Source organism: Okeania sp. SIO2C2 (genome assembly GCF_010692625.1).
Classification (GTDB): Bacteria; Cyanobacteriota; Cyanobacteriia; order Cyanobacteriales; family Microcoleaceae; genus Okeania; species Okeania hirsuta.
The window spans coordinates 1-57,671 of sequence record NZ_JAAHGM010000024.1 but is presented as its reverse complement, the minus strand read 5'-3'; the positions used below and the strand labels follow the sequence as shown (position 1 = coordinate 57,671).

At 35.4% G+C, this 57,671-nt stretch carries 42 protein-coding genes and 3 pseudogenes (1 of these 45 running past the window's edge); 24 read left to right on the top strand and 21 right to left on the bottom strand.

Annotation, left to right across the window (positions count from 1 at the left end; all coding sequences use genetic code 11):
• The 12 genes from F6K18_RS19715 to patD form a co-directional block, all read right to left on the bottom strand.
• A protein-coding gene (locus F6K18_RS19715) for an ADP-ribosylglycohydrolase family protein (RefSeq protein ID WP_287523157.1) crosses the window boundary here: on the bottom strand, positions 1 to 995 show its 5' portion. Its footprint begins 145 nt before the window's first position; the window shows 995 of its 1,140 coding nt (coding positions 1–995); the start codon lies at positions 993 to 995; its stop codon lies beyond the left edge, outside the window.
• A gap of 885 nt (positions 996 to 1,880) precedes the next feature.
• Positions 1,881 to 2,327, bottom strand: coding sequence for a type II 3-dehydroquinate dehydratase (gene aroQ / locus F6K18_RS19710; RefSeq protein WP_287523155.1), 447 nt, complete (start codon positions 2,325 to 2,327; stop codon positions 1,881 to 1,883).
• A 28-nt stretch (positions 2,328 to 2,355) separates the two neighbouring features.
• Entirely contained in the window at positions 2,356 to 2,490 is a 135-nt protein-coding gene (locus F6K18_RS19705; protein WP_275670273.1) for a hypothetical protein, read from the bottom strand.
• Between the two features lie 292 nt (positions 2,491 to 2,782).
• Complete coding sequence (locus F6K18_RS19700; RefSeq protein WP_287523152.1) at positions 2,783 to 4,048, bottom strand: competence/damage-inducible protein A; 1,266 nt, start codon at positions 4,046 to 4,048, stop codon at positions 2,783 to 2,785.
• A gap of 190 nt (positions 4,049 to 4,238) precedes the next feature.
• Positions 4,239 to 4,400 carry a hypothetical protein gene (locus F6K18_RS19695; protein ID WP_287523150.1) on the bottom strand — a complete coding sequence of 54 codons (162 nt, stop codon included), beginning with the start codon at positions 4,398 to 4,400 and terminating at the stop codon, positions 4,239 to 4,241.
• Positions 4,401 to 5,448: 1,048 nt separating this feature from the next.
• Positions 5,449 to 6,507 (bottom strand): MraY family glycosyltransferase, encoded by a 1,059-nt coding sequence (locus F6K18_RS19690; protein WP_287523229.1) that lies wholly within the window; start codon positions 6,505 to 6,507, stop codon positions 5,449 to 5,451.
• A 684-nt stretch (positions 6,508 to 7,191) separates the two neighbouring features.
• The gene (gene glyA, locus F6K18_RS19685) at positions 7,192 to 8,469 is read right to left on the bottom strand and encodes a serine hydroxymethyltransferase (protein WP_287523147.1); all 1,278 of its coding nucleotides are present in this window, start codon (positions 8,467 to 8,469) and stop codon (positions 7,192 to 7,194) included.
• A 970-nt stretch (positions 8,470 to 9,439) separates the two neighbouring features.
• Positions 9,440 to 9,796: a hypothetical protein gene (locus tag F6K18_RS19680; protein WP_287523144.1), complete on the bottom strand. Its 357-nt coding sequence runs from the start codon at positions 9,794 to 9,796 to the stop codon at positions 9,440 to 9,442.
• A 376-nt stretch (positions 9,797 to 10,172) separates the two neighbouring features.
• The gene (locus tag F6K18_RS19675) at positions 10,173 to 11,135 is read right to left on the bottom strand and encodes a hypothetical protein (RefSeq protein ID WP_287523142.1); all 963 of its coding nucleotides are present in this window, start codon (positions 11,133 to 11,135) and stop codon (positions 10,173 to 10,175) included.
• Positions 11,136 to 11,534: 399 nt separating this feature from the next.
• A complete protein-coding gene (locus F6K18_RS19670) occupies positions 11,535 to 13,199 on the bottom strand; it encodes an ABC transporter ATP-binding protein (RefSeq protein WP_287523139.1) in 1,665 nt (554 codons plus the stop codon).
• A 1,075-nt stretch (positions 13,200 to 14,274) separates the two neighbouring features.
• Positions 14,275 to 14,880 carry a zf-TFIIB domain-containing protein gene (locus tag F6K18_RS19665; RefSeq protein WP_287523136.1) on the bottom strand — a complete coding sequence of 202 codons (606 nt, stop codon included), beginning with the start codon at positions 14,878 to 14,880 and terminating at the stop codon, positions 14,275 to 14,277.
• A gap of 12 nt (positions 14,881 to 14,892) precedes the next feature.
• Entirely contained in the window at positions 14,893 to 15,270 is a 378-nt protein-coding gene (gene patD, locus F6K18_RS36750; protein WP_353735122.1) for a heterocyst frequency control protein PatD, read from the bottom strand.
• 789 nt (positions 15,271 to 16,059) lie between these two features.
• On the opposite strand from patD, the gene F6K18_RS19660 reads away from it, so the two are divergent.
• Together F6K18_RS19660 and F6K18_RS19655 are read left to right on the top strand one after the other, a co-directional pair.
• A complete protein-coding gene (locus F6K18_RS19660) occupies positions 16,060 to 18,327 on the top strand; it encodes a bifunctional (p)ppGpp synthetase/guanosine-3',5'-bis(diphosphate) 3'-pyrophosphohydrolase (RefSeq protein WP_287523132.1) in 2,268 nt (755 codons plus the stop codon).
• Positions 18,328 to 19,602: 1,275 nt separating this feature from the next.
• Positions 19,603 to 20,982, top strand: coding sequence for an aldehyde dehydrogenase (locus F6K18_RS19655; protein WP_287523129.1), 1,380 nt, complete (start codon positions 19,603 to 19,605; stop codon positions 20,980 to 20,982).
• Between the two features lie 1,031 nt (positions 20,983 to 22,013).
• On the opposite strand, the gene F6K18_RS19650 is transcribed toward F6K18_RS19655, so the two are convergent.
• Positions 22,014 to 23,495 carry a tetratricopeptide repeat protein gene (locus F6K18_RS19650; protein ID WP_287523126.1) on the bottom strand — a complete coding sequence of 494 codons (1,482 nt, stop codon included), beginning with the start codon at positions 23,493 to 23,495 and terminating at the stop codon, positions 22,014 to 22,016.
• Between the two features lie 1,123 nt (positions 23,496 to 24,618).
• On the opposite strand from F6K18_RS19650, the gene F6K18_RS19645 reads away from it, so the two are divergent.
• The 13 genes and pseudogenes from F6K18_RS19645 to F6K18_RS19590 all read left to right on the top strand — a co-directional run bounded on the left by F6K18_RS19645 (position 24,619) and on the right by F6K18_RS19590 (position 39,733).
• Positions 24,619 to 27,252 carry a sulfotransferase gene (locus F6K18_RS19645; RefSeq protein WP_287523123.1) on the top strand — a complete coding sequence of 878 codons (2,634 nt, stop codon included), beginning with the start codon at positions 24,619 to 24,621 and terminating at the stop codon, positions 27,250 to 27,252.
• Between the two features lie 215 nt (positions 27,253 to 27,467).
• Positions 27,468 to 28,328 (top strand): hypothetical protein, encoded by an 861-nt coding sequence (locus F6K18_RS19640; protein WP_287523121.1) that lies wholly within the window; start codon positions 27,468 to 27,470, stop codon positions 28,326 to 28,328.
• A gap of 40 nt (positions 28,329 to 28,368) precedes the next feature.
• A complete protein-coding gene (locus F6K18_RS19635; protein WP_287523118.1) occupies positions 28,369 to 30,306 on the top strand; it encodes a class I SAM-dependent methyltransferase in 1,938 nt (645 codons plus the stop codon).
• Between the two features lie 37 nt (positions 30,307 to 30,343).
• Complete coding sequence (locus tag F6K18_RS19630; protein ID WP_287523115.1) at positions 30,344 to 30,640, top strand: tetratricopeptide repeat protein; 297 nt, start codon at positions 30,344 to 30,346, stop codon at positions 30,638 to 30,640.
• 259 nt (positions 30,641 to 30,899) lie between these two features.
• Positions 30,900 to 31,082, top strand: a complete 183-nt coding sequence (locus tag F6K18_RS19625) for a hypothetical protein (RefSeq protein WP_287523112.1) — start codon at positions 30,900 to 30,902, stop codon at positions 31,080 to 31,082.
• A 51-nt stretch (positions 31,083 to 31,133) separates the two neighbouring features.
• The gene (locus F6K18_RS19620) at positions 31,134 to 32,300 is read left to right on the top strand and encodes a glycosyltransferase (protein WP_287274123.1); all 1,167 of its coding nucleotides are present in this window, start codon (positions 31,134 to 31,136) and stop codon (positions 32,298 to 32,300) included.
• Between the two features lie 230 nt (positions 32,301 to 32,530).
• Positions 32,531 to 33,052, top strand: coding sequence for an L-histidine N(alpha)-methyltransferase (locus tag F6K18_RS19615; RefSeq protein ID WP_287523109.1), 522 nt, complete (start codon positions 32,531 to 32,533; stop codon positions 33,050 to 33,052).
• Positions 33,022 to 33,129, top strand: coding sequence for a hypothetical protein (locus F6K18_RS36745; protein ID WP_353735127.1), 108 nt, complete (start codon positions 33,022 to 33,024; stop codon positions 33,127 to 33,129). The genes F6K18_RS19615 and F6K18_RS36745 overlap by 31 nt, the downstream gene beginning before the upstream one ends.
• Before the next feature lie 33 nt (positions 33,130 to 33,162).
• Entirely contained in the window at positions 33,163 to 33,312 is a 150-nt protein-coding gene (locus F6K18_RS19610) for a hypothetical protein (protein ID WP_287523106.1), read from the top strand.
• 499 nt (positions 33,313 to 33,811) lie between these two features.
• The gene (locus tag F6K18_RS19605; protein WP_287523104.1) at positions 33,812 to 34,954 is read left to right on the top strand and encodes a DegT/DnrJ/EryC1/StrS family aminotransferase; all 1,143 of its coding nucleotides are present in this window, start codon (positions 33,812 to 33,814) and stop codon (positions 34,952 to 34,954) included.
• Between the two features lie 435 nt (positions 34,955 to 35,389).
• Positions 35,390 to 38,068 (top strand): bifunctional serine/threonine-protein kinase/ABC transporter substrate-binding protein, encoded by a 2,679-nt coding sequence (locus F6K18_RS19600; protein WP_287523102.1) that lies wholly within the window; start codon positions 35,390 to 35,392, stop codon positions 38,066 to 38,068.
• A gap of 164 nt (positions 38,069 to 38,232) precedes the next feature.
• A pseudogene (locus tag F6K18_RS19595) lies at positions 38,233 to 39,282 on the top strand (IS5 family transposase); the annotation flags it as partial.
• A gap of 97 nt (positions 39,283 to 39,379) precedes the next feature.
• Positions 39,380 to 39,733, top strand: coding sequence for a PEP-CTERM sorting domain-containing protein (locus F6K18_RS19590; RefSeq protein ID WP_287523101.1), 354 nt, complete (start codon positions 39,380 to 39,382; stop codon positions 39,731 to 39,733).
• A gap of 270 nt (positions 39,734 to 40,003) precedes the next feature.
• Here F6K18_RS19590 and F6K18_RS19585 read toward each other — a convergent pair whose 3' ends face one another.
• Entirely contained in the window at positions 40,004 to 40,174 is a 171-nt protein-coding gene (locus F6K18_RS19585) for a hypothetical protein (protein ID WP_287523098.1), read from the bottom strand.
• A gap of 249 nt (positions 40,175 to 40,423) precedes the next feature.
• On the opposite strand from F6K18_RS19585, the gene F6K18_RS19580 reads away from it, so the two are divergent.
• Entirely contained in the window at positions 40,424 to 40,954 is a 531-nt protein-coding gene (locus F6K18_RS19580) for a hypothetical protein (RefSeq protein ID WP_287523095.1), read from the top strand.
• 920 nt (positions 40,955 to 41,874) lie between these two features.
• Positions 41,875 to 42,978 carry a DM13 domain-containing protein gene (locus F6K18_RS36740; RefSeq protein ID WP_353735121.1) on the top strand — a complete coding sequence of 368 codons (1,104 nt, stop codon included), beginning with the start codon at positions 41,875 to 41,877 and terminating at the stop codon, positions 42,976 to 42,978.
• Positions 42,979 to 43,673: 695 nt separating this feature from the next.
• Here the strand turns inward: F6K18_RS36740 and F6K18_RS19565 are convergent.
• The 3 genes and pseudogenes from F6K18_RS19565 to F6K18_RS19560 all read right to left on the bottom strand — a co-directional run bounded on the left by F6K18_RS19565 (position 43,674) and on the right by F6K18_RS19560 (position 44,975).
• Positions 43,674 to 44,255, bottom strand: a complete 582-nt coding sequence (locus F6K18_RS19565; RefSeq protein WP_287523093.1) for a hypothetical protein — start codon at positions 44,253 to 44,255, stop codon at positions 43,674 to 43,676.
• Positions 44,256 to 44,367: 112 nt separating this feature from the next.
• Positions 44,368 to 44,688: pseudogene (locus tag F6K18_RS36735) on the bottom strand (putative toxin-antitoxin system toxin component, PIN family); the annotation flags it as partial.
• A 92-nt stretch (positions 44,689 to 44,780) separates the two neighbouring features.
• A complete protein-coding gene (locus F6K18_RS19560) occupies positions 44,781 to 44,975 on the bottom strand; it encodes a hypothetical protein (protein WP_287273344.1) in 195 nt (64 codons plus the stop codon).
• A 580-nt stretch (positions 44,976 to 45,555) separates the two neighbouring features.
• Here F6K18_RS19560 and F6K18_RS19555 point away from each other — a divergent pair.
• From F6K18_RS19555 to F6K18_RS19545, 3 genes are all read left to right on the top strand, one after another.
• Positions 45,556 to 46,398, top strand: a complete 843-nt coding sequence (locus tag F6K18_RS19555; protein WP_287523090.1) for a hypothetical protein — start codon at positions 45,556 to 45,558, stop codon at positions 46,396 to 46,398.
• Between the two features lie 12 nt (positions 46,399 to 46,410).
• On the top strand, positions 46,411 to 46,656 hold the full coding sequence (locus tag F6K18_RS19550) for a hypothetical protein (RefSeq protein ID WP_287523087.1): 246 nt from the start codon (positions 46,411 to 46,413) through the stop codon (positions 46,654 to 46,656).
• 163 nt (positions 46,657 to 46,819) lie between these two features.
• Positions 46,820 to 48,829 carry an FAD-dependent oxidoreductase gene (locus tag F6K18_RS19545; protein ID WP_287523084.1) on the top strand — a complete coding sequence of 670 codons (2,010 nt, stop codon included), beginning with the start codon at positions 46,820 to 46,822 and terminating at the stop codon, positions 48,827 to 48,829.
• Positions 48,830 to 49,165: 336 nt separating this feature from the next.
• Here F6K18_RS19545 and F6K18_RS19540 read toward each other — a convergent pair whose 3' ends face one another.
• On the bottom strand, positions 49,166 to 49,420 hold the full coding sequence (locus F6K18_RS19540; RefSeq protein WP_287523082.1) for a hypothetical protein: 255 nt from the start codon (positions 49,418 to 49,420) through the stop codon (positions 49,166 to 49,168).
• A gap of 722 nt (positions 49,421 to 50,142) precedes the next feature.
• Between F6K18_RS19540 and F6K18_RS19535 the strand changes: the two genes are divergently transcribed.
• From F6K18_RS19535 to F6K18_RS19520, 4 genes and pseudogenes are all read left to right on the top strand, one after another.
• Positions 50,143 to 50,319, top strand: coding sequence for a hypothetical protein (locus F6K18_RS19535; protein WP_287523079.1), 177 nt, complete (start codon positions 50,143 to 50,145; stop codon positions 50,317 to 50,319).
• Between the two features lie 58 nt (positions 50,320 to 50,377).
• Complete coding sequence (locus F6K18_RS19530; protein ID WP_287523076.1) at positions 50,378 to 51,133, top strand: hypothetical protein; 756 nt, start codon at positions 50,378 to 50,380, stop codon at positions 51,131 to 51,133.
• A gap of 492 nt (positions 51,134 to 51,625) precedes the next feature.
• Positions 51,626 to 52,177 carry a transposase gene (locus F6K18_RS19525; protein ID WP_287523074.1) on the top strand — a complete coding sequence of 184 codons (552 nt, stop codon included), beginning with the start codon at positions 51,626 to 51,628 and terminating at the stop codon, positions 52,175 to 52,177.
• A 66-nt stretch (positions 52,178 to 52,243) separates the two neighbouring features.
• A pseudogene (locus tag F6K18_RS19520) lies at positions 52,244 to 52,771 on the top strand (RNA-guided endonuclease InsQ/TnpB family protein); the annotation flags it as partial.
• Between the two features lie 763 nt (positions 52,772 to 53,534).
• On the opposite strand, the gene F6K18_RS19515 reads toward F6K18_RS19520, so the two are convergent.
• From F6K18_RS19515 to F6K18_RS36730, 3 genes are all read right to left on the bottom strand, one after another.
• Positions 53,535 to 55,403 carry an ATP-binding protein gene (locus F6K18_RS19515; protein ID WP_287523072.1) on the bottom strand — a complete coding sequence of 623 codons (1,869 nt, stop codon included), beginning with the start codon at positions 55,401 to 55,403 and terminating at the stop codon, positions 53,535 to 53,537.
• 1,139 nt (positions 55,404 to 56,542) lie between these two features.
• Positions 56,543 to 57,304: a PhnD/SsuA/transferrin family substrate-binding protein gene (locus tag F6K18_RS19510; RefSeq protein WP_353735125.1), complete on the bottom strand. Its 762-nt coding sequence runs from the start codon at positions 57,302 to 57,304 to the stop codon at positions 56,543 to 56,545.
• Positions 57,305 to 57,585: 281 nt separating this feature from the next.
• Positions 57,586 to 57,671, bottom strand: an 86-nt coding sequence (locus tag F6K18_RS36730; RefSeq protein ID WP_353735124.1) for a zinc ribbon domain-containing protein, incomplete at its 5' end; no start/stop codon positions are given.

Sequence of the window (57,671 nt, the reverse complement as noted above, 5' to 3'; positions counted from 1 at the left end):
TCATTTATTCCCAAAAGTTCTGCTCCCATTTTTTGTCGCCATTCTACAGGAATTCCAGTAGTACTGTTATAAGCTCCTGATAAAGTACCTACTATAGTACAGATTTCGGTTGCCCATTTTGTTCTTGAACCTCGTAATATTGCTAAACTCAGGTCTTCCGGGGTACTGAGGAAGCAGTATAAGGCTAAACAGATAGGTAAGAAAAAAGGACAAGAGATAGAGTTTTCTTGTTCTTCAGAAAATATCTCCTGTCTTGAACAAGATTTAAGATTTTTTGATAATTGAGTTATTGCAGTATCTAAATTTGCTTTTTGATTAATCAATTGTTCTACTTGTCTTAGTTGCCCTACTAATGGTTCTTTTTCTCCAATATAGTCGATAATTTTGGGTATTATAGTTCGGGGATCTAGTTTTTCTGTCAAAGCTTGGGCTATAAGATATCCAATTGCTAAGTTACTTGGATTGATATCTGAGTAATTTTGCCAAACTTTTCCCCATTGCTGTAATTTTTTTTCCAGTTTCAATTCATCTTCGTGATATAGCAAGGTTACTGGCAAGCTTGCTATAACTGCATTACTAGCTGTAGGATAAAATACATCATCTTTATCTATGTAGTAAATATCGGCCAATTCATTATCAAATATCTCTGGAAATTTTTCTACTTTTTTTTGAGAATATTTTACCTGACTTGTTTTGCCACTTTGGTCTTTTTTATTAGTCCAATTATCTTGCCATTCTTCATGAACTTTCTGCCAATCTTTTTGATTAAATTCTTGATTTCTAATTAGGCTATTTGCACAATTAGCTGTAATTTCTCCCCATTTTTGCAATTTTTGTTGATCTAAATCTAGGTTAAATTTATGTTTATTTATCGATATTTTATAATTTTTTCGTTCTTTCTCTGTTTGTTGTTGCTCAAAGTAATAACCTAAATGATTACCTAAAACTGCTCCTAATAAAGTACCTTGGAATTTTGTTAATAGAGAATGCTGCATTATTTATTCATTTCTTCTATAAATTTATTTTTCTTAATATAGGTAATGAGTAGTATAGGTAAATTTAATCAAGTTAGACCTACAGCAATTTTGGAGTTTACGAGGTAAAAAGTTTTACGAGTTTAGGGAATAGGGAATAGAAATTAGTATTAAATTGTAGCTCACGCTTCCTCAAAAGTGCTGTAAGTTTTATATATGCTTTTTCAGACTAACATTTATTCAAAACTTATTTAAGGTCGCTATCTATATTGAATTTTATTATGTCATCTGTACAGATTTATACTATTACTTATTCTCAAAATAAATGTTCTTTATATGAATAATTTAATTCTTGTGACTGGCATTAGATACTGTTTGTCAAAAAAAGATTAAGTAGGGTGTGTGACGGTACCTTTAACATTTATAGAATAATAGTCAGTTTTACTGCCACGCTCTGCTTGCTGTGGGAATAGTGCGTTACCTAACAAGCTTCGTACCATAAACTATCTAATATTTATTTAACAAACACTCTCTTAATATTGATGCCATTAATAATAGTTATTATTGAATAAGTATTATTTTTTATATAAAAGTTGTAAAAAATTTGTTTCTCTGATTCTTTGAGTAATTATAGTATTCTATGATTTGAGCTACATAGTTATTACTTTAATGAATCATTAAAGTTTACGCTATTTTATATATTAAATATTATTGAATAATTTATAGCGGTTTTCAAATAGATAGACTACAGTTGCCAAAGCATCATCCTGCTGTCTGCTCCCTACTCCCTACTCCCTACTCCCTAACCCAAAATAATTTTGTAGTCTACTTAAATGAAAAGTGCTGTAATTGATGTATTTTTTTCAAATATAAAATTTACAGCCATATTTAGATTTAGGCAATTATTTAACTGATACTTTTTTGAAGATAATTAACTATTGCTTTTAACCCTAAAATATAACTTTCTGAACCAAAGCCACTGATCTGACCCACAGCTACTGGTGCTATAAAAGAATGATGTCGAAATTGTTCTCGACGATAAATATTACTGATATGTACTTCTACTGTAGGAATATTAACCCCAGAAATAGCATCCCTAATGGCAATACTTGTATGAGTATATGCCCCAGCATTAATAACTATGCCTTGGTGTTGCTCACTAGCTGAGTGAATTGCATCCACCAAGACACCTTCATGATTAGACTGTAATACGGAGACTTTTACTCCAAGGACTTTCGCCTCTTGATCTAACAGTCCATTTATATTATCTAAAGTTTCAGAGCCATATATTCCTGGTTCTCGCAGACCCAGGAGATTCAGATTTGGCCCATGTAAAACTAAAATGCTAAACAAATAATTTAAACGTTGAATGATAGAATTATCAGCGACGAGAGCGGTCTTTGACTGGAATAGGAATGAGTTCTGGTTCTGGTTCTGGTTCTGGACCTAATAAAGAATCAACCAGCTTGCGAGTCCATTCCTTTAATTTTTCTATTACCTTGTCAATGAAATCCATCAATATTTTATTCCCGCTGAATACTCTCACCTTTTATAGTGAGGGGTAAGCGGGGCGGGTTCTGCCGCTTCCCTTTTCATACAAAAGTTTTGAAAGATTTTAACAACTCAGCCACAAAATGATCAATAGTCATTGTGGCCTTTCGTTTGTTGATCTTTACTCTTATATTAACACTATCTTTGCTGTCGGGGTATATGGCCATTCAGCAACGATTCGGTTAAGTTGTCTTAAAAAACATGGATAAAAATCCACAATTTTATTTATTATCGTTTTATTATAATCAAGTATTTTATTATTGTAGTCTTCCAGCAGATAAATATAATTTTCTTCTCAACAGATCGAGAGCTGTACAGGCACTCACTCTTCTAATCCAATCTCTACTGCGTAAAGCACCAAAGCGGTATTCAAAACTTTCTACCTCACCAGTTATTTTTGCTATACCAATATAAACTAAACCCACTGGCTTAAATTCTGTTCCACCTCCAGGTCCGGCAATACCTGTAATACTGATTCCCCAGTTATTTCCTAACTTCTTCACCACCCCATTTGCCATTTGTTTTGCCACTGCATGACTCACAGCACCTTCCGTAACTAAATCTTCCTGACTAACATCTAACAAAGAAATTTTTACAATATTTTCATAAGCTATAACCCCACCATAAAAATATTGCGAACTACCTGGAGTAGAAGTCAACATACTACCTAAACCTCCACCAGTACAAGATTCGGCCACAACTAAAGTTTCCCCTGCATCTAACAATAATTTTCCTACTACCGAAGCTATAGAGTCATCATTAATGCCATAACAGTCAATTCCTGCAATATCTCGTATTTTTTGTTCTACAGGCAAAATTAATTTATCTGCTAATTCTTGAGACTTAGCACGAGCAGAAATTCGTAATTTTACCTCTCCATAATTAGCATAGGGAGCAACAGTAGGATTTTTCATTTCCAACAATGGGGCTACTTTTTCTGCCAAAGCTGACTCTGCAATGCCCCAAAATTTTAATGTCCGACTATAGATAGTTTCACCACACCAACCCTGATTCTGCATATAAGGTACAGCAGTTTCTTGCCACATTAATTTCATTTCGGTGGGAACTCCGGGAAAAGTCATTATTGTGACATTCGGCATTGGTTGCCAAATAATTCCTGGAGCACTACCAATAGGATTAGGCAAAATACTTGCACCTTGGGGAATTAAGGCTTGTTTCCGGTTACTGGCGGTCATGGTGCGACCCCGATGGGCAAATTTTTTGGTAATATCTTCTATTATTTCTGGTCTTTCCATCAGTGGAGTATTAAAATAGTCCGCGATGGTGGCCACGGTTAAATCGTCTGGAGTCGGGCCTAAACCTCCTGTAAAAATTAATATTTGGGAGCGTTGGGTAGCGATCGCCAATACTTGTTTAATTCTTTCTGGGTTATCTCCTACTACGGTTTGATAGTAATGAGCTATTCCTAATCTTGCTAGTTCTTGGGCTAAAAATTGAGCATTACTATTCAGGATATCTCCTAATAGTAGTTCTGTTCCAATACATATAATTTCTGCAATCATATCAAATGGTAGTCCTAATTTGATGTTTAATTTTATCGCATTTCTCAAATTAATTAATTAGTAAGCATTCGGCAGTCAGCTATCAGCTATCAGCCTAAAAAGGCAGTGCGGACGATAATGGTATCTGGCAAGGGGAGCATTCGGGAAACGCTTTTTAACAGCTATGAGTTATTAACTGATTATCACAAGTTCAGGAGGAATTAGTCTCCAAGGAAAATTCAAACTTATGAATAAATTGGTCGCCTTTAGACAACATTTGTAAGTTACTACGTTTCAAAACTTTTTGCGCAGCATTCCGCACCGAAAAGCTGAATGCTAATAGCTGAATTCTTACATTAATTACTACAAACAAAGCTAATACCAGTTTAATAAATATTTGCTACGAATAGTTAGGCTATTTCTTAGGAGTCAGGAGTCACAGGGGAATTGCTTCAATACCAGTTTGAACGGTCATAAATTCTCTTTTTTGTCAAAGGTACATTTCCTGCGAAATCTTTTTATCGCACTTATTATTCGTAAAATTATTTTTTCAAATTGGTATAATAGGTTAATTTAAATATTGCTTGATTAACACTTGAAAGTTAATACTAAATTTCAGATGTAGTTACCTAGAAATATAATAAAATTTCAAAAATAATTGACCGAATATAAGCGATAAAGACTAAAAAATCTACATTTTATTGAGCCGGGGAGTAGGGCAGTAGGGACGTTGCATACAACATTCGTAAAGAGAGAATTAAACAGAAGAATGATTAATATGAAATACGTTAATGTTTACTACCAAAGATTGATCGGGAGATGGGGAGGTGGGAGATTCGTATATTTGCACAATTTTTTGTATTTCATATAACATTAACTGGGCTGCTAATTGGTAAAAAGTTTATTTGACCTGTATTAATTACTTAATAGCTGAAGTGTTACCTAAATTAGGCATTAATGCATGGGAATTGGTATTAATTTTGCTTAACTACTTACTGTAAGATTTTATTTAGCGATCATTCTCATAGCAATAATAATTAAGTAATTAACACTAGCCTGATCACCTTTTTGATCATTAACACCAATTTGATAAATGTTTGCTACAAATAGCTAGGATATTTCTTAGGAGTCAGTGGTAGGGGAGCTGTCGGTAGGGCAACGTACAGAATAAATGGATTTAATACCAGTTTTTAGGTCTGAATTTATCTTTTCAGTCCAAGAGACATCTTCTATCAAAGTAGGGGCGAATGGCCATTAGCTAGCGCACAACTACGTTAACGCCCTTACTGCCCCTATTATTCGTAACATTCTTTTTTCACGCTTGGTATAACACCCTAAGAGCACATTAATTATTATTATGTTTACTTCTCCCTCATTACCCCCACTCCCTCACTCCCCCATTCCCCTGCTCAATAAAACATTTAAGCTTGTTTGTGTTTCCACACTTTCCAACTCGTATAAACCAGTAAACCTGTAGCACTAAAAGCATAAATTGCGCCACTAGGAATACCAGAAAAAGCCATAGCTAAACTTCCTACCCAAAGTGTTAATGAATAGATAAAAAAAACTGTTAATCTTTGAGATAAACCAGCATCTAATAAACGATGATGAAGATGGCGTTTATCTGCAATAAAAGGAGATTTACCATTTCGTAAACGGTCTAGAATTACAGCAGACATATCAATAATTGGCACTGCTAGTATTAGATATGGCAAAAGAACAGAAGTAACCACAGTAGTTTTCACTAACCCTATTACTCCTACTCCTGCTAAAGTAAATCCTACATAATAAGCTCCTCCATCCCCCATAAATATTTGAGCTGGATTAAAATTATAACGAAGAAAACCTAATGTTCCACCAGCTAAAGCTGCAGCAATTAAAGCTGCTGCTGGTTGATCCATAAATATACTTACAATTAACATCACAAAAGCTGCAATACCAGAAACACCAGCAGCTAACCCATCTACACCATCAATCCAATTAATCGCATTTGCCATCCCTACTAACCAGATAACAGTTACAGGCCAGCTCAGAATATTAATATGTACTAACCCATAAAAAGGAATTGTCAGAAATTCAATTTGTACTCCTACTATCCAAGCCATACTAGCAGCAATAGTTTGCATGAATAACCGAAATAAGGGAGATAAAGCAAACAAATCATCTGCTAAACCAATTAGAAAAAAAGCTAAACTACCAATTGTTACACCCCAGATTTCAAACTCTTTTTCTGGAGGTAAAATATTGCCATTAGTATCTATAAATCCTCCTAACCACCAAACAACTAAAAGGGCAATTAAGCTACCAATAAAAATAGAAACTCCTCCCAAACGTACCATTGGCTGTTTATGAATTTTTCGACCACCTGGACTATCTACAAGTCCAATTTTTAAACCAATTTTGCGGATAATTGGTGTAATTAAAAGTACAACAAAAGTTGAAATTATTAAGGTAATCAAATGGTACAGATAATGAGGTATCTGAAGTAATGGGGGGTTAAAAGTTAATAAGAAATTATTAATGTGGTCTAGCATTATTAGGATATTTTGCTACTATATAAAATATAAATAATTGGATATAGTTATAAAAATACTTGAATTTTTGCTCGTAAAACCTTTGTCTAAATTCCATATATAGTGGGCTTAAACTATAGTGCTACGGTAAATATAGTATTTTATGCCGATAAATTAGTCTTTATCTATAATGGTAGAGACATTGTATTGAACGCCTCTACTAATGAATATTGCAATATACAGGTTGGGGATTAAATCTAGTCTTTTAATTTGCTAGTAGCTCAAGACTAGAAATCAATCCCAAATTGGAAGTTACCGATTTACGATACTTATGTAGGGCTTGCTGATTAAATCTAAAAGCATTGACATATAAAGACAAGTGCCTTTTTGGGGTCGAATTGCAGTGCACCTATTTCAGTCTAAAACGCTCAAAAAGCTAGTATTTTAGGCGCATAGTTGGGCAGAACAATCTTGGGACAAAACTTAGCTCCTACCTCCTCACTCATTCCCATTTCTCCTGTCTCCTGTCTCCTACCCCAGCAAAAAGACTTTCCATAAGCAAACCCTATGTATAGTCGCTAAAACTATAGCGCTATACATAAAACCTCAACTTCTGAAAAATCCTCTCCTCAATTGTCCATCCAAAATTATTTAGACTAGACTGGGAACCTTAGCCATGAGATGAGGATAGAGGGGAAAGCGATCACACAATGATGCTACCTTATCTCGACACATTTGAGCTACCCCTTCATCTGCTGGATTGATTAATCGTTCAGCAATAATATCGCCTATTTCAGTAAATTCAGCAGCTTTCATCCCTCGACTTGTCATTGCTGGAGAACCCAGTCGGAGACCACTAGTGACAAAAGGAGACTCTGGGTCAAAAGGTACAGTATTTTTATTAGCAGTAATATTAACTCCACTCATCAATTTATCTGCCTTTTTCCCTGTCATACTTACTGACCTTAGATCCACCAACATAACGTGATTTTCCGTACCACCAGAAACTATTTTTAATCCGCGTTCTTGCAGTTGAGTTGCTAAGGCACTAGCATTTTCAATCACTTGGCCGGAATAAGCTTTAAATTCTGGCTTTAATGCTTCTCCGAATGCTACTGCTTTAGCTGCAATAACGTGTTCTAAAGGACCTCCTTGAGTTCCAGGAAATACTGACTTGTCCAGCTTTTTCCCTAATTCTGGGTCACGGGTCAGGATTAAACCGCCTCGTGGCCCTCTCAAGGTTTTGTGAGTAGTAGTTGTGACTACATCGCAGTAAGGAATGGGGTTAGGATGGTGACCCGTTGCCACTAAACCCGCAATATGAGCAATATCTGCTAATAAATAAGCTCCAACTTCATCAGCGATCGCCCGGAATTTCTCAAAATCAATTATTTGAGAATAGGCGGAGTAACCACAAATTAGTAGTTTGGGTTTATGTTGCTTTGCCAGTTCGAGAACTTGGTCATAATCTATGGTTTCTGTTTCCTGACTGACACCATAATGATGAACATTGAACCATTTACCAGAAACATTAACTGGGGAACCGTGGGTCAAATGTCCGCCGTGGGATAAGTCCATTCCCATAATTGTGTCCCCCGGTTTTAACAAGGTAAGGAATACGGCAAAGTTAGCTTGGGCACCTGCATGGGGTTGTACATTGGCATGGGCAGCACCAAATAATTGTTTGGCACGGTCTATAGCTATTTGCTCAATTTCATCTATAAATTCACAGCCACCGTAGTAACGTTTACCTGGGAGACCTTCGGCATATTTGTTGGTGAGTACGGAACCTTGGGCAGCCATTACTGCTGCTGAGGTGAAGTTTTCACTGGCAATTAGTTCTAGGTGGTCTTGTTGCCGTCCGTATTCTTTTTGAATTAGTTCGGCGACTAGGGGGTCAGTATCGGCGAGAAAGTTAGCGTTAATCATGTTGTATATTTTTTGGTCTACATTAAAAGTATATGCTCCACAATAGTAGATGGAAATTTTGTCTCATCAAAGGTTTGAGACTACTATTGCGTATAGGCAAATAGTAATGAATAATTTTTTAGTTTCTCATTTACGATAAGTTATGGATTTTCTCTCGGTGGAGCCTTCTGAGTATTTTGAGAGAATGATAGTAGGTGGAAATTTTGTCTCATCAAAGGTTTGAGACTACTATTGCGTATAGGCAAATAGTAATGAATAATTTTTTAGTTTCTCATTTACGATAAGTTATGGATTTTCTCTCGGTGGAGCCTTCTGAGTATTTTGAGAGAATGATAGTAGGTGGAAATTTTGTCTCATCAAAGGTTTGAGACTACTATTGCGTATAGCAAAATAGTAATGAATAATTTTTTAGTTTCTCATTTGCAATAAGTTAGTGATTTTCTCTCTGTGGAGCCTTCTGAGTATTTTGAGAGAATGATAGTAGATGGAAATTTATTCTCATCAAAGGTTTGAGACTACTATTGCGTATAGGCAAATAGTAATGAATAATTTTTTAGTTTCTCATTTGCAATAAGTTAGTGATTTTCTCTCTGTGGAGCCTTCTGAGTATTTTGAGAGAATGATAGTAGGTGGAAATTTTGTCTCTACAAAGGTTTGATACTTTTCCCTATTGAGGTTTTGTTTTTTAGGGAAAGGTTTTGCTAAATTTTACCTGAAATTAGGAGCAAATAATCTACCTAATTTTTGAGTCCTAAAAAGCTAGTAATTAAGTTACAAAGTATGTGCCCTATACTGACAATTTTCAGTATGAAGCATCAGTATGGGGAACAGAGATTTAGTTTATGATATTGGTCATCTTAATATTTTACCAGTCGAATTATTTCTAAAGTATTTACTGTGTCAACTATTCGTAAATTAACAACGTGCCTTATAAAGATTATCTTGCAAAATCCTATAACCACAAAAACCTTTATGGATTGAGTAAACCTTCTATAAAAGAAGACATAATATTAAACAGAGGATTATCTACAGCTTCCTGTAGAGCAGTTATGCCACTAGACTGAATTGCACTGACAATTCGCTCTTTCATATTTGGATTTTTCTCTATAGCCTCCACAGCTTTAGTAGCTACAATGCCTTTCTGACTGAGAGTATTGGTAGGATATTTTTTTGCAAGTTGCTCTAGTAAATCTTGAATTTCCTGTGCAGCTTCAGCGAGTGTTTTCTGTTGTTCAGAGTTATAGTTATATTGTTTGTCAATACCAACTTGTTTTCCATAAATAGAAGCGTTTCCTTGATTAGTGAAATTGATTGTGTTATCTGGCATAACTTAGATTTCCTTTGTGAACTTAACCTTGACTAATTTTTAGTTTAACCTATTCAAAAAAAGCTTGTGTTTTGTTTTTTTCTTAAAAGAAATATTTATATGAAAACTATCTTCAGCTTTAGCACTTATCTTTGAGCTTGCATATAATCCTAACTGGACTATCAAAAATAATTGGAAAAAATTCTAAGACTACAGGCATTCCAACAAAAAACAAAAATAATAAAATTACAATTCTATATACTATTGGTGTTTTACCAATTGTATTATTTTTGCTAGTTTTTTTTGTGAAGTTATTTTGTTCAGCACGCTTTTTTTGCTCTGCCCGCTTTTTTTGTTCTCTCTTGTAAACCTCGGCTATATATTCATTTTCAGTAATTTATTCGTAAGCTCTATATGTTAGTTGTTTACCATTTTGTTTTTCCCATAATTCAATTAGGGAAAATGCTAATAAAGCTAGACGTTCCTGTTTTTCAATGACATCTTCAATGAGGCGTTCAACCAATCTTTTTTCAACTTCAATTCCCAATTTTTGAGTGGGTTTTTCTATGACTTCTCTTAGTTGGTTTGACTTCATTTGTCCTAACGTAATTCCATCTTTTTTCAAGACATCCGCTAAAGGTTTATGGAACTCAGTATTTTCTAAAAAATTTGTTCCTATTGCAGTAATTAACTTTGTTGACAAAAAGGATTTTTCTGTGGAGTTTTGAAATGTTTGTAAGAGAGTATTAATAAACTTGTATCGGGTTTCACCATCAGTACAAAAAGTGTAGAGTTGTTCAAATTGATCTGCAATAATTAAGATACGATTCCCTGGATTTTTCTGCTGTATTTTATCAATAATTTTTGATAACGAAGTAGTTTTATTTTCAAGTGAAGATTTTAGTTTCTTTGTTTCAGCTTCTAATTCTGTTTGATCAATTTCTGGAATATAGAGTGGAACTAAAGCTTGAGCAAGATTATAAAAAGGGTCTTCTCTAGGACGAAAAAATGTAAATAGCCAATTTTTTGCTTTTGCTAATCGCGGAATTAACCCTGCTAAAATCACTGAAGATTTACCACTTTTTGATTGGCCTAAAACTGGAATAAAATTATTGTTTTCAATGGCTGTAATAAGTTTTTTTAAAAATTCATCTCTACCGAAGAAATATTCAGCATCCTGTGGAAGAAAACTAGACTCCTTATAGGGAAAATTAACATCACCTTTTTCTAAATAAAAATTGAGATTTACAATAACATTATTTTGAATACCAATACCATATTGGTTTCCATAATTTATGGAGTTATCTTGATTAGTAAAATTAATTTTATTTGATGCTTTTGCATCATTTTGTGTAGCCATTAAACTTGGAAATTAAGAGCTAGTTTTTGAAGAATAAGCCAGTAGGATAAATTCATAAATTACTTCTACAAGAATCATAATTAGGGCTTACTGAATAAAGTTAAAAGTCAGGATAGCTTACGGTAATTGAGCTTTTTATATTCAGTTTATCTCCAAGTTTATGGCTCTTATTTACCTCAAAATACTGAAATTTTCTGCTGAAATTCAAGAAAATTTCTTCACATAAAATGGTCGAAACCGTTGCCTGTTCCCCCACAAATCGACCCGTCTGGTGCGTCTGGTGCGTCCCCGTGTCTTACTCCCACCAGCCAATTTTTTCAGCAGACCCTAATTAAGAGTGTGAGCTAAACCCAAAAAAGAAGATAAAATTTTATAGCTCAAAACCTAGCTTTGACAATATTAAACATTTGATAATAGTGGAGCGGCACTCAACAATGTCTGAGTATAAGAATGTTGAGGATGATTAAATATTTCCTCAGTTTTCCCCTCCTCCACAATTTTTCCACTATTCATAACAGCAATTCTGTCACAAATAAATCTAGCCACCCATAAATCATGGGTAATAAATAAATAGGTTAAATTTAATTCTTCTTTTAACTCCAACATTAATTCCAACACTTGAGTTTGAATAGTAGCGTCTAACATACTCACAGGTTCATCACAAATAATCAGTTTTGGATTAGTAATTAAAGCTCTGGCAATAGCTACCCTTTGTTGTTGTCCTCCAGATAATTCTGAGGGGTATCTTTTGCCATATTCTGCGACTGGAGTCAAACCCACCTTTTCCAACATTTGCTCCACTTGAATTTTAGCTTCCTCTACACTAGCCAAATTATGGATAAATAGGGGGTCAGCTATTATCTGGTCAACAGTCATCATGGGGTTGAGACAAGCAAGGGGGTCTTGAAATATCATTTGCATTTCGCGACGGTAGGGTTGCAATGCTGATAAAGAGAGATTCGTTAAGTCTTTGCCTTGAAATTTGACTGAGCCAGAAGTAGATTTAATTAGCTGTAAAATTGTCCGAGATAGGGTACTTTTACCACAACCAGATTCTCCTACTAATCCTACTATTTCCCCAGGATAGAGGTCTAGGTTAACTCCATCCACTGCTTTGATAAGTTTACTTTTTCCAGAAAATAATAACTGCTCTATAAAATTACTTTCTAAGGTGTAGTGCTTCTGTAAATTTTTGACCTGCAAAATTGGTTTGAGGGTTTTGGTAGCTTCTGTTAATTCAGATTTTTCTGGTTGAATTTGAGCAGGAATAGATTCAACTACTTGAATATGTAAAGCAGCTTCAAACAGAGATTTGGTATATTCATGTTGCGGATGGTGGAGAACTTGTTTAATGGAACCTATTTCTACTATTTCACCTCCATACATTACAGCAATACGGTCACAATATTCTCCAACCATTGCTAAATCGTGGGAAATTAATAGTAGGGAAGTCTGACGCTCTTGGCAAAGTCTGGTAAGTTCTTGTAAAATCTGAGACGCTATAGTTACATCTAAGCTAGTAGTAGGTTCATCCGCAACAATTAACTTAGGGTCCAATAGTAAAGCAAGAGCGATCGCCACCCTTTGTCGCATTCCTCCACTAAATTCATGGGGATATTGAGACCAACGACTGGCAGGAATATTTACTGCTTCAAGAGTTTCTGTAGATTTTTGTTGTGCCTGAGATTTAGATATATTGGGTTGATGAGCTTGAATTGTTTCTACACAATGATCCCCAATAGTCATTAATGGATCGAGGCGAGTCATGGGGTCTTGGAAAACTAATGCTACTGCTTCTCCACGAAATTTTCTCAGTCGAGAGGGGTTCATCTCAAATATGTATTCTCCCCCAAATGTTATAGACCCCTCAACTTGTACTGATTTAGGTAATAATCTCATGGCAGCACGTCCAAGAGTAGATTTACCACATCCAGATTCTCCCACTAATCCTAATTTTTCACCTGGTTGAAGTGCGAGGGAGACATCATTTACTGCCCAATGAGATTTTCCACGTTTTTCTGGATAAGCTACTCGTAGATTTTTTATATTAAGTAAGGAATTCATTTATTATTTCGATTTACGATATTTGCTTTATTCAACAATTAATAATTAACTAATAGAAATTTTATGTGAAGCTGCACACAATTATGAAATTTATTAACTTGTCTGTGTTAATATACTCATCTCAATCTTATCTCTCAATCTGCATCAAAGGATACTCTATAAACTGGATTTAGTATAACAATTAATAATGAAAAATTACCTATTTTTCAAATAATAGTATTGGAAAACTGATTGTTTTGATTTATTTCTTATTGAAAAAAATAGTAAGCATTTCCTGCGGAATGCTGCGCAAACAGCCATTAGCGATCAGCTTTCCTCCTCCGGAGGAACTACGTTAACAGGAATTAGTAGTTTGAGTATTTGAGTAATATTGACTCGTCAGTAAGTAGCCAATTTATTTCAGACTTTTAATTCTGTTAAATATTTCAACTCTGATTCCTCTTTCAAGGGCAATTAAGTTAATAACTGATTGCTGATTGCTGACACCTTAATGCTTACAAAAAATATAGTTTATAGAATATTTTTAGCAATTATTTGTATGAAGTAAAAATATATTATTAGCTATTCACCTATCTTCTTGCTATCAATCAAGAATATATAGTAAAAATTCGTTAATTTGTATAAATTTAGTTTTAGTTAGGAGGTATTAGCTCAATATTTAACAATAAATTATCCCTGATTATTCAAAGTAAAATAATTGGCTAAAAGTAAATTTTTCTATTTTTTTTTAAAAGAGGGGTTACAACTTAAATTATTAACACTTAATTATTTCATTATTCTATAAATTAGTCAAGCAAAAATAATTGTATATTTGATGATTGAGTAATAGCGAAGAAAGATGATTTTTAGAGCTACTACTTAAGCAAACAAGTATATTTTTTTGCCTTACTACCTACTTCCCTATTCCTCTACTTCCTATTCCCTACTGAAGAATATTAAATTAATATTGCACAGGTATTTAAAACTTTATAAGTTGATTTATAACAGTCAAAGGAAAGAGCGCAGACATATCAAAAACTTAAAACTCAGACAACGCAATATTTTTTCTTCTTCCTTCTTCCTTCTTCCTTAAATATTAACTCTGACTCCCTAGACTAAATTTCCCATTTAACTCCTTTCTTTTATTTTCAAATCTGCGTAACATATAAGTAGCAGCACAATCTCCATGAGGATTATCCTCTAATATATCTGCTAATTGAAAAACATACTCAGCTATTTCTTCTCCCAATTTATCAATAATAGTCTGACGATTAATCATTTCTTGTTGATGCTGACGCACCTTAGTTTGCCATCGACGAGAAAACATCTCATGTATTTTTGTATGCAGTCCAAGGGATTCTAAAATTTTCCACTCTTCAGCATTATCAAACCAAATACCACCATCATGTAGACAACGTTCTATATAGAAAGGTTGTTTAACATTTATTTTGATGCGTGATAAATAAGTACCACATTCTGGACATAACCCCGCTTTACCATCAAAAGGGGAGGGGACAAAATCTTCAAATTGATTATAAGGTAATATTTCTTCTGGGGCATACCATGAGGGTAAACTGTCTAACCAAGCTTCATAATTTTTTCCCGACATCCAAAAACCTTTAGATTCTGGGCAATATTTTACCGGGATAATATCGTTCAAAACGGCATCTTCTAAATCTACATCGTACTTGGGACTTTTCATCGTAATATTTTCCTAATCCTGTGTTAATTTTGTTTTACTAAGTATATTCCTGCAATAGCCTGTGAGGGTTTTTAGACGGTCTTTAATAGTGGCCAATCTTGTTTGTGTTGTTTGAGGGTTTCGAGATGCTTGCAAAAAGGTTAAATCTACGTATAACAGTCGAAGCTCCTTATGCATCTCTGTTAGGTAAGACTTTACCTGGAATGCGATAGATCGATCTAGTTCTAAGTTATCTAGACTCATAATCTTAATCTCGAAAAACTGTTGGATTTCTTTCCTCATGGCCGAAATTTTTTCTGGCTCCAGATTTCCTTGGGCCATAAGTTCTTGTAACTGATTCAGCAGTTGACTGAATTTTTGATATCGTTGATTATGCTCCTTTGGTAACATAATATAAATCAATTAAATTTGTATATATAGCAATTCCCAAGAAGCGTGAGGTAGGCGCATTCGTAATTTTTAGGCAGTGGGGAGCAGTAATTCGGGAAACTTGGGAAACAAGGAATAGCGGTGGGACCCCGCGTCGGCGACAGACGCAAGCGGTCAGACCCCGTGTCGCCGTCAGGTGCAAGCGGTCGGACCCCGCGACGACGCCAGTCGCAAGGGAATGCCGACCAAGAGAGGGAATGCCGACCAAGAGAGGGAACGCGCACCAAGAGATAAAAGAAGAAAAACAACTGTACCTCAGTCACTTGAGAAAGACTATATTATTAATGTACAAGGTAATAATATAGGATATTCATAATCTCAGTAAAGTTGCAGAATTAGTTTTAATTGTTCTGTAAATTAATGTCACTCTACGATTACTGATTTGATGAGTATTTTTGATAGTTTTTTAGAGTCATAATCTATTTATACTCAAGAGTAATTATGTCTTCAATTATTAAGTTATATTGTAGATATTCGTAGACATCAACCCCCGATTTGATAATATAATCTTATCCCAATGATTATACATAGTTTTCCATATTTTTTATCAGAATTAAAGTATAAGAGATAACAGATAATCTCATAAAAGCTGTAACTATAAAGTACAAAGCTAATTGAAATTAAGACCGCTTTCTCATCAACTATAAATTGATAATTTAGGTTAAGAAAAGACCGAAATATAACTCTGGCATCTCTAGTCTAAATTAGCTAAAGAAACAACCAATTAACCTGATTTATAAACTAACTCCTATGAAGACAAAAACTCTAGCACCTAAACCTGTACTTTCATGTGTAATTCCTGACTGGCTACAAGAATGCATAAATAGTAAAAATAACAGCGATAATTTAACTAGCTGTTCGCTGGATACAGCCTTAATCTGTCAAGCATTTGAATTGGCTTATAAGTTGCATGAAGGGCAATATCGTAAATCAGGAGAACCTTATATATGTCATCCTATAGCTGTTGCGGGATTGTTGAAATATCTCGGTGGTGATAGTGCGATGATTGCTGCAGGTTTTCTACATGATATTGTTGAAGATACTGATGTAACTATTGAAGAAATAGAACAAAAATTTGGGTCGGAAATAGCTTTATTAGTAGAAGGTGTAACAAAGCTTTCTAAATTTAATTTTTCTAGTAAAACAGAGCTACAAGCTGAAAATTTTCGTCGGATGTTTTTGGCAATGGCAAAGGATATTAGAGTAATCGTTGTTAAGTTGGCAGACAGGTTACATAATATGAGAACTCTGCAACATTTGCCACGTCATAAACAGTTAAGTAAAGCATTAGAAACACGGGAAATATTTGCACCTTTAGCAAACCGTTTGGGAATTGGTCGAATCAAATGGGAATTAGAAGATTTATCTTTTAAATATATAGAACCAGAAGCTTATCGAGAAGTTCAAGAATTGGTAGCAGATAAAAGAGCTGACCGAGAGGCTAAACTGTTAGAAATGACAGAAAATTTACGACATAAATTAGACCAAGCAGGAATAGAATGCTACGACATTAGTGGTCGTCCTAAACATCTGTATGGAATTTATCGGAAAATGCATTTCAAACAAAAAGCATTTCACGAAGTTTATGATATTGCCGGACTAAGAATTATTGTGAATAAAAGAGAAGATTGTTATCGAACTTTAGCTATTGTTCATGACTCTTACCGCCCCATTCCTGGAAGATTTAAAGACTATATTGGTCTGCCAAAACCTAATCGTTATCAATCATTACATACAGGGGTAATAGGTAATGCAGGTCGCCCTGTAGAAGTACAAATTAGAACTGTAGAAATGCACCATATTGCTGAGTATGGAATTGCTGCTCACTGGAAGTATAAAGAAACCGGATCGAGTCATACTAAAATTAATGCTGAAGATGAAAAATTTACCTGGTTAAGACAGTTATTAGAATGGCAAAGCGACTTGATAGACGATCAAGAATATTTGGAAACTATAAAAGGTGATTTATTCTATGAAGATGTTTATGTATTTACACCAAAAGGTGATGTAATTTCTCTTAAACAAGGCTCGACTTCAGTAGACTTTGCTTATCGTATTCATACAGAAGTGGGAAACCATTGTACAGGGGCTAAAGTGAACGATCGGATTGTCACTTTAGATACTCAATTAAAAAATGGTGATATTGTTGAAATATTAACTCAAAAAAATGGGCATCCTAGTCTAGATTGGCTAAATTTTGTTGTTACTGGTGGGGCGCGAAACCGGATTCGTCAGTGGTATAAACGCTCTCATCGGGAAGGAAATATATCTAGAGGAAAAGAATTATTAGAAAAAGAATTGGGTAAAAAAGGTTTTGAATCTTTACTCAAGTCTGAGCAAATGCGACTTATTGCTGAGAGATTTAATTACCATAATGTGGAAGATTTACTAGCAGCTTTAGGTTACGGTGAAGTAACTTTAAATTTAGTAGTTAATCGGTTACGAGATGCAACTAAAGAAGTCACACAAGTTGAGAAAAATTCAGATATTTGTAAAGAATTTTCTGAGCATAAATCTACTTTAATGCTACCTCGTCCAACTCAAACTTCATCTTCAGATAAATCTCATCCCATTGCTGGAGTTGAAGGTTTAATGTATCATTTGGCTGGTTGTTGTAATCCAATTCCAGGTGAACCTATTATTGGTAGTGTAACTCGCATTCATGGTATTTCTATTCATCGTCAAGGTTGTTCTAATGTGGAAAATGTACCCGGAGAAAGGTTAGTTCCTGTTAGTTGGAATTCTACTAATGAAAATCAAGGAAGACCTCAAACTTATCCAGTTAATATTTGTATAGAAGTGATGGATAGAGTGGGAGTTTTGAAAGATATTTTGTCTCGTTTGATGGATAATAATGTTAATGTCCAAAATGCTCAAGTTAAAACAAATCCCGGTCACCCAGCAATTATTAATCTATGTATTGAAGTGAGCGGTCGTCAACAATTTGAAAAGACTTGTACTCAGATTAAAAATATGAGCGATATTTTGAATTTACGTCGTCTTAGTCAAGTTGAATAGTTTTTTTAAGGAAGAAGGAAGAAGGCTTTAGTTATCTAGGAGAGAAGGAAGAAGGAAGAAGGCTTTAGTTATCTAGGAGAGAAGGAAGAAGGAAAAAATAATTCTATGGCACCTGACTTAACGAAGTCAGAAGTCAGAAGTTAGAAGTTAGAAGTTAGAAGTTAACCCACCCCTCGCCCCTCCCCCTCCCAGCTATGCTTTACCCACATCTTTCTTAACATAAAGCTTGACAAAATAGACAAGTTATGCACAAGTATTGGCTCGGCTTTTTCAACATAAATAATGTACTTTTATATACATTTGTTTTGAAAACCCCAGTAGTTTTACTTAGCTACTATGATTTTTTCTCCTTTCTCCCCTGCTCCCTGCTCCCCTGCTCCCCACAAGGGTTTCAAGACTTATGGGTAAGGGATAGCCCTCCCAGGAGGGGAAGTAGGGGATTTGAGCCGCCCTCCAAAAATATTTCGCCTTAAAAGGCGGGGTTTTCGGCCTAATTATTTTGATAAATGTTTGCTACATTTTATTGAGTGGAAGAGTAGGGGATAAATAAACATCAGAATAATTAACAATAACTGGCGTGGTAATTATCAAAAAAGTTATTGAATAAGAGTATTAATTACTTAATAACTGAAGTGCTACTTAAGTTAAGCATTCTTTTTTCAAATTGGTATAACACCTAACACCTACTACCTACCACCTACTACTTACCACCTAACACAGCTTCACATAAAATTGGTATAGCGTTTCCCAAGGTCGTGAGGTACAGTTATCTTTTTGTATTTTTATTCCCTGTTCCCTGTTCCCAGATCCGGTGTTCCCTCAAGCCTAAAATTTTGTACCTCACGCTTTTTGGGAATTGCTATATAGCAATGTGCGCTGGCATATTTACAAATTACAAGAGGTGTCCAATAGCTAAAAGTCTTATATCCCACATTCCGTACGTCAATTTGTAGTGTTAAAAGTAGTATATAAATCCGTAGCTTGGTAGGTATTTATACTATGCAAATCATCTCAATTACTTTTTTCGTTGATCAAATTCCGAGTAAAAAATTTACGCATAAATACTTGCTATACATGATTACTCAATCACGGCAGCTATGATTTTCTTCTAAAATTCTGTCTCCTGTCTCCTGACTCCTGACTCCTGATTCGATACTACATTTTGTGATGCGGAATGTGGGTTATATTATAAGTTTTTTATTCCCCCAGATAGCTGTTGCCTGTTGCCTGTTGCCTGCGCACAGCGCTATATCAGATTGATTTAAGAGAAAAACTATGAATTTCAACCAATCATTAATCAGTAAGATATTAAATAAACAACGTCAATTTTTTGCCACAGGAAAAACTAGAAATGTTGAATTTAGAATAGAACAACTTAAACTTTTAAAACAGGTTGTTTCAGACGATAGAGAACAAATAATTGCTGCTATTAAAGCAGATTTGAATCGACCAACTTTTGAAGGTTATTTTGAACTTGGTTTTGTCAAAGAGATAAATAATGCAATTAAAAAACTAAAATATTGGACAAAACCTCGAAAAGTTTCTACCCCAATGGAACAGTTTCCTGCTGGAGCAAAAATTTATCCAGAACCTTTAGGGGTAGTTTTAATTATTGGTCCTTGGAATTATCCTTTTCAGTTAGTAGTATCTCCCTTATTAGGTGCTATTGCAGCAGGAAATTGTGCAATTATTAAACCTTCAGAAGTAGCTGCTAATACATCTGAGGTTGTGGCTAATTTAATTGCTAATACTTTTGACCCTATTTATATTGCTACAGTTACAGGAGGAGTAGAAATAACTCAGCAGTTATTAGCAGAAAAATTTGACCATATTTTCTTTACTGGAGGTAAAAAAGTAGGCAAAATAGTGATGGAAGCTGCTGCTAAAAATCTCATACCTGTTACTTTAGAATTAGGTGGAAAAAGTCCTTGTATTGTTGATGCTAATGTTCAGTTAGAATATACGGCAAAACGTATTGCTTGGGGAAAGTTTATTAATGCTGGTCAAACTTGTGTTGCTCCTGATTATTTATTAGTAAATCAAGCAGTTAAATCAGCTTTATTAGATAAAATCAAAAAATATATTGTTGAATTTTATGGTAAAAATCCTGCTAATAGTCCAGATTATTGTCGGATTATTAATGAAAAACAATTTAGTAGATTAACTAACTTACTGCAAGATGGAAAAATAGTTATTGGCGGTGAAACTAATTCAGAGGACCGCTACATTGCTCCAACAATTATTGAGGGGGTTTCTTGGGATTCGTTAATTATGCAAGAGGAAATTTTTGGACCTATTTTGCCTGTTTTAGAATACAGCAATTTAGAAGAGGCGATCGCTATGGTTAATTCTCGTCCTAAACCTCTATCACTTTATTTCTTTTCTCGAAACAAACAAAAGCAAGAGCAAGTTTTAACAGAAACTTCTTCTGGAAATGTTTGTATTAATGATACTGTGATGCAATTTGGAGTAGTATCTTTACCATTTGGCGGTGTAGGCAATAGTGGTATTGGTCGTTATCATGGCAAGGCTAGTTTTGAGACTTTTTCTCATTACAAAAGTGTGTTGAAAAAGGGTTTATGGTTTGATTTAAATTGGCGATATGCTCCGTACAAAAATAAAATAAGTTTGATTAAAAAAGTTATTTTTAAGTAATACCAAATTGATAAATGTTTGCTACAAATATCTAGGGTATTTCTTAGGAGTCAGGAGTCAGGAGTAAGGAGTCGTATGGGAATGGCTTTAATACCATTTTTTAAGGCGTAAATTATCTTTTTCTCTTGGTGTGCTACCAGGTGCGACTGTTGTCGTCGCGGGGTTGCACCACTTTCTCACAGGGACATCTCCTGCACTTGTCTTTTTATCGCTCTTACTATTCGTAACATTCTTTTTTCAAAATGGTATAACATTAAAAGTAGTATAAAAATCGGTAGCTTGCTAGGTATTTATACTATTTCAATAATTGATAATTGATAATTACCTCTATTATTTCCTACTGAATTGCAGAATTGCTGTTTGCAGACCATGACCTAGGAAATTCTGACTCCTTTTTTATACTAGATTTTGAAGTGCAGAATGTAGGTTGTAGTAATGCCTGAAAAGTGTGAGGAAAAAATTCTATGTTTTAGGGAACAGGAAATAGGGAATAGGGAATAGGGAACATAAATTGCAATTCAACTGTATTTCACTATTTTAAAAAATGCTGTAATTTAACATTTGTTGGAGATAGGGAAAAGAGAAGATTCAGACATCATAAAATATATCTTAGTAGTAGATATGCAAATAATTTTCCCTATCTACTTAACTAGCAGTTAACTAATAGCTTTCAGCTTTGGTTGAACTTCCTGACTTGTAGACATCGGATAATACCAAATCCCAAAAAGTTTGCCATATAGCCATATATCTTTGTAACTGAGTAGATAGGGAAATGGGAAGGTAGGGAGTGGCGAGATGTTGAACAATTAATAATTAATAATTAATAATTACCTCTCCCTAAAAGGAAGAGGATTGAATAAAAGGAAAATTTTTTCTTGTTTCTCCTTTAAAGGAGAGAATCTTTACCTTAATTATTCAGCAACACTTCAGTTATTAAGTAATTAACTTATGCCCATGGAATTTTTTTGCTAATTTTACCCAAATTAATGTTAATTATTCTTATGTTTACTTCTCCCCCACTCCCCTACTCCCTACTCCCTATTCTTTGATTTTGCCTGTAAATTTTCTAAAGCTTGATGAGCGCTAGATAAATTTGGTGCAAGTTCAATAGCTTTTTCTAAAGAAGATATTGCTTGTTCATCTAAGCCTAAATTAGTCAAAGCTTCGCCCAAATGATAATGTACAATACCCGAACTTGGATGAAGTTCAATTGCCTTATTATAAGAAGCGATTGCCTCATCCCACTTTTCCAAACTTGCCAAAGCATATCCTAGTTTATGGTGAATATCGGCAGCAGTGGGATTAAGATTTATCACTCGACGATAAGCAGAAATAGCCTCCTCAATAAACCCTTGTTGTTCCATAATTTCTGCTAATTTCAAATGAGAATCTATTACTGTTTTATTCTGTTGTTGTCTTCTCGCTAATGCCTCTTGTAGATGCTGATTAAACTTTTGATTATCTGGTTTAATTTCGACAGCTTTTTGATGACAATTTATTGCTTCTTCCCACTTTTGCATTTCTGTTAATGCTTTTCCCAACTGGTCATATACAACTGCTGAATTGGGATTAATTCTGAGAACTTCACGATATTGAGCAATAGCTTCTTCCCATTTTTTGAGTTGAGCAAAAGCATAAGCTAACTGATGATGAATTATTGCTGCATTAGGATTAAATTCAATTGCATTTTGATAGGCAGCAATAGCTTCTTCCCATTTTTTGAGTTGTGCTAAAGCTGCTCCTAAATGATGATAAATTTCGGTATTTTTGAGATTGAGAGAAATAGCTTGCATACAAGAATCAATGGCTTCCTCCCATTTTTGTAACTTAGTTAAAGCTAGCCCAATATAATAGTAAGCTTCTGCTAAATTGGGATTTAAATCAAGAGCATGACGATAAGAAATAACTGCTTGTTCGAGTTGACCAGAGTTTTCTAGAACCTTACCTAAACTCAAATGATATTCTGGCAAATAGGGATTAATTTCAATCCCTTGATTAAAAGCATCTATGGATTCATTCCACTCTTTTTTATTTGCTAGAGCTTCCCCTAAATCTTGATAAGCTGAAGCAAAGTTTTGGTCAATTTCAAGAGCATGACGATAAGCAACTATTGCCTCATCAAATAATCCTTGTTTTGCCAAAGCAAATCCTAAACTACTATAAAATTTGGGAAATTCTGAATTAATTTCAATCGCTTGGTTTAGATAAATAACTGCCTCATCAAATCTATCTAATTTAATTAAAATTTCTCCTAAATTATAGTAAGACCAAGAATAGTTTGGTTGCAGTTGAATTCCTTGGTGATATATATTTGCTGCTGCTTCTAAATTTCCTTGTAAACTAAGAGTTTCTCCCAAGTTTTGATAAGCTACTGCTGATTTAGGATTAAGTTGAATTACTTGTTGGTAAGCATCAACAGCTTCTGCTAAATTACCTTCTCTTAGTAGTTTATTGGCAGTATGAAGATAGCTAACACTGCTTTCTATTTCTGTTGCCATTGTTGAGGTTGACATTGTTATTTAAAACTTCCTTTATTTGATAGTTATGGATTGGGTAATACGACTCATTAATTTTTGATATTTGACAGTCTTTTAGTAGGTTAATTCTGTCTGTCAATTTAGATATCATGAAATTACCCTGATGTAGTTAACATCATATAGGAAATGCTTTCCTATGTCACTTACTTGAGCCAAGATTACTAAATTTACCAGAGTAAATTTAAAATTTTATTATAGGCTAAATTTTGATCGAGAAATAGTTTTTATTGAGTGTTTAAACTATTTAAAGAAGGAGGAAATATTTAGTTATCTCAGAGATAAGGAACAAGTGGATGGGAATACTGAAAAGTTGCCACTTCGCTCCACAGGACCCCAAGCAATTGTAGACATTGCAGGTGAGGTGTGAGATATTAAACTCATCAGGGAAAAAATAACTTTATTTGTAAAAGAAAACCCAATTTCGCTTAACAGAGAAGATAAAATCTAGGTTTTCCTACTCGCGAACCTGTGAATATATATTTTTTTTAATTTTTTCCCACACTTCCCACACTCTCTCTAGCATTACTATGCACCACTACCAAAATCTAAATGTGTCTTAGCTGGAGTCAGAAGTCGGAACCTCATCAGACTTTCTGAGTGGATTGGCAAGATGATAAAATCAGGTAAATCAAAATAAGACTAAATTTATTTGAGTTTGTCCTAATGAGACTTACAAAAAACAGAAGTAGAAAAAAGGCTCAAATATAGACAGGTAGATGTTTTGATGTCAAAAAAGCATAAATCATTAATGAGCAAGGGTTTTCGGCATTTCATCCATATAATTCCCTTGTCTAGACTGATTTTCTGGTATTTTTTCTCCCAAAAAATGTCTAAGTAGGACTAACTGAAAATTCAGACAGAAATGGATAAATGGTAACAAGCAAAAAATTAATATAAGTCATTGACAAATTTAGATGAATAATGGTAATCAGAGTTAAAATTATATAGCGCTGCTAACTTATCCTAATTAATAATTAATATTAGAGCTGCTTAAGTTAGTAAGTTTTGTATAATAAATTAACTCCCTAGTAATTCTAATAATTGATGTTCAAAAAAATTATATAGTAATATTAATAACCAATACATAATCAAAATCAATATGATACACAAAACAGAAAAATCAACTCTAATTATTACCAGTATGCACCGTTCTGGAAGTTCTTTGACAACTTCCATCCTACAAAGTTCTGGTTTACATATTGGTCGGAAATTAATGGAGGGAACAGAAGATAACCCTCAAGGATATTTTGAAAATTTAGACTTCTATGAATTTCATCAACAAGTATTAGAATCTCAAGGAATAGATAGAGATGGTTGGACACTCCAAGAAAGAATAGATATAGAAGAAAATTTTGTAGAAAGAGCAAAAGAAATTATCGCCAAAAATTCTATAAGTGGAAATTGGGGATGGAAAGAACCTCGTACAACTTTGTTTCTAGATTTTTGGGCAAATATACTGCCAAATGCCAAATTTTTATTAATTTATCGTTCTCCTTGGGAAGTAGTTAATTCTCTATATAGTCGGCAAGATAAAATATTTCAAAGTCAGCCAGAATTAGCAGTAAAATCATGGTTACACTACAATCAAAAAATTATTGATTTTTATAATTATGCTGCTAATCGTTGTCTATTGACAAATATTCAAACAATAATAAATAACCAAGAACTATTTATTGAAGCAATAAATCAAAAATTTAAGACAAACTTCAATTATCCCGCTGACAATATCTACAAACCATCATTATTTAATAATCAATTATCAGTAGAAGACCATAGATCGACTCTCATAGATTATTACTTTCCTGAGGCTATAGAAATGTACCAGGAATTAGAAGCAAGAGCTTGGAAACCAGCCAATGAAATACCAGACTTTTCCTGGCAAGAAAAAATTAAATCATCTCCCTATAGAATTTGGGCTTTTCAAGACTGGATGAATTTCTGTAGTGTAGAAAGTCAGAATAAAGACTTACTAGCAGAAGTAGAAGAATATAAAGATCGATACCAACAAAGTCAATTAGAACTAACACAAACTAAGTCTGAATTAACACAAACACGAGATGAGTTACAAAAATCTGCTTCTCAACTCGATACCACCGAAACAACATTATTAGAATCTAAAAAACAACTCCAGGCTACAGAAACAGTATTAGAAGAAACTCAGTCTCAACTGAAAAAAATTGAACATATTCAAACCAGATTTGATCAAATAGAAAAAGAACTTATACAAACAAAATCTGAACTACACCAAACTCAAGGAGAGCTAGTACAAAATCAGTCACAACTACATCAAACACAAGAAGAACTAGAACAATTTACTTATAGACTTCAGCAAACAGAATCAGTATGGCAAAAATCTCAATCTCAGGTAGAAAAAACAGAAGTATTGTTAGAAAAGTCCGAATCACAAAATAAACAAACTCAAGCAGAATTAGGGAAAGTAAAACATAATTTGTATGAGACTCAAGCTAAATTAAAGGTTTGCCAAAATCAGCTACACCAAACTCAAGAAGACTGGGAAGATTCTCAGGTTAAGTTAATGGCAAATGAGAAGAGTTTACAACAATATCAAGAACAGTTAAACAATGTAGAGACAGAATTAGAAAACTCCCACTCACAACTGAAACAGACTCAGGCAGAATTAGGATTAACAAAACATAATTTATGTGAAACTAGAGACGAATTAGTAGTTTATAAACATCAGTTACACCAAACTCAAGAAGAGTGGGAATATTACCAGTCTCAGTTAACAGCAACTGAGGTAATGTGGCAAGAATCTCAGTCACAGTTGCAGGCAAAAAAGGCCGAGTTAACAGAATCTAATTATCAACTAAAAAACCATAAACAAAAGTTAGAAAAGTATGAATATGAGCTGCAAAAAACTAGCAAAGAATTACAACAAACTCAATCTCAGCTAAATCAAACTCAAGCCGAGTTAACAGAATCTAACTCTCAACTAAAACAAAAAGAAACAATATTGCAACAGTCAAAAACACAACTAAAAGAAATTCAAAAAAATCAGCAGGAATGGGAAAAATCTAAATCTCAATCACATAAAGCAAAGCAAGAATTGAAGCGAACTAACCTACAAATGCAAGAAGTTCAAACAGAATTAGTAGAATCTAATTCACAACTGCAACAGACAGAAACACTATTGCAACAATCTCATTCTCAAATGAAACAGACAAAAACATTATTAAAAGAGTTTCAAACTCAGCTATATCAAACTGATGAAGAACGAAAAAATCAGCAACTACAATTACAGGAAACTCAGACAATATTGCAACGAATTAAGACTCAATGGAGGCAGACAGAAATATTATTGCAACAATCTCAATCTCAAGAACAAAATGCAAAAAAAGAATTAGTGAAAACAAAGTCTAAACTAACACAAACTCAGTCAGAATTAGAAAAATTGCAGTATCAACAAGCCATTCTGATAAATTCTAAATCCGAGAGTCAAACAGAATATCAACTATTAGTTTGGGAAGCTTGGTATGCTTATCAAAAAGGTAATTTGCTTGAAATGCAAGAGCGCCTTCAGAAATCTTTGAAATATACTGAAAACTCTCGGGCAGAAATAGTAATGGAATGGTTAGATAGTTTTGCTAATTTCTCTCAGCAAAAAGGTCTAGAGTTAGATAGTCAAAAGCTGACAAATTCTGAAGAATGGCAAAAATTGATGAAGCGCACTATGAAAATTCAGCAGAAAGTTTTGGTAAGTAGTGAAAAATAAGTGAGTAGAAGACAGATTTAATTAAATAAAATTAGACAAATAAAACATGAGCAAAAATACTACATAAATATTCAACAGAAGAAATTAAATCAGGAATATAGGGAACAAATGGAGGTAGGATAAAGTCACTTACTCAGTATAGTTAACTTATTTTTAGAATTTGATTTTATCAAGATGTTGGTAATATTTGAAGAAATTAAGGGGAATATAAATTAATGGCAGCAACAACAGAAAAAGAACTAGAAGAAGCTAAGGCTAAATGGCAACAAACTCAACAAGAGTTGGATCAAACTAAGTTCGAGTTGCATGATGTCAGAGAAGAGTTGGAGCGGACGCAATCTCAATTAGATGAGGTATTAGGAGAGTTGGAGCAAACCCACTTTGAGTTATATCAGCTTAAGGAGAAAGGAGAGCAACAGCAGTCGGAATCAGATGGAGAAGTTAAGCAGAAATTGGCAGTAACCAAGTCCAAGTTGCAGGAGACCAAACAGTTATGGGAGGAGTCCCAGTCGCAGTTAGGTGAGACGATGGGAGTGTTGGAAGAGTATCAGTCTCAAATGGAGCAAACGATGGCGACATTGGAAGAGTTGCAAGGAAAGTTGCAGGAGAAGCAGGAAGAGTTGGAGCAGGTTAAGGCAGAGTTAGCACAGAAGCAGTCGGGGTCAGAGTCTGATTTGCACAAACAGTTGGAGGAAACTAACTCTCAGTTGCGGGAAACTGAGCAGTTGTTAGATGAGTATCAGTTGCAATTAAGTGAGACAATGGAAGTATTGGAGCAATCTCAATCACAATTGCAGCAAGCTCAGTTGAGAGAGAAACAGGAACAACAACAGCCACGATCGGACTCGGAGTTGCACAAAGAGTTGGAGGAAACTAAGTCTCAGTTGCGGGAAACCGAGCAGTTATTGGAGCAGTCGCAGTCTCAGTTAAGTGAAACAATGGATGTGTTGGAGAAGTATTATTCTCAACTTCAGGAAACTCAGTTGAAAGAGAAAGAGCAGTCAGAGTCAAAGTCTCAATTAAAGAAGGAGTTGGAGGAAACTAAGTCTGACCAAACTAAGTTCAAGGTAGATTAAGAGTGAGAAACTGTTAGAGCATTCAGATGAGCAAAATCGATTGTTCAAAATACACAATGCCATAGTCAAACCCATTCAGATTCAGGAACAACATAATAAGTGGTCAGGGGGTGTAGTTTTTCCCAATAATATGCCAGAAATATTCCGTCATCGACGAAGCAATATCAATTTAGATCAAGAAAAAATATTCCGTCATCAACGCGGTGGTAGTCTAGAGCAAGAAATAGTCTACTTAGATCAGTTCATAGAAGTGAATGAAAAAAATAATCTTGGCAGCGACAACAGTGATACTCATCAGATTGATAGTTCAAAAACTTACCATGGTACATATATCTACGGAGGTCCTTTTCATCCACACTTTGGGCACGCTTTGACTGAAAGTATTCATCGTCTTTGGGCATTTGATATCAGTATTCATGATGGCATTGTTTTTACTATTTCACAACCCCCCAATACCTCCCTAGCTGAATATACTTTTCCTTTATGGTTTACTCAAATACTAGAAATTATAGGCATACCGCTAGCTAAATGTGTTTTAGTTACAAATAACCACTGTATTTTTGAAAATCTTATCATTCCAGAACCGGGTAGTGAGCTAACACTTGGACAAAAGAAATGGTATTTCTCTTATTTAGAAAAACTACAGCACAGGATTTTTGAGTTAACAAATAACCTGAGAAAAGATAAACCACAATGGCTTTTTTTAGGAAGAAATCATATCCCTTTTAGTGGAGTTATAGCAGGAGAAAAGTATTTTGAGACTCTGTTCACTGATGAGGGTTATGTTTCATTAAAACCAGAAAGCTATGACGTTATTGAACAACTTGCTTATCTGATCAATGCCAAAAAAATTATATTTAGTGAAGGAAGTTCTATATACCTTCTAGAATTAATAAATTATTTAGACGCTGAAATTGCTTGTATTCCTAAAAGAGGAGGCAATAAATCTTTCTATCCACATCTTAACAGCAAGTGTCGTAATTATATTATTGCTGGAAATCTTCAAGATATTCTAGGCTTAACTGACTGGAGGAAACATGGAATCAGAAAACCACTCAGAATAAACAGACATCCAGACAAAATTGTTGAATCACTCAGAAAACATAATTTTTGCTCGTTGAAAAAATGGAATGACCATCAGTTTTTTACTGAAGAAAAGCATTATATTAGCGCCTACATAGATAGAGCTTACAATTTCTTACCAAATAGCGATCCTATGCATCGTATAGGTGTTATGCAAAAGTATTTACAAGTGCGTGGTACAACTCAAGAAAAGTCAGTTGATATGTCCATTAAAAGTCGCAGCGATCGCCTCAACAAGCTTGCTAGTATTAATCAATCATCCAGATATCTAGAAATAAGAGTATCAAAAGGTATAACTTTTAATGCAGTAAATATTACCAATAAAGTTGCCGTCGATCCTCAGTTCAGATTAAATAAGGATAAATATGCCACTGAAAAAGTGGTATTTCTAGAAGTTTCCAGTGATGAATTTTTCAAAAGTTATGCCCAGAAGTTTGAATCATTCGATTTAATTTACTTAGATTGCCTGCATACTTTTGAACAAACTTTTCGAGACTTTTGTGCTTCCATTGCTGTGGCACACTCAAAGACTATATGGTTAATTGATGATACTTGTCCGAGAAGTTATGCTCAAGCACAATCATCACTACAGCGTTGCCGACAAATACAGAATTTTTCTGGGGAAAAAAGCGCTGCTTGGATGGGTGATGTATTTAAAATAGTTGCTGCCATACATGATTTTTTTCCTCAGTATAGTTTCGCCACTTTCCCAGATCATGGACAAACAGTAGTATGGCAGAAATGGAGGAAAGATTTTCAGCCTCAATGGAACAGCTTGGAAATGATTAGTCAGTTGGAGTATGCTGATTTTGTTGAATTGCAGAGTACGTTATTTAAAAGAGAGCCATACAATAATATCTTTGAAAGAATTAGGCATCACCTTGGTACATCATAAAATAAATTTCTGAGATTAGATAAAATATTTAAATTCAATGAGTTATATAAAAATAGGAAATGAATATTTACGTCAAGGTAAATTAGATAAAGCTATTCAAGCTTACCAAGCATCTATTCAATTAAATCCAAACTTTCACTGGGCTTATTATAAGTTAGGAGATGCTCTAAAAAGAAAAGGTCAAATACAGGAAGCAGAGCAAGTTTATCAGAAAGCTGATTTCCTCAAAAATCAACTAGAAAATAATCAATTTAATACTTACAGTAATCTGAGTAAAACTTACGAAAAGCAAATTCAGGAAATATATCAAGCTAACATTAGTATTCAAGCATAAATAGAACAATTAAGGTAGATTTTATCTCCAATCATCAATAGATCATTAAGTCAATTATCTGTTAATTTTGATATTTCAAATAAACAGAATAGGGTTTGATCAAATAAGATACTTGTAGAATTTTTTCTAGATATTGCAAAATTTTGAAAACCAGATGATTTTTTTGATATTGGCTCTCGTGATGGTAGCGGGAGTATTACTTTCAAAAAAGCTGTTCCGACAGTAAAGTGTTATGCTTTTGAAGATAATATTAACAATTATGAAACTTTTAAAGGCAGTGAGTAATTATAATGGAATAGCTGATTTTTATATTCCAACAAAAATTCATGGAAATAAACTTTATAAAAATATAGGAAATGCTTCATTGATGACTAGAGAAACAAAAGATTGTCAATATCAAAGTACAAGAGTAAGAGCGATCGCTATTGTTGCTAAATTATAATCACATAACTATACTTGAATTGAAAAATTGAAAACAAGAATTAATTAATTAATGTTAACCCCTGTAGAGGTGCTTCAAATAATTTGCCTGATACCGATAGTCGGTGGTTCTGTATATTCAATCCTCAGTGTATGGACTACTAGACAATTTTTGAGGAAAACCACCCCAGACATAAATGCCACAGAAAAATTTCACCCACCTGTCACTGTACTGAAACCAGTACGAGGTATTGAAAAAGACCTCAAGTCAAACCTGCGTAGCATTTCTATTCAAGATTGGCCTGAGTATCAGGTAATTTATTCAGTTCAAGACCCTGAAGATTTAGCCCTCCCTATTCTTGAGGATATTCAAGCAGAAGTAGACACTCAGAAGATTTTCGTTGTCATTAGCAATGTTCAAGGAGGAGCTAATGGTAAAGTCAATAATTTACTTGGTGCCATAGCTGAGGCACACCACGATATCATTATTATCAGCGATAGTGACACAAATCTCAAACCTGACTATATCAAAAATATCATAGCTCCTCTATCCAATCCCGACGTGGGATGTGTCTGTACTCTCTTTAAAGCCAAAAGTGCCTACCGATGGTTTGAGAAGATGGAACTATTAACCATGAATGCAGACTTTATTCCTAGCGTGATATTTGCAGCAGTTACGGGAGCATCCAATGCTTGTTTGGGACCTTCCATAGCCATAAATCAAACCACACTACAAGAACTTGGTGGTTTAGAGAGTCTAGCAAATTATCTTGTAGAAGACTACGAACTTGGACGGAGGGTTTGGACTTCTGGGAAAAAAATGGTGCTTTTACCTTATATTATTGATGTAGTTGTAGACTTGAAGAATTGGCGACAATGGTGGACTCATCAAATTTATTGGGATCAGAATACATATTTAGCACGTTCTGGGCCATTTATTGCAACTATATTAATCCGAGCAGTACCTTTTGCTATTTTCTTCGCTGTGGCACGAATGGGAGACTTATTGGGACTAGGAGTATTAGGGATTACAATTGGTTTACGACTTCTGACCAGTGGGATAATTTTAAAAGAGTTGAAAGATGCTGAAGGTTTAAAAAGTCTTTACTTATTGCCTTTGCGCGATCTTTTTGGTTTAATATTTTTTGCTCTAGCGTTGACTAAGCGTACAGTAGTATGGCGTGGCATTAAGTATAAATTAATTAATAATGGGAAAATGGTTCCTGTCAGCAAGAAATAATTTTAAAAGCGTTTCCTGACGGAATGCTCCGCAAACAGATACAATTATCTATGCACAAGTTTTTAAGCTGATAGCTGTTAACGTAGTTCCTCTGTAGGAGGCTAGCTAATAGCTGATAGCTAGTTAAAATTAGGCAAAAAATCTAAAAGTATCATATCCACTGTTTTTTTTATTCATCAAATGAGAAGTTCTATAGTATTATTATATTTTACTTACAAAGAAAAATCATTATGACAGACTTTCAAACCTCATTTCTTTGTGATGTAAAATCTCTATTTTTGCAGCAACAGGAAGAAAATCTAGCTCCTTATTTGTACAGTACTCCTAATATTGAGGACGATTCTGCCAATGGTGAAGGATGTTACCAAGAACTAATATCTCAAAATTTAAATTATTATCTTTACAAGGAAGAAATCAAATTAATTAATAATAAGGCTAGCCAAATAGCTGCTTATGTTCCACCAGGATCTAATGTTATAGAATTTGGTCCGGGTACAGATATAGCTTTCAAAAATAAAAGTCTGCCCTTCCTTAAAGAAATTAAACAATTGAAAAGCTATGTTCCTATAGATTTGTGTCAAACTTATCTGGATCAGAGTGAGGAAATTTTAAGCCGAGAGTTACCAGAAATATCAGTTGAGAAAATCAATACAGACTTTATTAAGAAAATCGATCTGATTAAAAACTTTACTAAACCCGTAGTTTTTTTAAAGGAAGTACAATTACCAATCTTTCTACAAATAATTGCCTGAAATTTTTTGAAATAATTTTACAACCACTACAACCAGATGGTATTCTCATTGTTGGTGTTGATTCAAATCAAAATTAGTCGTCATTAAAAGGAGCTGATGATCATGGAAAAATGGGGAATTTGACGCTCAGTATTTTATATTTTATCAATCGTGATTTGCCAGTTTCTGGATTCGACCCTAATGCATTTAATTATGAATTTAATTGGGTGGCTGAAACTTATTGTTTAGAGCATAATGTGAGAGCAACTAAAGACCAATAAATATAAAGAGTGGCACAAAATTTCACTTTTGAAGTTATGATAAATATCCAGTGGACTATTTTCAATATCTGGCGATCAAAGCAGGGTTCAAACCCCTAGATTATTTTGCACATCAAAATGAACCTATGGTCATTCATGTTTTAGCAGCTAAGTAATTGAAGCAATGAATCCCTTGCTCATTTCGGCATAACTATTGAGTTACACACTGTACAAATTAGCTATAATGTCTATCACACAATTTAGTCGTTTCACGCTCTTTTAATCACTCTAATTTGCTTGCTGCCTTTACTGTGTTATTTGCCATAAAAGGCAGCAATTAATAAATTTTTACTAAATCAGCCTTTGATGAAATTATAGATAGGTTCTAGTATTACTTATAAAAAATGGTATAATCCCTACTTTATAGAAGAGGAAAAAACTAGATTGATTATCGTATTTTAGTTCGATAAATATGTAAATCTATTTAATGTAAGAACACGAATTTTCAAGAGAGAGTCACATGACAGTAAATCAAAAAATTAAACCATTTTATTTCGATATTACAGATGATGAAATTCAATATTTCTTATCAGAATCAGAGAAAATTTTACGGTCTGGAAAATTAATTTTAGGGGAACATACCAAAGCATTTGAACAAGCATTCGCTGAATATGTTGGTACAAAATACGCGATCGCTGTTAATAGTGGCTCCTCTGGACTAGAAATTCTATTACGCTTGAAAAAAGTGGAGGCAACAACTGTTTTAGTTCCTACTAATACCAACTTTGCTACTGTTGCTACAGTAATTCGTGCCGGAGGGAAAGTTCAATATCTGGATATGGACAAACAAACATTTGCTCCTTCTCTACAGATGATGCAAGAGGCAGTAGAAAAGGGTAATAATCTCCCACAGAAGATTTCTGGAGTAATGTGGGTTCATATTGGGGGTGTCATTTCTCCAGAGTTTCCGCAAGTGGTGGAATATTGTCACCAACGAGGGTTATTTGTCCTCGAAGATACTGCCCATGCTCACGGTAGTAAAATCAATGATGTAAGTGCTGGAAATTTGGGAGATGGTGCTGCTTTTTCATTTTTCCCGACTAAAGTAATGACAACTTGTGAGGGAGGAATGATAACTCTGAATAATGAAGAAGAAGACTATATCGCACGTTCTTTGAGAAACCAAGGGAAGCGAGGCATGGACTTTGGTGGCTTACACACGGACTTTGGTAATAGTATGCGAATCACGGAAATGAATGCTCTGCTTGGTCGGATACATTTAGCAAAATTGCCAGAGATGTTGAAAAAACGTGAGCGAGCTTATGAATTAATTACTGCACCTCTCAAAGAAGCTGGTCTATCGTTTGTATCTACAGAAAAAATGGATATCGCTAGTAATTACAAATTGATTGTTCATTTGCCAGAGGGAAAAAATGCCAAAGAAATCAAAACAGCATTAGCAGAAGAAGAGATATTTTTAGGAGGAACAGTATATGAAATACCCTGTCACAAACAACCAGTTTTTGCAGGTATTTGTGAAGGTGAGAGTTTTCCTGGTGCCGAACGTTGGTGTCCGAATCATATCTGTCCACCTCTGACTTCTGGCATGACGGAGGCCGATGCTCAACGAGTGGGGGAAGCTTTAGTTAGGCATTTGCAATAAGGTTTTGGGAACTGGTCTCAGAAAATATAGATAGTAATTTGTAGATTGGGTAGAACGATTTCTGTTATTGTAGGCGTTACCTAGATTTTTTTGAGTCCCTGCCCAATCGATGGGAAAATCTTTTTTGGTGCGAACTTCCAATGCTAGATGATATGCAGCAATAGCATTTTCCGGCGTTGCACAGTGACGAATGATTACGAGAATTGAGGAATTTGCCGATGTTTCAAATCATAGAGCAGCAAGGGAATGGATCTGTACAACATATCACCTCAGAACTATAACCCGCAGGACAGGGGCTTTCTGGAAATTGACGGCCACAGTCACGGCACAGATAACTCTGTTTTCCCTGACTGTGCAACACCAGATTTAATATGATGACTAGGTGACTGTATATTTTAATATGCCTTTGACTTTTGATTTTTTACTTGTAGGAAGATGATTAATCCTGGACAAATATTACAACAGCACTATCGAGCGATTCAACTTATTGGAGACTGTGGTTTTGGTCAAACTTGGGAAGTTGACGATCGTGGTACTATAAAAATCATGAAAATATTGCAAGTGCCAAGGGCAATAGAGGACGAAGAAATAGAACAAGTAATTTCTTTGTTTGAGCAAGAAGCAAAAGTTTTAACATATTTACACGAACCTGGATTACCAAAAGTTGAACCAGAAGGATACTTTATCTGGTCAGAAGCGGGATATGAACCATTACACTGTCTGGTAATGGAAAAAATTGAGGGTATAAATTTATCTGACTGGTTGCAACAAATTCATCATAATCAACCCATAGAAGAAGAGCAAGCGATCGCCTGGCTCACACAGTTAGTAGAAATTATTGGTAAACTTCATCAGAATCATTGCATCCATCGGGATCTTAAACCAACAAATATCATGTTGCGTAGCTCCCCAGCACAAAACTCCAATCATAATGGAGCCAAACAAGCCTCTGGATCTTATGAAAATTTGCCTAAACAAGAAGCTAGTCAACAAACAGATGGAAAAGCTAGCAGAGCAAATAATTTATCTTCCATTTCACTTACCGAAGAAAATGTTGCACAGCTAGGAAATGATCCAGAACAAATCAGAGAAACATTAGACCACAAACAGGAGGTTGAAAATGAAAAAAATCACACTGACCATCAACAAGATTCCCAAAAGCAGAAATGGGGTCAACTAGCATTAATTGACTTTGGTGCGACTAGGCAAGTTACAGAAACATATTTAAGGCAATTTGAAGGCAAAGATGTGACTGGGATGATTTCTCAAGGTTACACATCCCCAGAACAGTATGAAGGGAAAATCACACGACAGTCGGATGTCTTTGCCATTGCTCGAACTATAGTTTATTTAGTCACAGCACAAGATCCTACTAATTTGCCCACCGATCCTCAGAGTGGTAGATTAATGTGGCGACACTATGCTACTCAAATCTCAAAAACATTAGCAGACTTAATTGATGAGATGATGGCAAATTTACCTCAGTGTCGCCCCCAAACAACCGAAGACATTTTGGAACGTCTTGCTAACTACAACCAGCAAGTACAAGCAGAAATTGAACCTACCCAGAGCAAACAACCCGCTCCCGCAAAGAAAAACTATTTATCTGACTTTCCATTGCAGCAAAAAATACAGAACTTCAAGAGTAAATATCAAGAAACCACACCCAAAGTCAATAAATGGTTAGGCAAGATTTCCCTTTTAACACTAGGAGCGATCGCTGTCTTAATTGCTATTTTACCAGAAGCACCAACAACTTGTCCTTTAAAACTGGATGATAATTTGAGTTGTGGGGAAGAAATTCTGATTCCAGGTTCCGCACCCAAAGAAAAAGAAGAGGGAGTTAAAGCTTTTGCTGATGGTGATTATTTGCAAGCAGTCAAACTTTTAGAAACAGCTAGAAAAAAATACTTTAACGATCCAGAAATCCTGATTTATCTGAATAATGCCAGACTAGCTGCTAGCAATACTGACGCTTATACTATAGCCATAGTAGCACCAATGACAGGTGAGTCACAAGCTCTCAACTATAGTTTAGAAAAATTACGGGGAGTTGCTCAAGCTCAGAATGCCATAAACCTGAGCGATAATTTGATTGGGGGTAAGGGTTTAATTGTAATTATTGTTGATGATGGCAACTCTCCAGAGCAAGCAGTAAAAATAGCAAATAATCTGGTTTTAACAGGTCAAGTTTTGGCAGTAATTGGTCATAGTTTTAGTGAAATCACGATGGAAGTAGCTCCAATTTATGAAAAGAATAAACTGGTTTTAATTTCTCCCACTGCTAGTGCTTCTAAATTATCAAATCGCAATGATTTTTTCTTTAGGATGATACCATCTGATGCCACAATGGCTCAAGCAATGGCAAGTTACTTAATTAATAAATCTACTGATAAACAGCAAAAAGTAGCTTTGTTTGATAATCCTAATGATATTTACAGTGAATCTCTCAAGAATCAATTTATGCTTAGTTTCAGTGCTGGTGGTGGCAAAATAGTTAAAGACCTGAATGATAGTTTTGATTTATCAAGAACTTCTTTTAATGCTAGTGCTGCGAACAATAGAGTAGAAAAACAAAAAGCTACTGCAATTGTATTACTGCCAGATATTTCCACTTTAGCGAAGGCAATAGAGGTAATCAAAGCAAATTGGCAGCTCAATTTACCGATAATTACTGGAGAAAACCTCTATAGTAACTATACTCTCAAGTTTGGTGCTCAAGAAGCAGAGAAAAATGTTGTAGTAGCTACACCGTGGCACAGCTTGAATAGCCCCGATCCAGATTTTCCACTGCAAGCAAAAAACATTTGGGGAGGAACTGTTAGTTGGCGTACGGCTTTTGCTTATGATGCAGCTAGAGCCTTGATTACAGCATTAGAATCACTTCCAGAACGTCAAGAGTTAAATCGCATCGCCCTGCAACAAATTTTAGCAAGTGAAAATTTTAGTTCTGAGGGTGCTACAGGAGAAATAACTTTTTTACCAAGTGGCGATCGCCAGGAATCAAGAATTATTTTTACTAGAGTCGTGAAATCTAGTTGTTCGCCATTAGGCTATACATTTCTGCCCCTAGATTATCCTGTCAGCAAGTTTAGTATTTTGGAATGTGATTGATTCGTTATTTAGAGGAGATAAGGGTTAGGTAGTGGCTATTCAACAATTAATAATGGCTTTGTTGCACAAAAGATGAACATAGAGTATAGATTATAGATATGGTTATGGTACAAAAAATCTGCACCGACTAGATATGAGTAAGTCCAAGTCCAAATCCCAATACAGAGTTAAGTAACTGGTCAGCAATACGATGCTTCCTTGAAACAAAGGGGGAGTCTAACATTTTGGCTGAGTAATCAAATGATAGAGCAGTGGCTGACAACAGAGAAAACTGGACGTCGGGGGACATCTCATACCTATAGTCAGGTTGCTATGGAATTAATGGCAACTCTTGCTACTCTGTTGAGCTTGGCAGGACGACAAACCGAGGGATTTTTGGAATCTATATTTATAGCAATGAGCGCTCAGGTATTTACAATGTCCAGCTCAAAGTGGACTCTAGAAAAGGTGTACAAAAAATAATGTGTAAATATGCCAGCGCACATTGCTATACCTGAATGGGGTTAGAGCTACCAGTACCAGATCATAGTACCTTGTCCCGTCGCCTGAGTAAATTGAATATTGAGATACCAGTAGTCCCAGCCCGTCGCCCAAGAGGCCATGCATCTAGTCGTAGACTCTACAGGGGTGAAAGTGTATGGAGAAGGGGAATGGAAAACAAGAGTTCATGGTGTAAGTAAACCTGTACAATTGCGTCAGTTACATCTAGGTGTCAATGAAGCAACTGGGGAAATTATTAGTGCTGTGGTAACAACTAACAATGTTAGTGACGATCAAGTGTTTTGCGACTGATTGGAGGGAGTAGAGGGTGAGATTGGGCAAGTATCTGGTGATGGACCTATGATCAACGCAAGTGCTACGAGGCAGCCAGTAAAAGGGGAGCTAAACCAACCATACCACCGCGTCAAAATGCAGTCATCTGGCAGCATGGCAACTGTAAAGCTCCGGCTGATCCCAGGGACTCAAATCTCAGAGAGACTCGTAGAGTGGGACGTAAAAAATGGAAACGAGAGAGTGGATACCATCGGCGCTCCTGATCCGTTTGCGTAGCATTCTGTAGGAAAACAACAATGTTGAGGCTCAAAGTGATATTCGCAGGCAAGTTGCGACGACGAAAATTTGAGACTCAAGTAGTGGAGTTATTTATACAGTGCGCTATCCTTAACCACATGATTCAACTTGGGTTACCTGAAAGCGACAAAGTAGAAATTTAGTTGATGGAATTTTCGGGGGAGCCGTCGCGATCGCAACTTTCATGGAACAAAGCCATTAATAATTAATTATTACCTCTCCTTGAAAGCTGATAACGGTTTGCATGCTGGTGAAAAATACGAAAACTCTGTCTGGGATTTTTACTTCGGAGAAGAACTAGGACAAGTTAGGAGTCTAGAAGTTAACTTTAACGGTATAATACCATTTCTTCATGAAGTTGCACTTAATATAAAGATGAGAATAGTCAGTGCAATAAAATCCGATCGACAATTATTAAGCGCAGCTTTACAAAGAATTGGTATAAATGGTGCCATCTCTGAACTAACATACGAAAAAATGTACACTGATTTCCTTTCAGAGCCAAAAGTGCGTGTACCAGATCCTAGTAGGATTGCAGCTTTAGCATTCATTGGTGGTGGAATGTTCCTTTCCCGTCGTCGTCAGTCTCGCTAAGAAATTAAATTATAATTGCATCTACTATAAATTTTAATATTGGATACAAATAAATAAAAATTCTATAACTGGGTTTCTCCTAAAAACGAAACAGGAGAATCTCAGATTTTTTTTGTTATCAAGATATATAGTAGGGAACAGGGAACAAAGGCCACTTGCATCTGACCAATGCGGAATTGCAGCACTATTTCCTATAGAACCCCTGAGCGTATCTTTGGACGCGGTATGTGCTTTTGGCTTCCGTCCTCAGCCTGAGGAAGTTGTGGAAATTCAGGAACGAGAATGGGGAAAAAGTGGATGAGACCCCGCGTTGCCCAATAGCAAACCTGGTAGCTTCCCTTGCAGGTAGAAAAATACTCTCATCTCCCCATCTCCCCATCTCCCCAAATTCCCCTCCACGGTCGGGGTTAGGGGTGGGTCTCCATCTCCCCATCTCCCCATCTCCCCATCTCCCCATCTCCTTCTCTATTTTTAAATAGATCCGTTTAGGGGTTCTATAGTACCAATGAGCAAAAACTTTGCTATACTTAGTTTTCTATTTCCCCATCAGGCTAAAATATCAGCAGGATAAGTTTAGCATTACTTTTGTAAATTGCTACAATCACAGTGGGTTGAAAATTCTTCGATCAAAAAATTGATATAATAACCAAGATTAATTTTAAATATATCAAAAACTAATTAACAGGGATTGTGACTTCAGAAAACCTAACATTATTTGAAACTGAATATAAAGCTGGCAAATATGCCTTTGAGCGAGGTCAATACCGTAATTCAGTGCAACATTTAGAAACTGCTAAAGACAATATTGAGCTTAATTCAAGATTTGGGGGAGAGGTACAAATCTGGTTAGTGACAGCATATCAAGCGACTGGCCAAATTCAAGAAGCAACTGCCCTTTGTAAACAACTAACTCGTCATCCTCGTTTAGAAACCCGCCAACAAGCAAAACGTATATTAGCCATTCTCGAAGCACCTGTACTGAGAACCAGGCAAGAGTGGATGACTAAAATTCCTGACTTGGGGGCAATATCTGAAAGTGATGCTAAAGATCGTCGAGGTAGCACTATGGTTTCCCAAGTGAAATCACGGCCACCGAAGCCAAAAACTCTGAAGTTAGAAGTTGTCGATCCTAGTCAAGTTAACACAAAAGATAATCAATTTGTTTGGGTGGCGTTAGTACTAATAATTCTGACTGTTAGTGGGTTAGTTTGGTTTAGTTGATTTTTATCAGGACTTACGCACGCATACGAAATTATACACTATTTGTAGGGGTTAACGGCCGTTAACCCCTACTATATTTGGTTGTTATGCGTGATATTATGTCCGGTAGCATCGGCATTGTATAGCAAAGGTAGGCAACAGCTCCGGAAGGCAACAGGCAACAGACAGGAAGGCAATTGAGCAAGAAAAAAACTTAAATTTCCTGTAGATATCCACGCTAACTTTTACACAAACGATACCAACGGACATGATATGAGTGAGTCCTCAGAAGTATTTTCCCACCAACTTTTCAGAGAATGACTTTTTGGAGCTGAATATCGTCCGTTTATATCAAATCCGGTAGCATTGGTATAACTAGATTAATTAATTAGGAGTCACGAGGGAATAAAATGTAGAAAGATTTGCGATTTGGCTGACAATGAAACATTTTTTTATACCGAACCCAGGCGTATTTGATTTCAAAGTCTACAGTTTTAATTATCTCCTGGTTGATGGCTTTCTCAAACTGAATAGCACTTTCATTACCCTCATTTTGCAATAGTGATCTAATGAATTACACCAACTATCTTTTTTGATAGATTAACCTACAGAACTCGATCTATTAAAGTAAATTGAAAAGCTCTATTCAGAGAATTATTTGTTTCATTCTTGCTGAACTTAAAGCAATATTTTGCATTTTTATTTATCACACAATTTACTCTTTTTCTAGAAATTATCATCTCTAATTCTCAGTTATGAGAATGCTTCAGTAACAATAGAGTTTTAATACCAGGATATAGAATTTAAGACCTTTCAACTATTCTCAATCTTGCCAAATTCCCCTAACACCTAATTTTTAGAAAATTTTCAGCAAAAAATAATTTAACCGACACTCAACCTGCTTAAATATAATATGTAAAGTTATATCTGAGAGGTAAATTATGAATGCAAAGGATATTGCGGGATTGATACATCCAGCATTGGCAGTTGTGGTGGTTTTCCCAATCATTGGTATAGTTCTCAACTTGGCTTGGCAGACTCGTCAACGAAGGCTACAAACTACAGATAAAAGTAAAAGTAAAATTCCTCCAGTGGTAGGACCGGAACATAGAAAAATAGGTAATTTGTTGACGGGTTCCGTTGTGGGAATAACTTTAGTTGCTATTGCTTACTCAATATATTTTAAGGGTATTTTTAAAGATTTTAAAAGTGAAAATATGACCCTAGCAATATTAATAGTAACCATCTTTATGACTACGGTTGCTTCTCTAATATTTCTTTATCAAGCTAAAACTAAATTATGGCGAGGAGTATTTGCGACCTTAACCGGAGCAGGTATCATAATTTTAGGTTTTCAAGATGGTGTTTTCCGACGCGACTATGAGTGGGCAGTTTCTCATTTTTATTATGGTATAATAGCTTCAATATTGATGATTTTTTCTTTGGCTATTGTGCCGGAAATATATAAAGATAGGACTCACAAATGGCGCAAAATTCATACTGCTTTAAACTGTTTGGCGATTCTAGTATTTTTAGGGCAAGGAATAACAGGAAGTCGGGATTTGTTAGAAATTTCTCTAAGTTGGCAAGAAAAACATTTATATAAATGTGATTGGGAAAAACAAGTTTGTCCAGATGCACAATCACAAATTTTATCACCAGAAATAATTGTTGCTTCTATTTCTAATTATCCAACTTTAGCTCAGACAAATACTGTTTTAGCTTCTGGAGAATTTGTAACTATTACTCCGGGGGAAGATACCGAAGGTACAGCAGAAATTATTCAAGCAGGTAGTAAAACTCAAGTTCGGTTAGCGGAAAACTTTTCTGCCATTGAAGGTCCGGCAGTAAAATTGTTATTACATAAAGAAAATCGTCCGGAAAGTTATACCACAGAAAATTATGTGCGTTTGGGAGATTTAAAAAGTTTTACAGGAGAACAAGTTTATGACATTCCAGAAGAAATAAATTGGCAAGATTATCCAAATGTTGTGGTCTGGTGTGAAAAATTTGATGTCACTTTTGGATCAGCAAAACTTAAGTGATATTAAATCTGGTTGAACAACCTCACTTCAATTTAGTAGTAGGGGTATTTTCCTGCGGAATGCTACGCAAATATGTCGCGGAGGAAACGGCCGTTAACAACCATACAAGGATGCTAAACCCTTTAAATACTTGTCTTAGGACTATAGAGCAAAACTACGAGCAATTATAACTGTTCTACTAAATATGAGTTATTATTGACCGTTGCACTTATGCGACAACATGGAATTTTTTGGAAAGATTCCGAATTGCAGTTTTGCCAGATGTGATGGCTTTTTCTATTCCTAAATAAATTCTGTAAAAGCAACTATATATGAGAAAAAATCTCCTTCTCTACATGGTTTGAGTTCCTATTCTTACAGACAGCATTTTTCATATCAGTGAGGTATAGCAATGTGCGCTGGCATATTTACAAATTACAAGAGGTGTCCAATAGCTAAAAGTTTTATATTATCAATTTTTTATTGCCCCAGATGAGCTGTTGCCTGTTGCCTGTTGCCTGCGCACAGCGCTATATATCTGTGGCGGGTAAGATGCCCGCACTTTATCATTAATATAATATTTGTACCTCATATACCACCAAATCTGCTGTAATATATAAATCTTATTAATCATTGGGATAATGAGACTTAAATAAGTAATAATTGTTGGGGGTAATCCCCAACTAATGCTATTTTTTGGAATAGTGAAAGTTAATTTATTTGGCTGAAGTTTTGGTCTGGTCTTTAGGTTTAATATCCCTTCTTCCCCAAGGTTTCAAAAAAGAAATAATAAAGATAAAAATCAGACTCACAATTTGAATTGATGCACCAATAACTATGGCTTTAGCATCAAACATAAATAGAGGATTGCTCAAAGCTTGTAATCTTTCCGTATCATAAATAGCTGTGATTGCATTAGTCCAGGGTCCTAACCAAAATGTTCCAGAAATAATTAATATACTGGTAAGAATCCACTTAGTAATTACCCAATAAAATTTAAAAAATCCCCAAATTGTTAACCAGCAAAGTAAAGCTCCAGTCAGTAAAGTTATATTAGCAGCAGGAACAACTATCCAGTCATCTAATAATTTTACAACTGAGTTAATTGCGTAAAGTTCATCACCGTTATTTCTATTAAAATTATTGATGACCATAATTAGCATAGAAAGGACGGTGCCAAACCAAATTGCTCCAGAAATAACATGAGCAGATATGAGCCAACTTTTTTGATTTCCTATTAGTCTAATTCCTGGTTTCTGACTTTTTTTCTCTTTAGGTAAGACAGACTGATTAGTCATATTTTAGTTCCTGATTAGATTTGTTTGTGAGAGCGATCGCTCTTGATTTTAACCTATAAATTACAATTTTAATTTATACTTTGTGAATTATATTGCTTCACAAAAGTCAAGTTCATAACCCATGTACTTTGGTGATACCAAACAAATCAATAAACTCAGCCACAGAGATAATTTTAGTCTCTATCAAAGATTGTGCTTCTGAATAATCAGCATCTCCTGTAATTAAATAGTCAGCTTGAGCAGAAAGCGCACAAGCAAGAAATTTAGCATCTTTTCTGTCTCTGGGAAAATTAACTACTATATCAATTTCAAAACTAACAGTTAAAGCTTCAACTAGAGTTAAAAACTGTTTCCGTTTTGCCTGACTTATTTTTAACTTTTGGCGTTGTAAAACCTCTTGATATTCTGCTAAAATTTCGGCAGAAGTAATCCACTCACATTTTGATGCGACCTATAGAACAACCTGTTCCGGATTTCTGTCTTTCAGAGCAGCATAAACTAAAATATTTGTATCAATAATGACTTTCATTTACCTTGTCTGTAAGCATCAATTTCTGCCTTGATTTCTTCCTCTGTAATCTTCTGAATTTCAGGGTCAGATTGTAATTCTTTAAATAGCTCTTGCAGTTCCTGAACTAAAACAGCTTTTGATTTTTGCTCTGTCAATACAGGATTTGGAGTATTTGACTGACTTTGAATAACAAAAACAAAGTTTAACAATTCCTATTGTTTTTCTGGTGAAAGATTGAGCAAAACTTGATTAATTGCCTTGATAATGGGGTTAGTTGACGTCATGGTGCGACTTCTAAATCCTCTTTGATTTTCTAACAATAATATCAATTTTTATCATTTGATCAAAATCTATTGATTTTTCAGAGATGCCTATTAGTCATATTTGAGTCCCCAATTATTTCCATTTATGATAGTATGAAAATTATAGTTTAACTAAAAATTTTTAGTCTGTTTTTTAAGTTGTTGAATAAGATAAATATATTATAATTGTAGGATGTAGTAGAGAGATTAATTTATTGTGGCAACTTCGCAACCTCAGCCTAAAATCATACAGCAATAATCCCCTAATCAACCAATATTACTATATGATGGTTCTGCTGAATTAACTGATGGAAAAAATACCATTCGGGGTGAAGCTTTAATTCAGATTTATTGGTATCCATCTCCATATATTAGTGTTAAATTTGAATATTATTTTGAAGATTTTAGTAAAAATATAAACTTAACTTATTGAGATAATATAGAACTGAAACCAACTCAGATAAACTTAGTTCCTAGAATGAAAGTTATGTTACGAGGTCTGTCTATTTATAAAATTAATGGAACTGAGAAGAGAGCATTTTCTGGCGATTTAAAGGAGCCTTTTATACAAGGTAGAACAGATGATTTATCATCAGTAACTTTTCATATAACTAATTTTAATTTTTTATTTGTCAAAGTTTTTAAGTATAAATTTGAAGAGAAAGAAAGACAAGTTATCTTCGAGTATGGTGATTGGCATATTGTTTTAGCAGAATCAAAGTATCCTTTGGACTTTGAAAAAAAATTGGAAGCTGAAGGAGGATATGGCATTACTCATATCTGTCAAATTAAACGTTCAGATGGTAAAACTTTTGATTTAAAGGAAGGGTATGAAATTATTAATGCCTTTATTTATTACATTTCTTTTCTTAGAGGAATTTGGATAGCACCTCTTTACGTTTTAGGCTTTGATGCACAAGAAAATAAAATCTTAGAAGAATGGCGTACTCCAACTCTTAAAGCTGATTCATGGCAGTCTCTTTATTATTCTTTCAGTCGGTATACTACAGAAATTATTGATGCTTTCTCTGGATTTATGAAAAAGTGGCAAGATGAAACATGGCAAGAAGTAATTCAAAATTCTATTCAGTGGTATATAGAAAGTTATAAGCATACAAATGGATATAATACTTCTATTATTTTAGTTCATTCTGCTTTAGAAAAATTAGCCTGGACATATTTAAACAGTAACAACTATATTAGTTCTGGTGGGTTTCAAAAATTAACCTTCGGCGATAAACTTAGACTGTTACTTAAAACTCTTAATATTTCTCTACTTCCAATTGATGAAAATTGGGAAATTACTAAACTAGCCAAAGAATATAATTAGGGAACTGATAGTGTGAATATAATTGGGCAGGTGAGAAATTTATTGATTCATCCGAAAATATCTAAGATAGAAAACAAGATTAAACTAACAGAAAATATGATGGGAGAAGTTTTTACTATTGCTCATAACTATTTGTTAAAATGCTTACTCAAACTATTTGATTATAGCGGTGAGGTATACGCACACAGGCAAAATGCCCGCACTGGTAACATTCAATTATCAGGACCTGGACTTTTGAAAAAAACAGGTGAAAAATAAGCTTAAAACCTTATACATTAATATTTTGATCTACAATCAACCATTTTCTTGATATATCTGCATTTCAGCATCCTTATCGAATAGATAACTTTTAAGGCCATCCCTAACAACACTAACAACATTTGAAAATTTACCTTTTGATTATTAAAAATCAACTTAAATTATGCTCAAAAAGACCAAACCAATAATCAGCCTAATTCTCAGCTTATTTTCCCTAACTCCAACTATTGCCCCCGCGTTAGCAGCGCCACCCCGCACCCCAGACCAAGAAGAAACCTGCGAAATACTCGTCATCGGTGGCGGTTTGTCAGGAGCAGCAACTGCCTACGAATCATTATTAGCAGGACGCACCGTTTGTGTCACCGAAATTACTGACTGGGTAGGCGGTCAAATTTCTTCCCAAGGTACATCCGCTCTCGACGAACGCGGTACTCAACGCAGTCTCCTCTTTTATCCCCGTGGTTACTTAGAATTACGAGAACGTATCGAAGAAAAATACGGTAGATTAAATCCCGGTGGTTGTTGGGTAAGCGTCTCCTGTTTTATGCCTTACGATGGTCACGGTATTCTATTTCAGATGTTGCAAGATGCTGCCAAAAAAGGTGGAGGAACATTCAAATGGTTTCCCAATACTGTTGTGAAACAGTTAGACATTTCCAATAATCAAATCAATAGAGCGATCGCTATCCAACATCAACCAGCAGCAGGCACCCCACCCATCAACACCGAACCCCTGTCTCAAGTTATCGAAGATGCTTACCGTTACCAAAACTCAGCGCGTTTCGACAAAACCATAATTCAATTTATACCCCAACCTTCCCCAGAAAAAACAGGCGGTGCAGACTGGTACGTTGTCGAAGCTACGGAAACCGGAGAAATTATTGCTCTAGCAGATGTTCCCTATCGTCTCGGTATCGATCCACAAACCTATCTTGACCCCTCATCTCCTGTTGACACCAGAGACTCCTATTGCACTCAAGGTTTTACCTACACCTTCGCCATGGAAGCAACCGAAACACCCCAAACCCATGTCGAACCACCCTTTTATTCTCAGTATGCTCCCTACTATAGTTATGAATTATCTAGATTAGCTAGTTTCCCCCTAGTTTTCACCTATCGTCAAATTTGGTCAGTGAAACCAGACGCACCGCAACCAGGAGACTACAAAAAACGAACAATTTTTCCCGGCGATATTTCCATGCAAAACTGGACTTGGGGTAATGACTATCGCCCTGGAAACCGTGACGACAACTTAATTTACAGTCGAAACCAACTGCAAGCTACAGGTCAACTACGACCGGGTGGTTGGATGGGTGGTTTGCGTGCGGAAACCCTCCGTCGAGGTGAGGAAAATGCTCTCGGTTATTTCCATTGGTTGGTTGAGGGAACTACTGACTCTCAATTGGGAGCAGGGGTAAAAGAAAAACATCCCAATAATCGTTTTTTGAGTGGGTTTGATGCACCGATGGGAACAGCTCACGGGTTGTCAAAATATCCTTATATGCGAGAGGGAAGACGTATTATTGGTCGTCGGGGAAAGACTCATCCAGAAGGTTTTACCGTGGCAGAGGTTGATATTGCTAAAAAGAATTTTCGGGATGATTTTTATCTACAAAATTTAGCACCGGATACATTACATTATTTGTGGGGAGCTGTTTCTGCTTTTGTACCTCCAGATGCACAAATTAACTCAATGCAAGAAATGCCTCAACGTGCTCGGGCGACTGTTTTTCCTGATAGTGTGGGTATTGGTCATTATGCAATTGATTTTCATCCCTGCATGACAAAAAGTCCGGCAGAAGCACCTGGTAATTCTGAACGAGCGGGTATTAGGAGGGGTCAAGGTTCTGCTTATCCTTTTCAAATTCCTTTACGAGCAATGATCCCTCAAAAAATTGATAATTTGTTGGTAGCGGGGAAGACTATTGCTACGAGTTATATTGCTGCTGCTGCTTATCGGGTTCATTCTTTTGAATGGTCTGCTGGTGCTGCTGCTGGTACAACAATTGATTTTGCTTTAGAGCGGGGTATTTTTCCTTATGAATTGATTGATGATATGCCTTCTAAGGAATGGGAATTGGAGGTTTTACAAGGTCGCTTACAAGAAAATGGTAATCCCACAGCTTTTCCTGAAACTTCTATTTTTAATAATACTTGGGATGAATGGAAATAGTATTGTTGCTTAGTTGAGATGAATGGCGTTGGTGAAGCGCGTGTATGATATTAATTTGGTGGTGGTGCATAGTAATGGTAGAGAGAGTGTGGGGAGATGGGGGGATGGGGAGATGGGGAGTATGGGAGAAATTAAAAAATATATATCTTCACCAAAACCCATACAGGACTACCATTATCATTTTCTTTGTGGGTTTAATACCCCACCGTCTACAGGGTGTTCAAAATTACTTGGGGGAGCGAATCCATAAGTAATTTTCCTCCTGTCTCCTGTCTCCTGTCTCCTGTCTCCTTCTTCAAAGCGCTGTGCGCAGGCAACAGCTCATCTGGCAACAGCTCATCTGGGGGAATAAAAAACCGATAATATCAGGCTTTTAGCTATTGGACAGTTACTGTAATTTGTAAATATGCCAGCGCACATTGCTATAATTTTAATTATATCAAATCCGTTTAATTGGGCATAAAAAAAATCTTCAATCGTCATAACTACCCTCATCTTTGTAATTCTTTCTCCTCCTGACTCCTGAGTTCCCCTCCCCTCCTGGGAGGGGCGAGGGGTGGGTTGACTCCTGAGGACTCCTAACTTAACCATTCTATGGCTGTTTAACCGGATTTGATATTACTTAGGGCTTGCTGATTAAATCTAAAAGCATTGACAGATAAAGGTTTTAGCATTTTTTAGTTAGAAAAAGTCCAAGCTTTTAGGTCGTAATGGTTCAAAAAATTAGCATTTTCGGCCAGAGTTGGGCAGAAAAATCAAGGGAAAATTCTTACTCCTACTTCCTCGCTCCCGACCCATTTCTCCCCTCCTGGGAGGGGTTAGGGGTGGGTTGTCTCCTGTCTCCTGTCTCCTGTCTCCTACCCTCACCCATAAGACTTTTTCAGCAAACCCTACTTAGGACTTACCCATAATATTAAGTCCGGTTAAACAGTTATAGAATGGTTATAGCACTTTTTAGGAAGCGTGAAGTACAGCTTATTAATTCTCTGTTGCCTGTTGCCAGATGAGCTGTTGTCTGTTGCCTGATTATGGCTTCATTTTCATATCTTTAGTTTTAAAGTTTATTTGTCCTCAACTACTTACTTATAGTATTCAATATTCTATGATTTTAAACTCTATTAATCCTGAATATATGAAGTTTTTATGAAGCTGATATGGATTTGATGAAGATTTGATGAAGAAGGAAAAATAGCCTTGACTTTAAGAAAAAATCAAGTTAATTTAATTAGTCAGGACTTATGCAACGACACCAATCATAGTGGTTAAATCAACAATGATCACTAAACAATAAAATATGGTGGTGGTGCATAGTAATGGTAGAGAGAGTGTGGGGAGATAGAGACCCACCCCTCGCCCCTCCATCGCAGGGGGAGGGGAATTTGGGGATACGGGGAGATGGGGGGATGGGGAGTATGGGAGAAATTAAAAAATATATATCTTCACCAAAACCCATGCAGGACTACCTACACATGCAGGACTACCTACAATAGATGTAGCGGTACTGCGTAAGTGCTGTTAGTACAAACTTAAAAACATTGGAGAAAAATCATGAGTAACAAATTTCAACAGATTGCTAAAGCTGCTGGCAGTATGACTGCATTAGCATTAAGTTTAGGATTATTAGGACAAATTCCGGCTCAAGCATCTTTGATTGGAGATCAGGTAAACTTGGAAATTGGGTTTAATGGTGAAGCTCCAGATTTTGTGTCGATACCAGGGGGTTCACAAGCAATTGTCGAGCCTTCTTCTGGTAACTTTCCTGAAGGTGTCGAGTTCGTTAATGTCTTTGCTGGTTCTGTTAATGGCATTGGTGAAAATGTTTTGTCTTTTAGGATTAACTCCATTAATGTCGAAGATTCTTTGTTTGATAGTAGCTTCGATTTTCGTTGGAATCTTGTTGGAGAAGAAGTACAGCCATTTACTTGGGAAGTGACTTTAAATGATTTGAATTGGGTTGACTATCCTACAGGAAAAATTGTTGATGTTGAGCTATTTGAGACAGGTGCTGGTGGTGGATCGTTTTTAGATACAGAAGGCATCTTAATAGGAGATCGTGTATTGACATTTGAGAATGTTGTTTCCGTTTCTCACACAGATGATTCTGTTACCTTAGCGTTTTCTATCGATCCAACTTTTGGACTAGGTTTTGGAGAAGGTTTCGCTAATGGAGGTGCTGGGGGATTTGTCAGGGTTGACCTCATTGTGGAACATGATGATCCTGTAGCAACTCCCGAACCTACAGCATTAGGAGCATTGTTAGCCTTAGGTGCTTTGGGTGTTAGCAAAAAGATGAAGAAAAAATAGGCTGCCAAACTATTTTGTTAAGGGATTTGTAACTTAATAAAGTACCAATTATTGGTGTAGAAAAAGGCTCGTGGCTGTCATTGCGAGGCGATGATATTAGACTCAACCTCAATCGGGAATAGTTAAGCTAGCCGAAGCAATCTCTACTCTATAGATTAGCTGGTAGTCTATTTTTTTGCTAGTCCCTAAGTTCATAATTTGATTAAATAACACTTCAAGTTAGATCATTTGACACAACGATAATTATACCAGTTTTAATCATATTCATTAGACATCTGGTAAAAATCAAAAATTAAATCAATTCTCACACTAGATATATCAATTATTTCCCCTCCCAGGAGGGGCGAGGGGTGGGTTCCCTACTGCCTACAGCAAAGCTGCCTACTCCCTCTTTTGGAGGAGATGTCTATTGAGTATAGCAGTGGAAGGAAAGGGCTTGTAACTGTTGGCTAAAATCTGGTATTATCTATAAAAATCTGGGATTATCTGTTTATGCTACTTGGATATCATACTGAACTACATCCGAATAACCAGCAAAAAACATTGCTGGCCAAACACGCTGGTGTAGCTCGCCATGCCTATAATTGGGGACTATGGTTAACTAGGAACATTCTTAATCACAATTCTCATAATCCTGGTAGTAAACTGAAATTTCCTACCGCAATCGACCTGCATAAACTTTTGGTAGCAATGGTTAAACCCAAAAACTGCTGGTATTATGAAGTATCTAAAACAGCCCCTCAATATGCTTTGAGGTATTTATCAAATGCTTGGAAGCGTTGCTTTAGTAAAGTGTCTGGCCAACCTAAATTCAAGAAGAAAGGTAGGGATGATAGTTTTCCTACGGAATGCTACGCAAACACTCTAGATGGGTCAATATCGGTAGGTTTGAATCATATAAAACTGCCCCGAATTGGATGGATTAAAACTTATGAAATACTGCCAGATCATGTAACTCCTAAATCTGTAACTATTAGTCGGGTATCAGATAGATGGTTTATGAGTTTCAAAATAGAGAAAAAACCTCAAGTTACTGAGAAATAAGTAGATGTAGTTGGTGTTGATTTAGGAGTAAAATCTCTAGCTACGTTATCCACTGGTGAAGTATTTGAAGGAGCTAAGTCTTACAGAAAGTTTGAAGCAAAACTCTCTCGACTACAGTATCTAAATAGGCATAAAGTCAAGTTTTCCAACAACTGGAAAAAAGCGCAACTCAGAATAGCTCAGTTACACAACAGGATAGCTGACATCAGGAAAGATATATTGCATAAACTAACTACCTATTTGGCTAAAAACCACAGTCAAATAGTAATAGAAGACCTTAATGTCTCAGGAATGATGGCAAATCATAAGTTAGCTAAGGCTATTGCTGATATGGGTTTTTATGAGTTTCGTAGGCAATTAAAGTACAAGTGTGAGTTATATGGTTCTGAGTTAATCATCGTTGATAGATGGTTTCCTAGTTCTAAAACTTGCTCTAGGTGTGGAACTGTTAAAGAATCTCTGTCTTTATCAGAGCGCGTTTTCAATTGCGAACACTGCAATTTTAGCTGCGATTGCTCCGCAACGCTAGCGCGAACGAGATTTGAATGCAGCGTTAAATTTAGCTATGGCGGGCAGTTTGCTCCGCAACGCTAGCGCGAACGTCCGTGACAGCCTGTGGACTGGTGAGTGCCGACACTGCCAGAGTGAAGCAGGAACAGAACAGATAATCATAGATTTCTATAGATTCTCGTAGGTTTCTAAGAACGGCGCGAACATATCAACAGCTTAAAACTCAGACAACGAAAATTTTTCCTTCTTGCTAATGAATAATGAATATAGATCATACTTCTTCGACAACTGTTGCTCCAATGTCTGTTTTCAGATTGGAGGTTTTAAATGCAGAAACTAAACTAGGAAAAGATGTATGACAAACAGATGAATTGTAGTTGTGCCCATATCTAGGGTTTCTCATTGCAACTGAGAATGTATGGTTACAAGTTCTATTGATCGTCACTTGCTTAAATTTAGAATTTTTGCAATTAGTTTGTAACATTTTACCTGCCTTAGAATAAATAACTTTTGTTGACTGTAAGTAAATTTGAGTATTCTCTAATTAATATAGAACCTAGATAAACATTCACAATTGAACGCAAAATTTTATACAAATGTCATTGCTAAATTAATGAATATTTACTAATTATATCAAATCCGTTTAATTGTATATAGATCAAATGGGAGACCGATATGGAATAGTAAACGTTTAAGAGTTTAGCATCCTCTACTGACTACTAAATTGAAGTGAGGTTGTTGAACCAGATTTAATTCTATATATAAACTTAACATATTTTAGTTAAATTTTCAATAAATTCAGGTTAAATTTCAGTAAAAAGATATATTTCTGATGATAAATAAGTATTTATATTGATTCTGTCTCCAGAATTGCTGTCTCCTGACTCCTTGTTTGATCGGACATTTTAGTCGGCAAAGTAATAGTAAATTCTGTTCCTTGCTCAGAATTAGAAATCACTTCAATTTGACCACAATGCTGTTGAATAATCTGATAACAATTGGTTAATCCTAGACCCGTACCTTGACCAACAGGTTTTGTCGTAAAAAATGGGTCAAATAATTTTTCTATAATTTTTGCTGGTATTATTGGACCGTTATTCCAAAAACTAATTTTAACTCGATCGCTCTCTATTTTTTCAGTCTGAATTTTTAAAGTAGGAACAAAATCTAGTTGATGATCTTGAAATTTAGATTCTGATTCATTGATTGCATCAATAGCATTAAAAATAATATCTAAAAATACTTGATTTATTTGAGCAGCATAACATTCAACTAAAGATAAATTTCCATAGTTTTTAATTACTTTTATGTGCTGAATTTGATGATTTAAAATAACAAGAGTATCTTCAATCCCTTCTTCGAGATTAACAAATTTAATTTCTGACTCATCAAGACGAGAAAAATTTCTTAAAGATTGAACAATTTGCTTAATTCTTTCTGCCCCATTTTTCATTGAAGATAAAACTTTTAAAAAATCTTCAGCTAAAAAATCTAGGTCAATTTCCTCAAGATAATCTTGAATTTCTGGTTTTGGTTGAGGATAATACTGCTGATATAAATTTATTAACTGTAATAAATCAAGAACATATTGTTTTGCATATTCAGTATTACCATAAATGAAGCTGACTGGGTTATTAATTTCATGGGCAACTCCACCTACCATTTTTCCTAAACTAGACATTTTTTCTGTTTGAATAAGTTGAGATTGAGCTTGTTTAAGTTGCTGAAGTGCTTTAGTAAGTTCAATAGTACGTTCTTCCACACGATTTTCGAGAGTTTTGTGAGACATTTCTAACTGATGAGTGTATTCTCCTACCCATAAAATAAGTTGATTTAAAGAAGTAGCTAATAATCCAACTTCATCTTTTGTATTTACAGTAGCTTGTAATTGAAAATTAGATTCCTTTGTTACTTGTTGAGCAACTTCAGCGAGTTGTTTGATAGGATTAGCAATTAAACGACTTATATAAATCGCTAAAAACGTCGCTATTCCTAGAGAAGTTAAAACACTAATAATAATAATTTTTTTTTGTAGCTGAGTTACCGTTTTTAAGGCAGCATGAGCCTCATAATCTTGAGCTTCTGCTACTTTCACAATAGCAATTAGTTCTTGTGAAAGGCGATCGAATTTTCGGTATATTTGAGTAGCTTTATTTTTACTCAATGAAGTAATAATCATCTGCTGTGCTTGTAGAATTTCCTCTTGCTTTAAGTTAGGAATATCTATTTGTTTCCAAAGATTATTGATATAATTAAAATATGAATTTGTTGCCGCTTTATATGATTTTAATAGTTGCCTATATTCCTTTGTGTCTATAGCTAGATCCTGAGGATGGTTATCTATAAAAATAGTAAGTTCTTCTAAATTTTCCCTAACTTTATTAACATATCCTAGAAATTTTGCTTTTTCAAAATCGAACCAAATTTTTTTAGCTAATGCCGGAACTAAATTTTGTGGATGAGACCGCATCCCTAAAACAGCTTTTTCCATATCATTGAGAAGATGGCTATGCTTATCTGCAACATATAGTTTTTGTAGCACTCGTCTTTCATATTCTTCTGAAATAACTAACCCTAAAGTAATTCCAATTACAGCAACACTTATTGCCATAGCATAGCTATAACCAAATTTTTGAGCAATACTCAAACCATTGAATAAATTAGCTATCCTAATTAATTTATTTTTTATCTTCAACTTAATCAAAAATTTGAACATACTATTTTGATTTTTTTGTGCCATAGAAGAAGGAACTTCTATATATTGGAAATTTTTAGTTTTTTTCAGATTGCATAAATATGATTTTAGCCATTATTCTGCACAGTCAATAAATCATTAAAAAATGAGAAATATTACAGCGTATTATCTGCAAAAGTAGTACATGATTTTTTTGATATTTGGCGACTTATTCCACTTAAAAAAAAGTCAATCGTCAGAGAGTGTTTATAAAGTAAAGATTAAGACAGCTAGAGTGCTTGATTTTCGGGCGTTGGTGAAAAGAGGTATGATATCATGTCCAGATAAGAGCGCGATAGAACTCTGTTACCTTTACACCACCAAAAAACTTTTTCCTTCTACTCGGGGTTTCTGATTCTTTCTGCCCTCCTGAGGAGGTCCTCCTAACTTCCGCTCCTGGGAGGGGGAGGGGCGAGGGGTGGGTTGACTCCTAAAGAATTAAGATGAATATCATACACGCGCTTTACCAACGCAGATTTTCGGTATATTCGGTGAGTTACAGCGAACAGTTAAGAGTTTAGTTCCTCAGCATAAATATTGCCACCTTTCTCCTAGGTCATGCTGCGCAAACATTTGTGCGCTAGCAAAACGCAAACATGTTGCGCGAGCAAAACTCACCCTACACCTAAACACTTAAAATAATATTTTAAGAGGTGCTGTTACTGGAATTAATCAACCATAAATACTTTGTATATCTATTTGTTTATGCCTTTTCCCTGCTTAAATATTGAGTTATTTTTAATAGAGTTGTCGCTAAATAAAGGGAAAAAATCACTCTAACCTAGACAGAGCAATAATTCCAAGCATTTTTGCCATCCAATAGCTACAATCCTTACAAAACAAGGTTTTTGGGATTTTTTTAAGTTATAAAGCGACAACTCTAATAGACATCTCCTATTATAAAAAATAAAATCAATTATCACACTAGATATATCAATTCTTTCCCCTCCTGGGAGGGGGAGGGGCGAGGGGTGGGTTCCCTACTGCCTACAGCAAAGCTGCCTCTTTTCTGGAGATGTCTAATTCAACATAGCTATTAATTTTCTGTTGATTGCAATCTCTTGAGTGTTGTATAAAAATCCCTAATAAAAAAATTAGCTTATTGAATCGACAATTGTAGATTAGGGTGCTATTAAATCACCTTCTCCCATCACTTGATAAACATCACGAATAATATCATAATTAGCGTCATTAGCAGCTACTAAACTAGAACCATGATACTTTTTTGTAGATTCTCCCTCTACTAAAGCTGCAATTAATTTCTCTTGACTATTAAGAATACGAGCTTGATACTCTTGAATCAGTTGAAAATCTAGGTTGCTGCTAGCAATAATTACATCACTAGGAAGCAAAGTAGTTTTAGCAATTATAGGAAAGTCCTTTTCTGATAAACCCTCTGTTTGCAGTAGATACTGATAGTCTATAGCAGATCCTCCCCAGGCATCAACTTTTCCTTGTTTAAAATTTGTCAGACTGCCCTCATCCCCCAACATCAGGATTTTGAGATCGGAATTAGGATCTAATCCTGCGTCCATCAGTAGTTTTGTTGGTCCGAGATGACCGCTTGTAGAACCAATATCTGACAATGCTAAAATTTTACCTTGCAGTTGGGCAGCAGATTTAATTGGACTACCAGCAGGAACAGCAATTACAGCACGATAATTAGGGCGAGTCACTCCAATTACAGGTATAGCATTTGTCCGAGCATTAATTACAACATATTCTGAAGGCCCAGCAAGTAACAAATCTACTTGATTCAACTGTAAAGCGGCGGCGGCCATGGCAAAACTCTCAACTGGAAAAAACTCAATTTTTGTTGCCAATACTTCTTCTAAAGCAGCACGAAACGGTTCATAATCACGCAGCAGTTTCTCTTCATTAATAACATCTGTTACTGCAACATGAATTAGACCTGGGAACAGGAACCTTTGGTAATCTTATTGCAAGTAACTCTGACATCACTGGACCGGGCATTGATGACGATGGCTATCAAGGTACTCAGTTTCCGTTCTACTAAACTTACCCAAACTTACCCATACATGGTTGCATGAGCTTTGGAGCTAGCTTCCTGCTTTCCTGCGGAATGCTGCGCAAACACAGAAGACCACCGACCGCAGTCTGCTACTTATCTTCTCCACAGGCTTAAAATCGCTTGAAACTCAAGCTACTGATTCACATAGTTTTTCAGGTTGATAGCAGCATTCAAATCTCTATCAGCTTCAAAACCGCATTCACTACATTTGCTAACGC

What these genes read in the sequence shown, in the direction of transcription:
- F6K18_RS19705 (WP_275670273.1), bottom strand. Translation starts at nt 2,490, where the DNA reads ATGGATTTCATTGACAAGGTAATAGAAAAATTAAAGGAATGGACTCGC.
- F6K18_RS19700 (WP_287523152.1), bottom strand. Translation starts at nt 4,048, where the DNA reads ATGATTGCAGAAATTATATGTATTGGAACAGAACTACTATTAGGAGAT.
- glyA (WP_287523147.1), bottom strand. Translation starts at nt 8,469, where the DNA reads ATGATTAACGCTAACTTTCTCGCCGATACTGACCCCCTAGTCGCCGAA.
- F6K18_RS19680 (WP_287523144.1), bottom strand. Translation starts at nt 9,796, where the DNA reads ATGCCAGATAACACAATCAATTTCACTAATCAAGGAAACGCTTCTATT.
- F6K18_RS19675 (WP_287523142.1), bottom strand. Translation starts at nt 11,135, where the DNA reads ATGGCTACACAAAATGATGCAAAAGCATCAAATAAAATTAATTTTACT.
- F6K18_RS19670 (WP_287523139.1), bottom strand. Translation starts at nt 13,199, where the DNA reads ATGAATTCCTTACTTAATATAAAAAATCTACGAGTAGCTTATCCAGAA.
- F6K18_RS19665 (WP_287523136.1), bottom strand. Translation starts at nt 14,880, where the DNA reads ATGAAAAGTCCCAAGTACGATGTAGATTTAGAAGATGCCGTTTTGAAC.
- patD (WP_353735122.1), bottom strand. Translation starts at nt 15,270, where the DNA reads ATGTTACCAAAGGAGCATAATCAACGATATCAAAAATTCAGTCAACTG.
- F6K18_RS19660 (WP_287523132.1), top strand. Translation starts at nt 16,060, where the DNA reads ATGAAGACAAAAACTCTAGCACCTAAACCTGTACTTTCATGTGTAATT.
- F6K18_RS19655 (WP_287523129.1), top strand. Translation starts at nt 19,603, where the DNA reads ATGAATTTCAACCAATCATTAATCAGTAAGATATTAAATAAACAACGT.
- F6K18_RS19650 (WP_287523126.1), bottom strand. Translation starts at nt 23,495, where the DNA reads ATGTCAACCTCAACAATGGCAACAGAAATAGAAAGCAGTGTTAGCTAT.
- F6K18_RS19645 (WP_287523123.1), top strand. Translation starts at nt 24,619, where the DNA reads ATGATACACAAAACAGAAAAATCAACTCTAATTATTACCAGTATGCAC.
- F6K18_RS19640 (WP_287523121.1), top strand. Translation starts at nt 27,468, where the DNA reads ATGGCAGCAACAACAGAAAAAGAACTAGAAGAAGCTAAGGCTAAATGG.
- F6K18_RS19630 (WP_287523115.1), top strand. Translation starts at nt 30,344, where the DNA reads ATGAGTTATATAAAAATAGGAAATGAATATTTACGTCAAGGTAAATTA.
- F6K18_RS19625 (WP_287523112.1), top strand. Translation starts at nt 30,900, where the DNA reads ATGAAACTTTTAAAGGCAGTGAGTAATTATAATGGAATAGCTGATTTT.
- F6K18_RS19620 (WP_287274123.1), top strand. Translation starts at nt 31,134, where the DNA reads ATGTTAACCCCTGTAGAGGTGCTTCAAATAATTTGCCTGATACCGATA.
- F6K18_RS19615 (WP_287523109.1), top strand. Translation starts at nt 32,531, where the DNA reads ATGACAGACTTTCAAACCTCATTTCTTTGTGATGTAAAATCTCTATTT.
- F6K18_RS19610 (WP_287523106.1), top strand. Translation starts at nt 33,163, where the DNA reads ATGGGGAATTTGACGCTCAGTATTTTATATTTTATCAATCGTGATTTG.
- F6K18_RS19605 (WP_287523104.1), top strand. Translation starts at nt 33,812, where the DNA reads ATGACAGTAAATCAAAAAATTAAACCATTTTATTTCGATATTACAGAT.
- F6K18_RS19600 (WP_287523102.1), top strand. Translation starts at nt 35,390, where the DNA reads ATGATTAATCCTGGACAAATATTACAACAGCACTATCGAGCGATTCAA.
- F6K18_RS19585 (WP_287523098.1), bottom strand. Translation starts at nt 40,174, where the DNA reads ATGGGGAGATGGGGAGATGGAGACCCACCCCTAACCCCGACCGTGGAG.
- F6K18_RS36740 (WP_353735121.1), top strand. Translation starts at nt 41,875, where the DNA reads ATGAATGCAAAGGATATTGCGGGATTGATACATCCAGCATTGGCAGTT.
- F6K18_RS19565 (WP_287523093.1), bottom strand. Translation starts at nt 44,255, where the DNA reads ATGACTAATCAGTCTGTCTTACCTAAAGAGAAAAAAAGTCAGAAACCA.
- F6K18_RS19555 (WP_287523090.1), top strand. Translation starts at nt 45,556, where the DNA reads ATGTTACGAGGTCTGTCTATTTATAAAATTAATGGAACTGAGAAGAGA.
- F6K18_RS19545 (WP_287523084.1), top strand. Translation starts at nt 46,820, where the DNA reads ATGCTCAAAAAGACCAAACCAATAATCAGCCTAATTCTCAGCTTATTT.
- F6K18_RS19540 (WP_287523082.1), bottom strand. Translation starts at nt 49,420, where the DNA reads ATGGTTAAGTTAGGAGTCCTCAGGAGTCAACCCACCCCTCGCCCCTCC.
- F6K18_RS19535 (WP_287523079.1), top strand. Translation starts at nt 50,143, where the DNA reads ATGGTAGAGAGAGTGTGGGGAGATAGAGACCCACCCCTCGCCCCTCCA.
- F6K18_RS19530 (WP_287523076.1), top strand. Translation starts at nt 50,378, where the DNA reads ATGAGTAACAAATTTCAACAGATTGCTAAAGCTGCTGGCAGTATGACT.
- F6K18_RS19525 (WP_287523074.1), top strand. Translation starts at nt 51,626, where the DNA reads ATGCTACTTGGATATCATACTGAACTACATCCGAATAACCAGCAAAAA.
- F6K18_RS19515 (WP_287523072.1), bottom strand. Translation starts at nt 55,403, where the DNA reads ATGTTCAAATTTTTGATTAAGTTGAAGATAAAAAATAAATTAATTAGG.